Annotated in this window: 58 protein-coding genes and 1 pseudogene (2 of these 59 running past the window's edge); 32 read left to right on the forward strand and 27 right to left on the reverse strand. The window is 70.0% G+C overall.

The window, feature by feature from the left end; all coding sequences use genetic code 11:
• The 3 genes in view from C8K38_RS03200 to C8K38_RS03210 are tightly spaced (at most 46 nt apart) and all read right to left on the reverse strand, a layout consistent with a single transcriptional unit that may run on beyond the window.
• Nucleotides 1-185, reverse strand: partial view of a LysR family transcriptional regulator gene (locus tag C8K38_RS03200; protein WP_097210213.1) — the 5' portion only. Its footprint begins 772 nt before the window's first position; only the first 185 of its 957 coding nucleotides appear in the window; it begins with the start codon at nt 183-185; its stop codon lies off the left edge, out of view.
• A gap of 46 nt (nt 186-231) precedes the next feature.
• Entirely contained in the window at nt 232-582 is a 351-nt protein-coding gene (locus C8K38_RS03205) for a DUF4873 domain-containing protein (RefSeq protein ID WP_097210214.1), read from the reverse strand.
• Nucleotides 583-621: 39 nt separating this feature from the next.
• Complete coding sequence (locus tag C8K38_RS03210) at nt 622-1,389, reverse strand: TetR/AcrR family transcriptional regulator (protein WP_097210215.1); 768 nt, start codon at nt 1,387-1,389, stop codon at nt 622-624.
• Nucleotides 1,390-1,490: 101 nt separating this feature from the next.
• Between C8K38_RS03210 and C8K38_RS03215 the strand changes: the two genes are divergently transcribed.
• The 6 genes from C8K38_RS03215 (at nt 1,491) to C8K38_RS03240 (ending at nt 6,645) form a co-directional block, all read left to right on the forward strand.
• Nucleotides 1,491-2,762, forward strand: a complete 1,272-nt coding sequence (locus tag C8K38_RS03215) for a DUF445 domain-containing protein (RefSeq protein WP_097210216.1) — start codon at nt 1,491-1,493, stop codon at nt 2,760-2,762.
• An 83-nt stretch (nt 2,763-2,845) separates the two neighbouring features.
• Complete coding sequence (locus C8K38_RS03220) at nt 2,846-3,274, forward strand: helix-turn-helix domain-containing protein (protein ID WP_097210217.1); 429 nt, start codon at nt 2,846-2,848, stop codon at nt 3,272-3,274.
• On the forward strand, nt 3,271-4,065 hold the full coding sequence (locus tag C8K38_RS03225) for a heparin-binding hemagglutinin (RefSeq protein ID WP_097210218.1): 795 nt from the start codon (nt 3,271-3,273) through the stop codon (nt 4,063-4,065). The genes C8K38_RS03220 and C8K38_RS03225 overlap by 4 nt, the downstream gene beginning before the upstream one ends.
• 74 nt (nt 4,066-4,139) lie before the next feature.
• On the forward strand, nt 4,140-4,430 hold the full coding sequence (locus tag C8K38_RS03230; RefSeq protein WP_027501186.1) for a DUF2516 family protein: 291 nt from the start codon (nt 4,140-4,142) through the stop codon (nt 4,428-4,430).
• Nucleotides 4,431-4,584: 154 nt separating this feature from the next.
• Entirely contained in the window at nt 4,585-5,520 is a 936-nt protein-coding gene (locus C8K38_RS03235; RefSeq protein ID WP_097210348.1) for an AurF N-oxygenase family protein, read from the forward strand.
• 96 nt (nt 5,521-5,616) lie between these two features.
• Nucleotides 5,617-6,645: an alpha/beta fold hydrolase gene (locus tag C8K38_RS03240; protein WP_097210219.1), complete on the forward strand. Its 1,029-nt coding sequence runs from the start codon at nt 5,617-5,619 to the stop codon at nt 6,643-6,645.
• A 49-nt stretch (nt 6,646-6,694) separates the two neighbouring features.
• Here the strand turns inward: C8K38_RS03240 and purU are convergent, their stop codons facing one another.
• Genes purU through C8K38_RS03255 form a run of 3 tightly spaced genes read right to left on the reverse strand, consistent with a single transcriptional unit; the run spans nt 6,695 to nt 9,021 of the window.
• On the reverse strand, nt 6,695-7,582 hold the full coding sequence (gene purU / locus C8K38_RS03245; protein WP_097210220.1) for a formyltetrahydrofolate deformylase: 888 nt from the start codon (nt 7,580-7,582) through the stop codon (nt 6,695-6,697).
• 23 nt (nt 7,583-7,605) lie between these two features.
• Nucleotides 7,606-8,436 carry a class I SAM-dependent methyltransferase gene (locus C8K38_RS03250; RefSeq protein ID WP_097210349.1) on the reverse strand — a complete coding sequence of 277 codons (831 nt, stop codon included), beginning with the start codon at nt 8,434-8,436 and terminating at the stop codon, nt 7,606-7,608.
• Between the two features lie 51 nt (nt 8,437-8,487).
• Nucleotides 8,488-9,021, reverse strand: coding sequence for a GNAT family N-acetyltransferase (locus C8K38_RS03255; protein WP_097210350.1), 534 nt, complete (start codon nt 9,019-9,021; stop codon nt 8,488-8,490).
• 77 nt (nt 9,022-9,098) lie between these two features.
• Between C8K38_RS03255 and deoC the strand changes: the two genes are divergently transcribed.
• Complete coding sequence (gene deoC / locus C8K38_RS03260; protein ID WP_097210221.1) at nt 9,099-9,770, forward strand: deoxyribose-phosphate aldolase; 672 nt, start codon at nt 9,099-9,101, stop codon at nt 9,768-9,770.
• A gap of 33 nt (nt 9,771-9,803) precedes the next feature.
• Here the strand turns inward: deoC and C8K38_RS03265 are convergent, their stop codons facing one another.
• Nucleotides 9,804-10,571, reverse strand: a complete 768-nt coding sequence (locus tag C8K38_RS03265) for an LmeA family phospholipid-binding protein (RefSeq protein ID WP_097210222.1) — start codon at nt 10,569-10,571, stop codon at nt 9,804-9,806.
• Between the two features lie 95 nt (nt 10,572-10,666).
• Between C8K38_RS03265 and C8K38_RS03270 the strand changes: the two genes are divergently transcribed.
• Nucleotides 10,667-11,266: a type IV toxin-antitoxin system AbiEi family antitoxin domain-containing protein gene (locus C8K38_RS03270; protein WP_245221149.1), complete on the forward strand. Its 600-nt coding sequence runs from the start codon at nt 10,667-10,669 to the stop codon at nt 11,264-11,266.
• Nucleotides 11,267-11,279: 13 nt separating this feature from the next.
• Here the strand turns inward: C8K38_RS03270 and C8K38_RS03275 are convergent, their stop codons facing one another.
• Genes C8K38_RS03275 through C8K38_RS03295 form a run of 5 tightly spaced genes read right to left on the reverse strand, consistent with a single transcriptional unit; the run spans nt 11,280 to nt 15,541 of the window.
• Nucleotides 11,280-13,076: an acyl-CoA dehydrogenase gene (locus tag C8K38_RS03275; protein WP_097210223.1), complete on the reverse strand. Its 1,797-nt coding sequence runs from the start codon at nt 13,074-13,076 to the stop codon at nt 11,280-11,282.
• Between the two features lie 40 nt (nt 13,077-13,116).
• Complete coding sequence (locus C8K38_RS03280; RefSeq protein ID WP_097210224.1) at nt 13,117-13,920, reverse strand: SAM-dependent methyltransferase; 804 nt, start codon at nt 13,918-13,920, stop codon at nt 13,117-13,119.
• Nucleotides 13,921-13,935: 15 nt separating this feature from the next.
• Nucleotides 13,936-14,436 carry a DUF2505 domain-containing protein gene (locus tag C8K38_RS03285; protein ID WP_077040616.1) on the reverse strand — a complete coding sequence of 167 codons (501 nt, stop codon included), beginning with the start codon at nt 14,434-14,436 and terminating at the stop codon, nt 13,936-13,938.
• 47 nt (nt 14,437-14,483) lie between these two features.
• Nucleotides 14,484-14,987, reverse strand: coding sequence for a DUF2505 domain-containing protein (locus tag C8K38_RS03290; RefSeq protein WP_097210225.1), 504 nt, complete (start codon nt 14,985-14,987; stop codon nt 14,484-14,486).
• A 50-nt stretch (nt 14,988-15,037) separates the two neighbouring features.
• Nucleotides 15,038-15,541 carry a DUF2505 domain-containing protein gene (locus C8K38_RS03295; protein WP_097210226.1) on the reverse strand — a complete coding sequence of 168 codons (504 nt, stop codon included), beginning with the start codon at nt 15,539-15,541 and terminating at the stop codon, nt 15,038-15,040.
• Between the two features lie 24 nt (nt 15,542-15,565).
• Between C8K38_RS03295 and C8K38_RS03300 the strand changes: the two genes are divergently transcribed.
• Nucleotides 15,566-16,654: a UDP-N-acetylmuramate dehydrogenase gene (locus C8K38_RS03300; RefSeq protein WP_269588550.1), complete on the forward strand. Its 1,089-nt coding sequence runs from the start codon at nt 15,566-15,568 to the stop codon at nt 16,652-16,654.
• A gap of 129 nt (nt 16,655-16,783) precedes the next feature.
• Entirely contained in the window at nt 16,784-17,947 is a 1,164-nt protein-coding gene (locus C8K38_RS03305) for a L,D-transpeptidase (protein ID WP_373560225.1), read from the forward strand.
• Here C8K38_RS03305 and C8K38_RS03310 read toward each other — a convergent pair.
• Nucleotides 17,940-18,845 (reverse strand): LysR family transcriptional regulator, encoded by a 906-nt coding sequence (locus tag C8K38_RS03310; RefSeq protein WP_097210228.1) that lies wholly within the window; start codon nt 18,843-18,845, stop codon nt 17,940-17,942. The genes C8K38_RS03305 and C8K38_RS03310 overlap by 8 nt on opposite strands.
• 72 nt (nt 18,846-18,917) lie before the next feature.
• Here C8K38_RS03310 and dapA point away from each other — a divergent pair, with 72 nt between their 5' ends.
• The 8 genes from dapA (at nt 18,918) to C8K38_RS03345 (ending at nt 26,030) form a co-directional block, all read left to right on the forward strand.
• On the forward strand, nt 18,918-19,814 hold the full coding sequence (gene dapA, locus C8K38_RS03315; RefSeq protein ID WP_097210229.1) for a 4-hydroxy-tetrahydrodipicolinate synthase: 897 nt from the start codon (nt 18,918-18,920) through the stop codon (nt 19,812-19,814).
• An 86-nt stretch (nt 19,815-19,900) separates the two neighbouring features.
• Nucleotides 19,901-20,395: a YbaB/EbfC family nucleoid-associated protein gene (locus tag C8K38_RS03320; RefSeq protein ID WP_179800441.1), complete on the forward strand. Its 495-nt coding sequence runs from the start codon at nt 19,901-19,903 to the stop codon at nt 20,393-20,395.
• Entirely contained in the window at nt 20,392-20,706 is a 315-nt protein-coding gene (locus tag C8K38_RS03325) for a WXG100 family type VII secretion target (protein ID WP_077040619.1), read from the forward strand. The genes C8K38_RS03320 and C8K38_RS03325 overlap by 4 nt, the downstream gene beginning before the upstream one ends.
• The gene (locus C8K38_RS03330; RefSeq protein WP_097210231.1) at nt 20,706-22,622 is read left to right on the forward strand and encodes a glycohydrolase toxin TNT-related protein; all 1,917 of its coding nucleotides are present in this window, start codon (nt 20,706-20,708) and stop codon (nt 22,620-22,622) included. Before C8K38_RS03325 ends, C8K38_RS03330 begins: the two co-directional genes overlap by 1 nt.
• Nucleotides 22,609-22,875, forward strand: coding sequence for a hypothetical protein (locus tag C8K38_RS26780; RefSeq protein ID WP_143548378.1), 267 nt, complete (start codon nt 22,609-22,611; stop codon nt 22,873-22,875). The genes C8K38_RS03330 and C8K38_RS26780 overlap by 14 nt, the downstream gene beginning before the upstream one ends.
• Before the next feature lie 589 nt (nt 22,876-23,464).
• Complete coding sequence (locus C8K38_RS03335) at nt 23,465-24,973, forward strand: PPE domain-containing protein (RefSeq protein WP_097210232.1); 1,509 nt, start codon at nt 23,465-23,467, stop codon at nt 24,971-24,973.
• Nucleotides 24,970-25,725 (forward strand): ESX secretion-associated protein EspG, encoded by a 756-nt coding sequence (locus C8K38_RS03340; RefSeq protein WP_097210233.1) that lies wholly within the window; start codon nt 24,970-24,972, stop codon nt 25,723-25,725. Before C8K38_RS03335 ends, C8K38_RS03340 begins: the two co-directional genes overlap by 4 nt.
• A complete protein-coding gene (locus C8K38_RS03345) occupies nt 25,722-26,030 on the forward strand; it encodes a hypothetical protein (protein WP_097210234.1) in 309 nt (102 codons plus the stop codon). Before C8K38_RS03340 ends, C8K38_RS03345 begins: the two co-directional genes overlap by 4 nt.
• Before the next feature lie 2 nt (nt 26,031-26,032).
• Here C8K38_RS03345 and C8K38_RS03350 read toward each other — a convergent pair whose 3' ends face one another.
• The 4 genes from C8K38_RS03350 to C8K38_RS03365 all read right to left on the reverse strand — a co-directional run bounded on the left by C8K38_RS03350 (nt 26,033) and on the right by C8K38_RS03365 (nt 31,138).
• Nucleotides 26,033-27,052: a DUF2804 domain-containing protein gene (locus C8K38_RS03350; protein WP_097210235.1), complete on the reverse strand. Its 1,020-nt coding sequence runs from the start codon at nt 27,050-27,052 to the stop codon at nt 26,033-26,035.
• Between the two features lie 2 nt (nt 27,053-27,054).
• The gene (locus C8K38_RS03355; protein WP_097210236.1) at nt 27,055-27,798 is read right to left on the reverse strand and encodes an SDR family NAD(P)-dependent oxidoreductase; all 744 of its coding nucleotides are present in this window, start codon (nt 27,796-27,798) and stop codon (nt 27,055-27,057) included.
• An 83-nt stretch (nt 27,799-27,881) separates the two neighbouring features.
• Complete coding sequence (locus C8K38_RS03360) at nt 27,882-30,197, reverse strand: arylsulfatase (RefSeq protein WP_097210237.1); 2,316 nt, start codon at nt 30,195-30,197, stop codon at nt 27,882-27,884.
• Nucleotides 30,197-31,138, reverse strand: a complete 942-nt coding sequence (locus C8K38_RS03365; RefSeq protein ID WP_097210238.1) for a TauD/TfdA dioxygenase family protein — start codon at nt 31,136-31,138, stop codon at nt 30,197-30,199. The genes C8K38_RS03360 and C8K38_RS03365 overlap by 1 nt, the downstream gene beginning before the upstream one ends.
• A gap of 448 nt (nt 31,139-31,586) precedes the next feature.
• On the opposite strand from C8K38_RS03365, the gene C8K38_RS03370 reads away from it, so the two are divergent.
• The 5 genes from C8K38_RS03370 to C8K38_RS03390 are packed head-to-tail and all read left to right on the forward strand — an operon-like array spanning nt 31,587 to nt 38,007.
• Nucleotides 31,587-32,846, forward strand: coding sequence for an ROK family transcriptional regulator (locus tag C8K38_RS03370; protein ID WP_179800449.1), 1,260 nt, complete (start codon nt 31,587-31,589; stop codon nt 32,844-32,846).
• Nucleotides 32,843-34,447, forward strand: a complete 1,605-nt coding sequence (locus C8K38_RS03375) for an ABC transporter substrate-binding protein (protein ID WP_257017036.1) — start codon at nt 32,843-32,845, stop codon at nt 34,445-34,447. Before C8K38_RS03370 ends, C8K38_RS03375 begins: the two co-directional genes overlap by 4 nt.
• Nucleotides 34,448-34,474: 27 nt before the next feature.
• The gene (locus C8K38_RS03380; RefSeq protein ID WP_097210240.1) at nt 34,475-35,434 is read left to right on the forward strand and encodes an ABC transporter permease; all 960 of its coding nucleotides are present in this window, start codon (nt 34,475-34,477) and stop codon (nt 35,432-35,434) included.
• Entirely contained in the window at nt 35,431-36,312 is an 882-nt protein-coding gene (locus C8K38_RS03385) for an ABC transporter permease (RefSeq protein WP_097210241.1), read from the forward strand. Before C8K38_RS03380 ends, C8K38_RS03385 begins: the two co-directional genes overlap by 4 nt.
• Before the next feature lie 27 nt (nt 36,313-36,339).
• The gene (locus tag C8K38_RS03390; protein ID WP_097210242.1) at nt 36,340-38,007 is read left to right on the forward strand and encodes a dipeptide ABC transporter ATP-binding protein; all 1,668 of its coding nucleotides are present in this window, start codon (nt 36,340-36,342) and stop codon (nt 38,005-38,007) included.
• A 16-nt stretch (nt 38,008-38,023) separates the two neighbouring features.
• Here the strand turns inward: C8K38_RS03390 and C8K38_RS03395 are convergent, their stop codons facing one another.
• Together C8K38_RS03395 and C8K38_RS03400 are read right to left on the reverse strand one after the other, a co-directional pair.
• Nucleotides 38,024-39,058 carry a tocopherol cyclase family protein gene (locus C8K38_RS03395; protein ID WP_097210243.1) on the reverse strand — a complete coding sequence of 345 codons (1,035 nt, stop codon included), beginning with the start codon at nt 39,056-39,058 and terminating at the stop codon, nt 38,024-38,026.
• Nucleotides 39,059-39,105: 47 nt separating this feature from the next.
• The gene (locus C8K38_RS03400; RefSeq protein ID WP_097210244.1) at nt 39,106-39,507 is read right to left on the reverse strand and encodes a PaaI family thioesterase; all 402 of its coding nucleotides are present in this window, start codon (nt 39,505-39,507) and stop codon (nt 39,106-39,108) included.
• A gap of 52 nt (nt 39,508-39,559) precedes the next feature.
• On the opposite strand from C8K38_RS03400, the gene C8K38_RS03405 reads away from it, so the two are divergent.
• Complete coding sequence (locus tag C8K38_RS03405; RefSeq protein WP_097210245.1) at nt 39,560-40,201, forward strand: cysteine hydrolase family protein; 642 nt, start codon at nt 39,560-39,562, stop codon at nt 40,199-40,201.
• Between the two features lie 6 nt (nt 40,202-40,207).
• Here the strand turns inward: C8K38_RS03405 and C8K38_RS03410 are convergent, their stop codons facing one another.
• Nucleotides 40,208-41,068 carry a class II glutamine amidotransferase gene (locus C8K38_RS03410; protein ID WP_097210246.1) on the reverse strand — a complete coding sequence of 287 codons (861 nt, stop codon included), beginning with the start codon at nt 41,066-41,068 and terminating at the stop codon, nt 40,208-40,210.
• 91 nt (nt 41,069-41,159) lie between these two features.
• Here C8K38_RS03410 and C8K38_RS03415 point away from each other — a divergent pair, with 91 nt between their 5' ends.
• The 4 genes and pseudogenes from C8K38_RS03415 to C8K38_RS03430 all read left to right on the forward strand — a co-directional run bounded on the left by C8K38_RS03415 (nt 41,160) and on the right by C8K38_RS03430 (nt 45,647).
• Nucleotides 41,160-41,984, forward strand: coding sequence for an alpha/beta fold hydrolase (locus tag C8K38_RS03415; protein ID WP_097210354.1), 825 nt, complete (start codon nt 41,160-41,162; stop codon nt 41,982-41,984).
• Between the two features lie 101 nt (nt 41,985-42,085).
• Nucleotides 42,086-43,414, forward strand: coding sequence for a D-inositol-3-phosphate glycosyltransferase (gene mshA / locus C8K38_RS03420; RefSeq protein WP_097210247.1), 1,329 nt, complete (start codon nt 42,086-42,088; stop codon nt 43,412-43,414).
• The gene (locus C8K38_RS03425; protein ID WP_097210248.1) at nt 43,411-43,920 is read left to right on the forward strand and encodes a YbjN domain-containing protein; all 510 of its coding nucleotides are present in this window, start codon (nt 43,411-43,413) and stop codon (nt 43,918-43,920) included. Before mshA ends, C8K38_RS03425 begins: the two co-directional genes overlap by 4 nt.
• 133 nt (nt 43,921-44,053) lie before the next feature.
• Nucleotides 44,054-45,647: pseudogene (locus C8K38_RS03430) on the forward strand (AMP-binding protein).
• A 68-nt stretch (nt 45,648-45,715) separates the two neighbouring features.
• Here the strand turns inward: C8K38_RS03430 and C8K38_RS03435 are convergent.
• The 5 genes from C8K38_RS03435 to C8K38_RS03455 all read right to left on the reverse strand — a co-directional run bounded on the left by C8K38_RS03435 (nt 45,716) and on the right by C8K38_RS03455 (nt 49,561).
• On the reverse strand, nt 45,716-46,792 hold the full coding sequence (locus C8K38_RS03435) for a DNA polymerase IV (RefSeq protein WP_097210249.1): 1,077 nt from the start codon (nt 46,790-46,792) through the stop codon (nt 45,716-45,718).
• A gap of 75 nt (nt 46,793-46,867) precedes the next feature.
• A complete protein-coding gene (locus tag C8K38_RS03440; protein ID WP_097210250.1) occupies nt 46,868-47,767 on the reverse strand; it encodes a Vgb family protein in 900 nt (299 codons plus the stop codon).
• The gene (locus tag C8K38_RS03445; protein WP_097210251.1) at nt 47,764-48,414 is read right to left on the reverse strand and encodes a CatB-related O-acetyltransferase; all 651 of its coding nucleotides are present in this window, start codon (nt 48,412-48,414) and stop codon (nt 47,764-47,766) included. Before C8K38_RS03445 ends, C8K38_RS03440 begins: the two co-directional genes overlap by 4 nt.
• Before the next feature lie 68 nt (nt 48,415-48,482).
• Entirely contained in the window at nt 48,483-48,878 is a 396-nt protein-coding gene (locus C8K38_RS03450) for a DUF3224 domain-containing protein (protein ID WP_097210252.1), read from the reverse strand.
• Nucleotides 48,879-48,973: 95 nt separating this feature from the next.
• Nucleotides 48,974-49,561, reverse strand: coding sequence for a TetR/AcrR family transcriptional regulator (locus C8K38_RS03455; RefSeq protein ID WP_097210253.1), 588 nt, complete (start codon nt 49,559-49,561; stop codon nt 48,974-48,976).
• 138 nt (nt 49,562-49,699) lie between these two features.
• Between C8K38_RS03455 and C8K38_RS03460 the strand changes: the two genes are divergently transcribed.
• The 3 genes from C8K38_RS03460 to C8K38_RS03470 all read left to right on the forward strand — a co-directional run bounded on the left by C8K38_RS03460 (nt 49,700) and on the right by C8K38_RS03470 (nt 52,632).
• Nucleotides 49,700-50,467, forward strand: coding sequence for a phosphoglyceromutase (locus C8K38_RS03460; RefSeq protein WP_179800450.1), 768 nt, complete (start codon nt 49,700-49,702; stop codon nt 50,465-50,467).
• Nucleotides 50,468-50,626: 159 nt separating this feature from the next.
• Nucleotides 50,627-51,946, forward strand: a complete 1,320-nt coding sequence (locus C8K38_RS03465; RefSeq protein WP_097210254.1) for a sensor histidine kinase — start codon at nt 50,627-50,629, stop codon at nt 51,944-51,946.
• Complete coding sequence (locus C8K38_RS03470) at nt 51,943-52,632, forward strand: response regulator transcription factor (protein WP_097210255.1); 690 nt, start codon at nt 51,943-51,945, stop codon at nt 52,630-52,632. The genes C8K38_RS03465 and C8K38_RS03470 overlap by 4 nt, the downstream gene beginning before the upstream one ends.
• Nucleotides 52,633-52,696: 64 nt before the next feature.
• Here C8K38_RS03470 and C8K38_RS03475 read toward each other — a convergent pair whose 3' ends face one another.
• Nucleotides 52,697-53,044, reverse strand: a complete 348-nt coding sequence (locus C8K38_RS03475) for a hypothetical protein (protein WP_143548379.1) — start codon at nt 53,042-53,044, stop codon at nt 52,697-52,699.
• A 71-nt stretch (nt 53,045-53,115) separates the two neighbouring features.
• Nucleotides 53,116-53,910 (reverse strand): hypothetical protein, encoded by a 795-nt coding sequence (locus C8K38_RS03480; protein ID WP_097210257.1) that lies wholly within the window; start codon nt 53,908-53,910, stop codon nt 53,116-53,118.
• 66 nt (nt 53,911-53,976) lie between these two features.
• On the opposite strand from C8K38_RS03480, the gene C8K38_RS03485 reads away from it, so the two are divergent.
• Nucleotides 53,977-54,919 carry the 5' portion of a Ppx/GppA phosphatase family protein gene (locus tag C8K38_RS03485; RefSeq protein WP_077040644.1) on the forward strand. The gene runs 11 nt beyond the window's last position, so only the first 943 of its 954 coding nucleotides appear in the window; its start codon is at nt 53,977-53,979; its stop codon lies beyond the right edge, outside the window.

A 54,919-nucleotide genomic window follows, 5' to 3' on the forward strand; every position in this document is an offset into this window, starting at 1 on the left:
GCCGCGGTCAAGGTCACGCTGCGGGTGGTCCGCGTCAGCAGGATCACGTCCAGGTCCTGCTCCAGTTGCTTGATCTGCGCGCTCAGCGCCTGCTGCGCGATGTGCAGACGCTGGGAGGCGCGGGTGAAATTCAGCTCCTCTGCGACGGCGACGAAGTACCTCAGCTGGCGGGTCTGCAGCTCCATGGCGCAAGAGTGTAGGTCGGCCGGGCCGCGGAACAGGCGGGAACGGTCAGAGCAGGCCTTCGGTGTCCTCCATCGCGGCGAACGGCCTGCCCGACCGGCCCTCGATCATGTGGCTGCCCCAGAGGTCGATCGAGGACACCGTCGCGATGCCCGAGCCCTCGGGGGTCTCGATCTCCAGCTCCGCGCCGGGCCCGACCGTCGCGCCGTCGCGCATCGACTCCGCGAGCCGGCGGACCCGGCCCTGCCAGAGGTAGCGACCGCTGATCGGCTCGAAATGGCCGACCAGCTGGACGTCGAGCGCGAGGGTGGGGTGCGAACCGACCGTGATCAGCGCCCTTCCGGAGTAGCCGTCCGGTTCGTCGTGGTCCTCGCCGGTCTCGGCGCTGAAGTCGCTCACCCCGCAAGAATACCTGTTACCTCAGGTAACACAAGACCGTCAGAGGCCCTCGGCGGCGTCCCCGCGGAGCAGCGGATGCGGATTGGCGTTGAAACGCGCGGGAGAGCCTGCGACCTCCGCGATCCCGGTGATCCCGCCCCACGTCATCATCGTCAGGTAGTCGATCAGGTTCTCCGCGGTCATCGACTTGTTGGAGATCCACCAGTGGGTGGCGAGCTGTACGGCGCCGACGATCCCGTAGGCCCACGGCAGCGACCCGCCGGAATCCATCTCCATCAGGCGCAACCGTTCGCCGAGGACGGCGGAGAGCAGCTCGGCGATCATCCGCTCCGATTCGGCGACGACGTCGCGGTTGCCGCCCGCGCTGTTCGCCATCACGTAGAGGTAGACCTCTGGGTCTTCGGCGACGGTCTCGACGTACGCGGTGATCGCCATCCGCGCCAGCTCGTACTCGTCCATGTCGCTGCCGATCGCGGCGTACATCCGCGGCGCGAGCACCGTCTCGACATAGCGCATCATGGTGGCGCTGGTCAGGTCGTTCTTGTCGTTGAAGTACCGGTACAGGACGGTCTTGGAGACGCCGATCTCGGATGCGATCTCGTCCATGCCGATGTCGCGCCCGCGCACCCGGATAGCCGCGATGGTGCCGTCGACCAGTTCCTCGCGGCGCGCGATCTTGTGTTCGCGCCACCGCCGCTTGCGGCCGTCCGGCTTCTCGGGCTTGGCCGCCTCCTCGGATCTCTCGGGCTTGGTCGCAGTCTCGGTCTGTTCGGGGTCCTGTGCTGTTGGCACTGAGTTCTTGGGCACTGGGTTCGCCACATCCGTTCGGTTTGATCTCCTGCACAGTTTAGGCGGGGGTTCGAGCAGGAGCCGACGATTGACCCGGCGTGGCCCGGAGATTCGGCACAATGGGCCTGGTGCAGTTGCTCACCGTCGATGACGCCGCCAAGAAGCGTGACCTCCGCCGGATGAAGGCCCTCGCCACGGGGTTCCTCGTCCTGGCCACCGTGGTGTATTTGGTGGCCCGCTGGCAGGAGAGCAAGGGCGCGCCGGAATGGGTCGGCTATGTCCGGGCCGCGTCCGAGGCGGGCATGGTCGGCGCGCTGGCGGACTGGTTCGCCGTGACGGCGCTGTTCCGGCATCCGCTCGGGCTGCCGATCCCGCACACCGCGATCATCAAGAAGAAGAAGGACCAGCTCGGCTCGAACCTGAGCAGCTTCGTCGGGCAGAACTTCCTCGCGCCCGACGTCGTGTCGCAGAAGGTGGAGGCCGCGCAGGTCCCGCTGCGGGTCGGCACCTGGCTGGCCGAGCCGGCGCACGCCACGCGGGTGGCCGCGGAGACCGCGACGATCCTGCGCGGGTTCGTCTCGGTGCTCCGCGACGAGGACGTCCAGCAGATCATCGACAGCACGATCGTCCGCAGGCTCGCCGAGCCGGCCTGGGGGCCGCCGATCGGCAAGGTGCTCGCGGAGTTGATCAAGGAGAACCGACAGCTGCCGCTGCTCGACCTGCTCGCGGAGCGGGCCCATCAGTGGGCGCTGGGCAGCCAGGACACGATCGACCGGATCATCGACCGGGACAGTCCGGCCTGGTCGCCGAAGTTCGTCGACGCGCTGCTCGGCGAGAAGATCTACAAGGAGCTCGTGGAGTTCACCTGGAAGGTGCGCTCGAACCCGGAGCACGAGGTTCGGCTGGCCGCCAACCGCTTCCTCGTCGACTTCGCGAACGACCTGCAGAACGACCCGGCGACCATGGCCAAGGCCGAGAAGGTCAAGGCGGAGATCATGGGCCGGAAGGAGGTCACCGGAGCCGCCGAGGCGGCGTGGAAGGTGGCCAAGCGGATGATCCTCGAGTCCGTCGACAACCCGGACAGCACGCTGCGGGCCAAGATCCGCGACACCGTGATCCGGCTGGGGGAGCGGCTGCGCGACGATGCCGAACTGCGAGCCAAGGTCGACGGCTGGCTCGACAGCGGAACCCGCTACATCGCCGCGAACTACACGGAGGAGATCACCGGCGTCATCACCGACACGGTGGCGCGCTGGGACGCGGAGGAGGCCAGCCGCAAGATCGAGCTGCAGGTGGGGCGGGATCTGCAGTTCATCCGGATCAACGGCACCGTGGTCGGTGCGCTCGCCGGGCTGACCATCCACACCGTCTCGCAAGTGTTGTTCACCTGACCGCAGCCCGCTGCTAACAAGAGTGCTTGCAATAGTTAGCACGCTCCCGTACCGTGGGATTCACCCACCAGGTAGGGAGTGTGATGGCCGACGAAACGCCCACTGGCGACAGTGCCGGTGATGTGGCCGCGCGGGTGGTCAGCTCCGCGGCGCAGGACATCGGCAGCTTCATCAAGTCGCAGCGGGAGGCCGCGCAGGTGTCGTTGCGGCAGCTCTCGCAACTCACCAACGTCAGCAACCCCTACCTGAGTCAGATCGAGCGTGGGTTGCGCAAGCCCTCGGCAGAGGTGCTCGGGCAGATCGCGAAGGGACTCCGCGTGTCCGCGGAGGTGCTCTACATGCGGGCTGGATTTCTCGAAGATCGCCCAGCCAGTCCGGTGCGGGACGCCCTGCTCTCCGATACCTCCGTCACGGAGCGACAGAAGCAGGTCCTCCTTGAAATCTACGAATCGTTTCGGCGCGAGAACAATCCGCGCCTCGACCCCCAGCCCGAAAAGGAGAACCAGGAATGACTGAACTCAAAGGTCTCGACAGCGTGAAGACCCCGTTGTACGCCGCAGTCGGCGCGGGCGACGTGGTCGTCCAGGCCGTCGCCGACGTCGTCGCCCAGGTGCGTTCGCGTGCCACCGCCAACGGCGAGGAGGCCATCACGGTCGACGCCGCCCGCGAGCGCTTCGAGAAGCTGACCGGCGACCTCACCGAGGGTGTCGAGAGCCTCCGCGAGCGGCTTGCCGGCCTGCCGTCCGAGCTGCCCGAGGAGCTCGCCGAGCTGCGCGAGAAGTTCACCGCCGAGGAGCTGCGCAAGGTCGCCGAGGCGTACCTGAAGGTCGCATCCGACATCTACACCTCGCTCGCCGAGCGGGGAGAGGAGACCGTCGAGCGTCTGCGCAAGCAGCCCGCCGTCGAAGAGGGCATCGAGCGCGCCGAGTCGGTTCTCGGCGACGCCGCCACCCTTACCGAGGAGGCCCTCGGCACCGTTGCCCGTCAGACCCGGGCCGTCGGCGAGCAGGCCGCCAAGCTGGCCGGCCGCGCCGCGGAGCGCATCAGCGACGTCGCCGACGAGGTCAGCGACGCCGTGACCGAGGCGGGCGAGAACGTGGCCAGCCGCTTCGTCGGCGCGGGCGAGAAGGCCGAGTCCACCACCAAGACGGCCGCGGCCAAGGTCGACACGGCCGCCACCAAGGCGCCCGTCAAGAAGGCCCCGGCCAAGAAGGCTCCGGCCAAGCCGGCCGCCCCGAAGCCCGCCGCGACCGCGGCCAAGGCTCCGGCCAAGAAGGCCCCGGCCAAGAAGGCCACCAGCTGACGGTTCGCACAGCTGAATCGAGTTCGGCCCCCGCGCATCACGGTGTGCGGGGGCCGAACTCGTAGGATGGATACATGCCGACCGTCAACGGCCTCACCGGCCTGATCATGCTCGCGCTCCAGCTCGCCGCCATCGCGGCGGGCGTTTTCGCGGTCTTCCACGCGATCCGGCAGCGCACCGACGCCTTCACCGCGGTCGACAAGCTGAGCAAGCCGATCTGGCTGGGCATCCTGCTGGTCGCGCTGCTGGTGCTGCTGCTGCCCTTCGGAATGCTCTTCTGGATGATCGCGGTCGTGGCGATCTGCGTGTACCTGGTCGACGTGCGACCGCGGGTGGACGAGGTCCAGCGCGGGCCGCGCTGGTAGTCGGTCGCCCTCGCGTTGGGGGCGTCGATCGCACCCCCAAATTGTCTGCGAATATCAGTTACATATAACCCTTGACAACGGTCATTCCCGCCACGCATTCTTGAGGTAAGTCGATACCGGCGCGTGTCACCGGATCCGATGCCGAGGAGTGGCGATGTCGATCCTTCACGTACGCAAGGCCGTGAACAGGTCCGGATCCCGCCTGGCCAGGGCGGGGGAGCGGCAGGACACGGCGAGCCGACTACTGGCCTCGGCGGCCAGGAAGTCCTACGACCCCCTCATCGAGGTCGACTGGGAGGCGCCCATTCCGGCGGGCCTCTACGGCATGACGCCGGAATGGTCCAGCCTCTACGGCACCGACCTCTGGGAGTCGATGACCGAGGACCAGCGGATCACGCTCACCAAGCACGAGGCCGCGAGTGTCGCAGGCACCGGAATCTGGTTCGAGATGATCCTCATGCAGATGCTGCTGCGCGATATCTACAGCCACGACCCGTCCGAGCCGCACGTGCAGTTCGCGCTCACCGAGATCGCCGACGAGTGCAGGCACTCGACGATGTTCGCCAGGTCGGCGCAGCGTTTCGGCGTCCCGTCCTACCGGCCCAAGCGGTGGATCCGAGAGTCGGCGCGCGCCTTCAAGGCGACGGCCTCCGGTTCGCTCGCCTACGGCGGCACGCTGTTCGCCGAGGAGATCCTCGACATGATGCAGCGCGACTTCATGAAGGACGAGCGGGTGCAGCCGCTCACCAGGACGGTGAGCAGGATCCACGTCCTCGAGGAGGCGCGGCACATCAAGTTCGCCCGCGAGGAGACCGTCCGGCGCGTCGACGGCATCTCCTGGTTCACCAGGGCGCGGGTCCGGTTGATGCTCGGCGTGACCGCCTACTTCATCGTCACCAGCCTGGTCAACGACAAGGTGTACGAGGCCGCGGGGCTGGACCCCGAGCGAGCCCGCGCGGCGGCGAAGGCCAACAAGCACTACCACGACATGCTCCGCGAGGGCAGCGCGAAGACCGTCGAATTCCTGAGCGAGGTCGGGTTGATCGGCGGGCCGTCGAAGCTCCTGCTGCGCCGGGCACACATCATCTAGCGCCGCCGGGACCCGGCGCGACCACGGCATCGTGTGACGTCAGGGCAAGGGCGGCTTCCCAATCGACAATGAACAGCACATCACGGAGGTGGACAGGTGACGGCACAGTCACGGGGTTCGAAGCGACGGATCCTCGTCGGAGCGGCGGCCGGAGCGGCGATCATCGGTGTGGGCGCGGTCGTGCTCTCCCGGCGGACCAGGTCGAGCGCACCCTTTGTGGCCGAGCCGAATCCCGCGCTGAGCGATCCCGTGCACCGGCCCGAGACGATCTCCGTCACCTCGGCGGACGGGCACCCGATCCACGTGGTGGCCTACGGCGATCCCGAGGCGCAGCCCATCGTGCTCAGCCACGGCTGGACCTGCTCGACCGCCTACTGGTACCCGCAGATCAACGCGCTGGCCGACGACTTCCGCGTCATCACCTACGACCAGCGGGGGCACGGGCGTACCGAGCTCGGTCGCAACCCGCTCAGCACCGACCTGCTGGCCGACGACCTGGCCGCGGTGCTCGAGGCCACCGTGACCGGCGACAAGAAGGCCGTCCTGGTCGGCCACAGCATGGGTGGCATGAGCATCATGTCGTGGGCCGGTAGGTACCCGGAGCACGTCCGGGCGAAGGCCCGCGCGGTGATGCTGGCGAGCACCGCGACCGACAGCCTGGTCGCAGAGTCCACGCTGATCCCGCTCTCGCAGCGGCTGCCGACGATCCCGCCGCCGGTGGGCCGGGTTCTCCTGGGCTGGCGCAGCTCGGTGCGGGTGGATACGCCCGCCACCCGCCGCGTCATCCAGTACGCGGCGATGGCGCCCGGGTCCACGCGCGAGGAGGTCGAGTTCTGCACCCGGATCGTGCTCGACTGTCACGGCCGGACCCGCGGCGGCTGGGGCGCCGCGCTGAGCATGCTCGACATCCGCGCCGCGCTGGAGAACCTGCAGGTACCGACCACCGTGCTGGTCGGGACCGCCGATCGGCTCACCCCGCAGTCGCACTCGCGGCGGATCTCGGACGTGCTGGACGAGGCCGGGCACCTGCAGCGCCTGATCCGGCTGCCCGCGATCGGCCACATGAGCACCGTCGAGGCCCCCGGCCCGGTCAACGACGAGATCCGCCGCCTCGCCCGACTGTGAGTCCTTCTGGCCCGCAGGGGGACCACAAGGACTCACGGGCGCGGAGCGCCTAGCTGAAGACGACGGTCTTGCGGCCGTGCACGAGCACCCGGTCCTCCAGGTGCCAGCGCAGGCCACGGGCGAGCACCAGCTTCTCGATGTCGCGACCCTGGCGCACCATGTCGCGGACCTCGTCGGCGTGGTCGACCCGGATCACGTCCTGCTCGATGATCGGCCCGGCATCCAGCTCGGCTGTCACGTAGTGGCAGGTCGCGCCGATCAGCTTCACGCCCCGCGCGAACGCCTGGTGGTAGGGCCTGGCGCCGACGAAGGACGGCAGGAAGCTGTGGTGGATGTTGAGCGCGCGCCCGGCCCAGTGCTCGCACAGGTCGGCGGGCAGCACCTGCATGAAGCGGGCCAGCACCACCGCGTGGGGGTCGTGGGCGTCGACCAGGTCGCGAACCCGGTTGAACGCCGGGCCGCGCTCGGCCGGGTCCTTCGGGAACGGCACGTAGTGGAAGGTGAGCCCGTGCGCCTCCACGACGGGCGCCAGGTCCATGTGGTTGCCGATGACCGCGCAGATGTCCGCGGGTAGCTCGCCGCCCGCGGCGCGACCGAGCAGGTCGTGCAGGCAGTGTGCCTCCTTGCTCACCAGCAGCACGACGCGCTTGCGCTCGGACGAATCCTGCAGCGTCCACTCGGTGTCGGGGCCGAGCTCGGCGGCGACCGCGGCGAACGCGGTGCGGAGCTCGTCGATGCTCATGTCGATCGAGGAGGCGCTCACGGCCTGCCGGGTGAAGAACCAGCCACTGTCGGCGTCCGCGTGGTACGCGGCCTCGACGATGGATCCGCCGACCTCGGCGAGGAACGTGGAGATCCGGGCGACGATGCCGGTGCGGTCCGGGGTGCCGAGCGAGAGCACGAAACGGCGGTCGTCGTCGGTGGTAGGCGAGCTCATGGACCCAGTGTCGCAGGTACCGGTCAGCGGTCGACGACTGCCGTGGCGACCAGCGTGCCCAGGTCGAGGGTCTCGATGTCGCGTTCGGTGAGCAGCGTCAGGAACTCGAGCCGGATCGCCTCGACGGTGCCGGGGTCGAGGCCGACCAGGGTGCCGCGTAGGGCGCTGCCCAGCACCAGTCCCCATGCCAGCTCGGGGGTCGCGGGCAGCCAGTTGGACAGCTCGTTGATCTCGACGGCGGAGGTGCCGAAACCGGCGAGCCAGGCGCTCAGCGCGTCGGTCGTATCGAGTTTCTTGAGCGGGTCATCGCGGTTGTCGCGGGCACCGACGTCGACGCCCGGCACGTGCCGCCCGACCGCGTCGAAATACGCCCCGGCGTAGTCCTCGAGGGCGCCGCGGCGCCAGGCCGTGACGCCGACCTTGCCGCCGGGGCGGACCAGGTTCACCAGCCGGTTCACCGACTCGTCCATGCGTGGGAGGAAGAACACCCCGTAGGAGCTGGCCAGCGCGTCGTAGCCGGCCTCGGGGACCGTGCTCGGCGGCTCCCATTCCGTGGCGTCGGCGTGCACGAAGTCGATGTTCTGAAGGGCGCGATCGGACGCCAGCAGCCTGCCCTCCTCCAGCAGGTCGTCCGCGAGGTCGACGGCGTGTACCAGGCCGCCCGGACCGACGGCGGCGGCCGCGGGCAGCGCCGAGGCGCCTGCGCCGCAACACACGTCGAGGACCGCGTCGCCCGGCCCCAGCCGCAACTGGAAGGCCAGTGCCTGCCCGGCCGGGCCCCAGATCTGTGGGGTCAGCCAGGTGAACTCGGCCGCGCCTGCGTTGAACACGGCGGCCAGCTCGTCGGCGCTCATACCGACACGGTAGCCGCGACGGTTCACATTATGGAACGTGTCACCGCGCGTTCACTCCTCGTAGAACGGTTCCGCGTAACGGAATTCGCCCGCGAGGTCCGGGGTGTAGGCCGACAGTGTCCGAATCTGGAAATGCGAGACCCAGTCCGGGACGCCGGGGTCGACGGCCAGCGTCGACCCGGGCACGAACCCGAACCGCGGGTAGTAGTCGAGGTGTCCGAGCAGGGCGACCAGCGGTTCGTCGAGTGCGTCCGCCGCCCCGAGGACGGCGTGCATCAGCGCGGCGCCGATCCCGTGGCCCTTGTGTTCGGGCGGCACCCCGATCGGACCGAGCGCGAGCGCGGGCCGACCGGCGACGGTGGCCCTGGTCAGGCAGACGTGGCCGCGGATCTCGCCGTCGATCTCGGCGACCAGTGACAGCGCAGGCAGCCACGCCTCGGACGCCCGCAACCTCGCGACCAGCCCGACCTCCATAGGTTCGCCCGCGGGGCGGGTCGTCTCGCCGGGCTGGTGCTCGGCGAACGCGGCGCGGTGCACGGCCGCGATGGCCTCGACGTCATCGGGGCGCTCGCGTCGGATCAGCATCCCGGCAGTGTGCAGCGCCGCGGGGCGCGGCCGCAACCGGATTCGCTCGGATACCGCGCTGTGCCAAGCTCTTCGGTATGCCTGACGCCCCGCTGACCCGAGACCGGGTCGCCCAGATGGTCGATCACACCCTGCTCAAGCCGGAGGCAACGCCCGCCGATGTCGACGCGCTGATCGCGGAGGCCCGCGACCTCGGCGTGTACGCCATCTGCGTATCGCCGTCGATGCTGCCGGTGCGGGCCGAGGGGCTGGCCGTCGCCGCCGTGGCCGGCTTCCCGTCGGGCAAGCACCATTCCCTGATCAAGGGGGCGGAGGCGCGGCTCGCGGTGGAGCAGGGCGCGAGGGAGATCGACATGGTGATCGATGTGGGCGCGGCGGTCGCGGGCGACTACAACGCGGTGCTCGCGGACATCCTCACCGTGCGGGAGGGGATCGGCGACGCCACCGTGCTCAAGGTGATCCTCGAGACCGCTGCGCTGTCCGACGAGGCGATCGTCGAATGCTGCCGGGCCGCCGAACTGGCCGGGGCGAACTTCGTCAAGACCTCGACAGGCTTCCACCCGGCGGGCGGTGCCACCGCGGCCGCGGTGCGGTTGATGGCGGCCACCGTCGGCGGCAGGCTCGGCGTCAAGGCGAGCGGCGGGATCAGGACCGCGGACGCCGCGCGGGAGATGATCGAGGCGGGCGCGACCAGGCTTGGCCTGTCCGGAACCCGGGCCGTGCTGGACGGGTTCGCGGCGGCCGGATAGCGCGAACCGCCACCCGGCCACCGCGAGCGCGGATCACAGCAGGGAGCAGCCGCCGCCCGTGGCCTGCGCCTCGGGGGAGGCCTCCGGCATCGTGTAGGCGCCGCCGGCCATCGACATCTGCAGTCCACCGTCGGTGATGGTCAGCGAGGTCGCCGACATCCCGAGCGGGAGCGTCTGCAGGCTGTCGCCGAGCACGTCCACGATGCCGCTGACCAGGTCGGTGGGCAGCCCGAGGCCGAGGACGGAGGCCTCAACGGTCTCGATGTCGACCTTTCCGTCCACCACCTGCGGCCGGACGGTCAGCTCCGCGAGCCCGATGACCTGGAACGACAGCGTGCCCGCGGTCGGGTCGGCGGTCACGCCGGAGACCAGCTGGCCGAAGGGCTGGGCCTGGATGGTCGCGAGGATGCCGGCGGTGGACCAGTCCACGTCTGCGGTGGAACTGCCGATGGTGCCGCCGCCCTTGTCGGTCAGCTCGATGTCGTTGACCTTCGCCGTGACGTGCATGTCCTTGGCGGGGCCGAAGCTGGAGTCGTCGCTGGTGACCGTGATGTATGGGACGTTCTTGTCGATCGCCTGCAGCAGCACCGGCTTCCAGCTCAACCCGACGTCGACCTGGGAGCCGAGCTCGCTCTCGAGCTGCTGGGCCATGCACTGCTTGACGTTGTGCCGGACGTAGAGCTCGGCCGAGATCAGGACCGCGACCAGCGCGGCGATCACGATCAGCACGATCAGCAGGGTGCGGTTGCGCTTCGGTCCGGAGTTCGCGGACCGGTACGAAGTGTTCGCGGGGGAGGCCATTGCACGGATTCTTCCCCAGAAGTCTGTGGGGGATCTGAGAACGCGCTGCGAGAATTCCCTGTGATCCATGCCACAGTCGCACGTACTGTGACGTCATGGACGACGGGGTCGTGCGGCGCCACGAGGAGCGCGAGCGGGGTCTGTTCGAGTGCGCGCTCGAACAGGCCGGGTATTTCACCGCCGGACAGGCGCGCACGCTCGGCTTTTCGCCGGGGGAGATCGGCCGCGCGCTCGGCGCGGGCGCGTGGGAACGCGTCGACAGGGACCTGTTCCGGTTGTCGCCGTGGCCGCACACCGACCTGGAGGACGTGGCAAGGCGGTGCGTCCAGTTACAGGGGGCCGTCGTCTCCCATCAGAGCGCGGCCGAGCTGTACGGCCTCGGTCACCTGCACCCGCAGTTCCTGCACGTGACCGCAGGCGCGCCCGTGCACGTCCGGACCGACCGGGTCGCGGTGCACCGCGCCGACCTGGGGCCCGCCGACTGCGAGCACACCGGTGCCTTCCTGATCACCACCCCGCTGCGGACGGTGCTCGACCTGGCCGAGAGCGGGGTCTCGCAGTGGGTGCTCGACGAGGTGGTCGGCGACGCGCTGGCCATCGGCAGGCTCGACCGGCCTGCGCTCGAGGCTGGCGCGGCGGGGCAGTCGGTCCGGGTCGAACGCCGGGTCGGCCGGGCGCTGTCCGCCTGGGCCTGACCCGGCGGGTCGATCAGAACCAGGCGTCCCGCATCTCCAGCGTGGTCCGGTCGAGCGAGGCGAGCAGCGCCAGCTGCGGGCCGGTCTTGGGCAGCTCGTACCGGAAGAAGTACCGGCCGGCCTGCCGCTTGCCGTCGTAGAAGTCGCCGGTCTTGCCCTCACAGGCGAGCATCTGCTCGAGCCAGATCCACGCGACGACCACGTGCCCGACCGCCTCCAGATAGACCGAGCTGTTGGCCATGGCCGCTTCGACGTCGCCGGACGCGAACAACCCCGCGGTGATCGTGCCGACCCGGCCGAGCACCTCGCCGAGCTGCTCGGCCAGCTCTGCGAGCTCGCCGTCGGTCTCCTCGGCGTCCGCGATGGTGCGCCCGATGGACTCGCTCAGCAGCCGCAGGCTGATGCCGCCCTGCTGGGTGACCTTGCGGCCCAGCAGATCCAGGCCCTGGATGCCGTGGGTGCCCTCGTGGATGGGGTTGAGCCGGTTGTCGCGGTAGTGCTGTTCGACGTCGTACTCGCGGGTGTAGCCGTACCCGCCGTGCACCTGGATCGCCAGGTTGTTCGCCTCGAGGCACCACTGCGACGGCCAGCTCTTGGCGATCGGGGTGAGGATGTCGAGCAGCAGGCCGATCCGGTTACGGGCGGCGACGGTCTCGGCGATCCGCTGCTCGTCGACCATCCGCATGCAGAACATCTCCAGCGCCAGCGCGCCCTCCACATAGGACTTCTGGGCCAGCAGCATCCGCTTGACGTCGGCGTGCTCGATGATCGGGACCGGCTTGGCGGCAGGATCTTTCGCCGTGACCGGCCTGCCCTGCTCGCGCAGCCGGGCGTAGTCGACGGACTTGAGGTAGCTGGTGTAGCCGAGCGCCGTCGCGCCGAGGCCGACCCCGATCCGGGCCTCGTTCATCATGTGGAACATGTACGACAGGCCCTTGTCGGGCTCGCCGACCAGGTATCCGACGGCGCCCGCCGCGCCGCCGGGGGTGTGGGTGCCGTCGCCGAAGTTCAGCACGGTGTTCGTGGTGCCGCGGTAGCCCATCTTGTGGTTCAGCCCGGCCAGCGTCACGTCGTTGCGTTCGCCGAGGCTGCCGTCGGACTCGACCAGCAACTTGGGCACGACGAACAGTGAGATGCCCTTGGTGCCCTCGGGCGCGCCCGGAATCTTGGCCAGCACCAGGTGGACGATGTTCTCGGCCAGATCGTGCTCGCCGCCGGAGATCCACATCTTGTTGCCGAACAGCCGGTAGCTGCCGTCGGGTTGCGCCTCGGCGCGGGTCACGATGTCGCCGAGCGAGGACCCCGCCTGCGGCTCCGACAGACACATGGTGCCGAAGAAGCGGCCCGCGACGAGCGGCTTGGCGTAGGTCTCGATCTGCTCCGGGCTGCCGTGCGCGAGCAGCAGGTTCGCGTTCCCGATGGTCAGCATCGGGTAGGCGGCGGTGCCGACGTTCGCGGCCTGGAACCAGGCGAAGCAGGCTCCGGTGACCGTCGCGGGCAGCTGCAGCCCGCCTGCCTCGTACGCCATGCCCGCGCCCATCAGGTCCGCCTTCACGAACGCGTCGAGGGCCTGCTTGGCCTCCGGGATGATGGTGACCCGGGTGCCGTCGAAGCTCGGCTCCTGCTCGTCACCCTTCTTGTTGTGGGTGGCGAAGTGCCGGGTTGCCAGCTGCTCGCTGAGATCGAGCACCGCGTCGAAGGTGTCGCGGGAATGCTCCTGGTAGCGGGGGTCGTCCGTCAGCGCCTCGACGTCGAGCCATTCGTAGAGCAGAAAGTCGAGATCTCTCCGCGACAGCAGGGTCGAACGCATTCTCACAGGTCCCTTCGCAGGTGCTTCGGTCACGACAAGGCTAGATCGAAGGGGCGACCAGCGACCACGGGACCGTCAGTACGCAGTCGCGGAGCCGTCGGCGTGGGACCTCCACCGGCACGCCCTGCTGTCGCAGCAGCTGGGCGGCCGCCCGCCACCGCACCCGCGGACCGAACGGGGCGTGCGGGGCCGCCGTCGCCCACGCCCGGTCGGCTGCTTGCAGTAGCTCGTACACCGGCTCGCCCGGCACGTTGCGGTGGATCAGGGCCTTCGGCAGCCGTTCGGCGATGTCGCTCGGCCGCTCGATGTCGAACGGGTCCCAGGCGAGGGTCAGCGACAGCGGGCGGTCCGCGTCGAGCAGCACCCAGGCGCAGCGCCTGCCCAACTCGTCGCAGGTGCCGTCGATCAGCAAGCCGCCGGGCGCCAGCCCGGACTGCAGCTTGGCCCAGGCGCCTGCGACCGCGTCCTCCGGGTACTGGCGCAGCACGTTGAACGCGCGGATGAGCACGGGGTTCAGCCCGGCCAGCTCGAAGCCGCCGCGCGCGAAGCTCACGCCGTCGCGGGCCTCGACCACCCGCGCGGGATCGATCTCCAGGCCGACCACTCGGATGTCGCGGCGGACGGTGCGCAGCCGGGACGCCAGCTCGAAGGTGGTGTGGGGGCGGGCGCCGTAGCCGAGGTCGACGACCAGCGGGTCGCCGGCCGCGTGCAGCGTGTCGGCGACCGCGGCCCGGTGCATCAGCCAGCGGTCGCTGCGGCGCAGCCGGTTGATGCCGGTGGTGCCGCGGGTGATGACGCCGTCCGGTTTGCCGGAACCCGTTCGGGTTCCGCTCGGGCGGGACACGAGGTTCGGTTTTTTTTACTGCTCGGCGAGCCAGTCCGCGGTGACCTGGGCCTCCGTGCGGAACAGGTCGACGAGGTTGACCAGCATCAGCTGCTCGAGCTTGCCTCCGACGAAGGGGATGAACACCTTCGCCTCGGAGGAGGTCCGCAGCGTGGAGCCGGTGTCGGTGCCGAACAGCGCCATGGTGCCGCTGAGGCTGCCGGGGCCGGCCGGGATGGAGGCCGAGTAGGTGCCGGTGACCTCGTCGCCGAAGACGCTGTAGTGCTCCTTGCGGGTGATCACCATGTCCTTCTTCATCACGGTCTGCGCGATGTCGGGCAGGGTGTCCCGCGGAATGATGTGGTGGAAGACGAGGTCGATGCCGTCGTCGCCGACCTCGAAGCTCTCGACGTGATTGTCGGAGAACTTGCGGAGCTCGACCATCCGCGCCTCCCAGTAGTCCCGGTTCGTCAGCGCGGAGTACACCTTCTCGGCGGGATGGGTGTAACGGGCGGAGTAGTCGATGCGTCGAGCCATGACCCGGAGGGTACCGGCTCGGGCTCGGCGCACCGACAACACCCGCGTCAGCTGTTGGCGGTGATCCACTCCTCGACGACTTCCTGGTCCTTCGCCAGGATGCCGAGGATCTGCTCGGACACCAGGCCCTCGATGGTGCCGCCGATCAGGCGCACGCTGACCTCGACGTCGCCCTCGACGGTCAGGGTGGAGCCCTCGGCGGTGTCGACCAGGGTCGCGGTGCCCGAGGCGTTGATCGGGATGCCGGTGGCGGTGGTGCTGAAGGTGCCCTCGGCCTTGCCGTCGGTCAGCGGGCCCCACACCTCGCCACGGGTGATGGACAGTTCGCCCTTGAGGATCTTGGAGACGACGCCTGGCAGCGCGGCCTTGTCGATGTCCTGGGCGAGGGCGACGTCGATGGTGCCCTCACCGGCGGTGAGGTGCGCGAGGGTGAGGCCCTTGTCTGCGCCCTGCTCGACGCGGTTGCGCCAGAATCCTTCGTCGGTGAGCGTGCGGTGGATCTCGGCGGCGGGGCGGGTGTAGTTGGCGGTGAACTCAATTCGGCGTGACATGCCCCGCAATTTACATTGGTATCACCCAGGTCACATCTGCCCCATCCGGATCAGCCGTTGGCGGCGATCCAGCCCTCGGTGAACCCGTGCTCGGCGTCGAGGAGTTCGACGACCTGCTCGGCGATGACGGCCTCGATCTTGCCGCCGATCAGCGGCAGCTTCACCTCGACCCGACCGTCGAGCGTGATGGCCGCGCCGGTGCCCGTGGGGGCAAGGGTGAGGGTGCCGGTGACCTCGCCGGGCAGCCCGTCGACCCGCGCGCTGAAGGTGCCGGTGGCGCGCCCGCCGTCCAGGGCGCCCCAGGTCTCGGTCCGGGTGATGATCAGGTCGCCGGGGCGGATCTTGGACACGATCGGGGGCAGGTGCTCGGCCGGGATGGCCTGCGCCATCTCCACGTCGATGGTGCCCTCGCCGGTGACGACATGACCCAGCTCGGCTCCCTCGCCGCCGACCTCGGCCAGGCGGTCGCGCCAGTACCGCTCGCTGGTCAGGGCCCGGTGCACCTGGTCGACGGGCTGCGGGTAGGACGCGGAATGCGGAATGCTGCGGGCCATGTCGGCAGGCTACCGTTTGACCCCGTGCAGGCATTGAGTGACATCGCGGCGGAGTTCGGTGCCGAGTTGAGTGAGGGCGTGCCGCTGTCGCGGTTCACCACGCTGCGGCTCGGCGGGCCCGGACGGGCGATGCTCACCTGCCGCGACACGGACGCGATCGTCGGAGTGGTGCGCGCGCTCGACGCGGCGGGCACCCCCACGCTCGTCCTCGGCGGCGGGTCCAACCTGGTGATCGCCGACGAGGGCGTCGACGCCGTCGTGGTGCGGGTGGCCAACGATGCGATCCGGCTCGGCCCCGACTCGGTGTTGGCGGAGGCGGGCGCCGTATGGGACGACGTCGTCGCGCGGACCGTCGAGGCGGGCCTCGGCGGCCTCGAGTGCCTGTCCGGGATCCCCGGGTCGGCGGGCGCGACGCCGGTGCAGAATGTCGGGGCCTACGGCGTGGAGGTCGGCACCCTGCTGCGGCGGGTGCAGCTGCTGGACCGCGCGACCGGTGAGGTGCGGTGGGTGACGCCGGACGAGCTCGGCCTCGGCTACCGGACCAGCGTGCTCAAGCACTCGGACGCGGCGCTGGCGCTGGCGCTGGAGCTGGACCTGCGCCCCGACGGACTGAGCGAGCCGCTGCGGTACCGGGAGCTGGCGCACGCCATGGGTGCCGAGGAGGGCGAACGCCGTCCGGCGGCGAAGGTCAGGGAGGTCGTCCTCGGTCTGCGTGCGGGCAAGGGCATGGTTCTCGACCCCGCCGACCACGACACCTGGAGCGCAGGCTCCTTCTTCACCAACCCGGTGCTCGCCGACGATCGGCTGCCCGCGGTGCTGACGGCCATCGCGGGGCGGCTCGGCGAGGACGTGCGGGTGCCGCAGTTCCCCGGCGACGCGGGCACCAAGCTGTCGGCCGGCTGGCTGATCGAGCGGGCCGGGTTCACCAAGGGGCACCCGGGAGCGGACGCGGCGGCGCGGCTGTCCACCAAGCACACGCTGGCCCTGACGAACCGGGGGAGCGCGTCGACCGAGGACCTGTTGGCGCTGGCCAGAGAGGTGCGGGACGGGGTGCAGGAGGCGTTCGGGGTCCGGCTCGAACCGGAGCCGGTGACCGTGGGCTGCACCATCTGACCAGGCCTTCCCCTGGCCTTTCCCAGGTCCAGCGGTCGGCGCGACGTGGGCCACATCATCTGCGCAGGTACCGTGGCCTGCGTGGTAATCCAGCGTGTTCGGACGAACAAGGTCCGCGGGTTCTCGTCGATAGCCGTGTTGCTCGCGGCGGTCGCGGTGCTCGCGGGCTGCACCATCGGCGGCGGGGGCGGTAACCCGGTGGCGGCGAGCGGGCCGGTCGCGGCGGTCACCCAGGTCCCCGCGGCGGGCGCCGAGGACGTCAGCCCGACGGCGCCGGTTTCCGTGACGGCCGCCCGCGGCACGCTGCAGGGGGTCGCGCTCACCAACGAGGCGGGCAGGCCCGTGCAGGGCGTGCTGTCCCCGGACAAGACCACCTTCACCGTCTCCGAGCCGCTCGGCTACGGCGCGCGCTACACCTGGTCCGGCGGGGCGGTCGGCTCCGACGGCAAGACCGTGCCGGTGGAGGGTTCGCTCACCACGGTGACCCCGCAGTCGACGACGTCCGCCAACACGAACATCGCGGACGGTCAGCAAGTCGGCATCGCGGCGCCGATCATCCTCAAGTTCAGCGACCACGTCGAGGACAAGGCGGCGGTGGAGAAGGCGCTGACCGTGACCACCAACCCGCCGACCCCCGGGTCGTGGGCCTGGCTGCCCGACGACAACGGGTCCCGCGCGCACTGGCGCCCGCAGAACTACTGGGCGCCCGGCACGACGGTGAACCTCACGGCGAACCTGTACGGCGTCGACTACGGGGACGGGGCGTACGGCGCCGAGGACCTGAGCCTGAACTTCACCATCGGCCGCAGCCAGATCGTCAAGGCGGACGCCCCGAGCCACCGCATGCAGGTGGTGCGGGACGGCGCGACCGTGATGGACCTCCCGGTCAGCTACGGCGAGGGCAACGAGGACCGCAACGTGACCCGCAGCGGCGTCCACGTGGTCAGCGAGAAGCACGAGGACTTCCTCATGTCGAACCCGCCCTTCTACGAGAACGTCCGCGAGCGGTGGGCGGTGCGCATCTCCAACAACGGCGAGTTCATCCACGCCAACCCCGAGACCACCGGCGTGCAGGGCGCGGCCAACGTGACCAACGGCTGCATCAACCTCTCCCTGAGCGACGCCCAGGAGTACTTCGGCACCGCGCTGTACGGCGACCCGGTCGAGGTCACCGGGACCCGGATCCCGCTGTCCGCCGCGGACGGCGACATCTACGACTGGGCGGTCGACTGGGCCGCGTGGCAGGAGATGTCGGCGCTGCCTGCCGGTGGCGCGGCGGTTCCGGTCAGCTGACGTCGGCGCCTGGGAGCAGCTCGGCGACCACGGCTCGGATGGCCGGGCTCGCGTCGGCGCTGCGCCGCCACGCGGCCGAGACCTCGCGCATGGGCGGTGGTTGAAGGACGCGGGTGACGAGGTCGTCGCCGAGTGCGGGCCTGGCGAGGCGGGGAACCAGGGCGATGACCTCGCCTGCGGCGACCAGCGACAGTTGGGTCGCGAAGTCGTCGACGAGGTGGCGGACGTCTGGTTCACCAGGCTGGTCCGCGACCAGGCGTCGGAACCACTGGTGACACACGGTGCCGGGTGGACTGGTCACCCAGGCATGGGCGATGACGTCCGCGCTGGTCAGCGGTTGCCGGTCGGCGGCAAGCGGGTGGCTCCGGTGCATCACCAGGTCGCCGAGATCGGTGTGCAGATGCCGGTAGGTCAGCGATGACGGCAGCCGGGGCGAGAGCCCGTCGGCGTCGTGGATGATCGCCAGGTCCGCTGCGCCCGCCGCGACCGAGTGCAGCGCCTGGTCGGGGTCCTGCTCGGTGACCTGCAGGTGCAGGTCGGGCCACTCGGCTGCCAGGTCCGGCAGGTGCGGGGCCAGGAGTCCGCGGATGGCCGTGGAGAAGGCGGCCACCCGCAACACCCCGGTGGGGGTGCCGTCGGCGACGGAGCGGGCCGCTTCGGCGCAGCGTTCCAGGGACTGGAAGACCTCGGGGGCGGCGTCGAGTAGCGCCCGACCGGCCGGGGTCAGGACGACCCCGCGCCCGGCGGGCGCAAGCAGCGCGACACCGATCTGGCGTTCGAGGCGCTTGATCTGCTGGGAGACGGCCGAGGCGGTGTAGCCGAGCTCGTCCGCCGCGCTGGCGATGGTCCCGAGCACGGCGACCGATCGCAACGCGCTGAGAGACCCGACATCGATCATGAAGCCAGGCTACGCATTATTGGTAAAAAAGCATCGCTGGACCGATGGAAATGGGGTGGGCAGGATCGCCTCATGACCGATTCCCGTGAGACTGCCCAGGCGTTGTTCGGCTCGAACCTGGTCGCGATGGTGACCCCGATGCGGCCCGACGGCGCAGTCAGCGCGAAGGGGGTCGCGAGCCTGGTCGACCACCTCCTGGCCACCGGGTGCGACGGGATCGTCGTGGGCGGCACCGCGGGCGAGGTGCCCACATTGACCGAGGCCGAGATGGTCGACCTGGTGTCGGCGGTGGCCGACCGGGCCAGGGGCCGGGCACGGGTGATCGCGGGCGTCGGCACCTACGACACGGCCGCGAGCGTCGAGCGGGCGCGGCAGGCCGAGGCCGCAGGCGCCGACGCCCTGCTCGTCGTCTGTCCGTACTACTCCCGGCCGACCCAGGCCGGGGTCGTGGCCCACTGCCTGGCGGTCGCCGATGCCACCGACCTGCCTGTGATGCTCTACGACGTCCCGGCGCGGACCGGTATCTCGTTGGCGACGGACACGCTGATCGAGCTCGCCCGGCACCCGCGGATCCGGGCGGTGAAGGACGCCAAGGAGGACCTCTTCGACGCCATGACCGTCATGGCCGGCTCGTCGCTGGCCTACTACTGCGGTAGCGACGAACTCAACCTGCCCTACCTGTCGATCGGCGCCTGCGGCGTGGTCAGCGTCGTGGGCAACATCGTCGCCGACCGGAACGCGGAGCTGATCCGAGCCGTCCGGAGTGAAGACCTCGAATCCGCCCGGGGCATCCAGCGGTCCCTGCTCGGCCTGACCGAGGCCGTGATGCGGACCTCGCAGGGTGCCATCATGGCCAAGGCGGCGCTGGCCGAACTGGGCATCATCCCGCACGCGACGGTCCGCATGCCCCTGCTCGAAACGCCCGCGCCGGACCTCGCGAAACTCCGAACAGCGCTCGCGGCGGTCTGATTCGAGGTGGAACCGAATCGGCCCGCGCCGCGTCTAGAAGGATGACGGGCCGAAGCTGCGGCCCTTGTGATTCGGTGGGGGTACGGGTGCGGGATCCGGGTGCGCGCGAGGAATTGCGCGCCCGCAACGAGGCGTTGCGGGTTCAGATCGACGGCATGCTCGAGGACCTGCACCGCCGGTCGGACCTGTTGTCCCGGGCGCAGTCCGAGGTCGCGGCCCTGCGGGTGGAGGCGCGGACGCCGGACGGACTGGCCACGGTCACCGTCGATTCGGCCGGAGCGGTCGTGGATGTCGACCTCGCACCGGAGGCGTTCGCGAGGTCCACGCCGTCCCGGCTGGGGGAGGCCATCGCCGCCACCGCCCGCGACGCGGCGGCGACCGCACGCCGCCGCGTGCAGGACCTGATGGCGCCGGTGTCGCAGGCCGACGTCGACCTCCCCGACCTGCCCGACCTGATCCCGGGTGCGCCGAGCCTGCGGAACCTGGTGCCGGCGGCGCCGGAGGTGGCTGTGGCCGACGGGGACTCGGAGGAATCCGGGTGGGAACCCGGAGCGTCCATCCTGCGCGGGGCCGACCAGTGAGCCGCCCGGTCTGGGTCGACCCGGACGGGCTGCGGTCCGCCGCACCGCGGTTCGAGGCGGTCGCGGACGCGCTGGACCGCACCCGGACCCAGCTGTCCGGCGCGCTGCAGGCCGAGGGCGCGAGCTGGGGCTCCGACGAGACCGGTGCGGCCTTCGCCGAGGGCTACGTGCCCGGCGCCGACTCGGCGGTGGACGGCCTGCTCAAGGTCGCCGAGGCGATGCGGGCGATCGCGGGCGCGGTCACCGAGACCGCGGACGCCTTCGACGGTTCGGATCGGGGATTCGCGGGCAGCCTCGGCGGACCGGCCTGATGGGGATCCAGATCCCGGGGTGGCTCCGTGGCGTCGCCTCGATCGCGGTGGGGGCGGACTGGCCGGCGGCCGACGAGACCTCCCTGCGCCGGTTGGCCGACGCCTGGGACTCGGCCTCGTCGGCGGTGGAACTGATCGCCCAGGACGGCGACGCCGCGATGGACAAGGCGCTGGCGGCCGTGCTCGGCGACGTCAACGCGGCCATGGCGCAGTACTGGGAGAACTTCGACGGTGCCGACGGGGCGTTCCTGTCGCTGGTCGCGCTGTGCGATCAGCTGTCCGAATCGTGCGACACCACCGCAACCGACGTCGAGTACGCGAAGCTGACGATCATCGCGGCGCTGGCGCTGCTGGCGGCCGAGCTTGCGGCGCTCGCCGCGGCGGCCATCCCGACCCTTGGCGCGAGCACCGCGGCGATCCCCGCCGCCCAGATCGCCACCCAGGTCGCGGTACGGATGGTGGTGCGGCAACTGATCATGAAGCTGATCCAGCACGCCGCGGTGAGCGCGGCGCAGAATGTGTTGCTGGACGGCGCAATCCAGTCGTTACAGATCCTGCAGGGCAACCGGGACCGGCTGGACACCGGCAGCCTGGCGTCCGGTGCGATCGAGGGCTTCGTCGAGGGCGCGGTCTCCGGCGGGGTGAGCCGGTTCGGCTCGGGGTCACCGCTCGGGCAGATCGGCACGGAGACGATAGCCGGGGCGGCCGGGTCAGCGGCCAGCGCGGCGGCGTCGGGTCAGGGTGTGTCCTGGCAGGACCTCGCGTCGGGCGCGATCGGCGGCGGCGTCGGGGCGGCGGGCGACGGGGACACCGCCACGCGTCCCACCTCGTCGGTCGACACGCCCCGCTTTTCGCCATTGGAGACGCCCGCGAGCACGGTGCCCAGTTCGGCCGACGCCGCGCCGCGCCCGGGTTCGGTCGCGGATGCGGCGTCGGCGGGGCCGGCCCCGCGCACCGGCGGATTGAACATGGGGATCACGGAACCGACGGCGGGCGGCGGGGTGGGATCCACTGCGACATCGCCCACGGCGAGGCCGGGTGGGTTGAACATGGGCACCGCCGTTCAGCAGTCGACAGAGGTAAGTCCGCATTCCGCATCGCCGGCCGGTCATGGACAGCCTCCATTCGACACGTCCGATGGACTGGACTCGCTGTCGGAAGATGCAGGGTTCGACGGTAGAAGCCCCACAGATCCTGAGCCTGCATTCGAGAGCTATCCACTTCCAGTCCAAGAGATCACCGCCCCAGATGACTATCTGGAATCGACCACGGGACATCCGCCCGCGGGGGTGATCGAGGCCGGAGAAGCCACCCTCGGTAATCATCCCCTGCTGCATTTGATCGATTCGAGTGAAATCGAGGCGGTTCACTCGCGGCAGGATCTCCAAGACCTGGTCCTCGAGAACCGGGGACTACTGCAGTCGGATCCGCACGTTCAGGAATTGATCCCTGACGACTGGAATCCATACGGCTCGTTGTTAACCCGGGATCAATGGCTTGAGGCGCACTGGCCCGGAGATGAGGATCATCCGCCAGGAACAAGGATAGACGCGTGGGGTACGCCGATGGTCGAGGGATGGCCGGATCCCGGCCTCCACCCCGATGGGTTTGAGTCACCCGATGAGAGGCGTCCGGTCGTCCTCCAACCCGGCGAGACGATGGACAGATTTGGGTCGCCATACGGGCGGTTCGCTTCGCCGCCGGGCGTGCCGTTTCCGGAGCGAGGCCTTCCCTTTACCTCGCTCGACCAGGGCTATCATCAGTATCAGGTTGTTCGGCCAATTCCGGTGTTCATGGGCCGGATCGCCGAAGCGATGGCGCAACCGGGTGGTGGAATCCAGTACCACACAACTCATTCGATCGTGGATCTGATCAACGCGGGTTACTTGAGAGAGGTAGTAAGTGAAGAGTTCTGAATTGATCGAAGCGCTCGAGTTGGCCGGTATACGTGTTCCGGTGGTGGTCAATGGGATGACCCATGACTCTTTCTCGGTTTCCGAAACGCCCGCCGGTCAGTGGGAAGTGTTCTACAGCGAACGCGGATCAAAGTATGACCGGAAGGTCTTCAATTCAGAGCACGATGCATGCCTGTACTTCTTCGATTCCCACGGCGGAGTGGATGCCGCAATATCCAGGCTGCGTGCTCTTTCCAAGCCTGATGCATTGTGACGAGAGGTTCGATTGCTTCCGACGAGACGGAGATTCGCGCGGGGGACCGCATGATTTCGTCTGAGCGGCGGCTGGTTGATCACGTGTGCTGACACGAGCAGGCGGTCGCCGATTTTGGGGCAGTTCGGGGAACTGGTGGGGGTAGAACGCCATACCGCAGTAGTGGTCGGACCAGTTTGGCCGTGCTGCCGGGTTTCGGTACGGATTTTCCCAGTAGACCACGGAACCGATTCGCTCCGTGGTGCGTCTATTCCAGGTAAGCCGTGAGAACTGGGCCGGGTGGGAAGTATCGCGCACACGGGGGTGGACGCGGGCTGCGAATGTGCGGCTTGCGGCGCATTGATACCCCTCGGGCCGGATTCGGAACGGTGGCCGGCGGGGCAGCTATGGAGGGGTGAGCTGCCTCGCCGGGTTTGTCGTGATCCGGATGGAACGGATGGGTGCGGTGCTGCGTCTATCTAGGGAGGACCGGTATCGGTCGGGACCAGTGGGGGAGTGTCGGTGCGGAAGAGGTTCGGGAGCCAGGTCGCCGTTGGCGCGGCCTGTGGTGCGTTGACCACGATGTTCAGCACGGCGAGGGGGATCTGAGATGTCGATTTTGCCGAGCCTGGACGAGCTGAAGGGGTCGATGGGCGACCTGGCAACGGGTGCCCTGGACGACCTGAGCGATCTGGCGCGCGACCCCGGAAACAAGATCATCGATGTGGTGTCCGGCTACGACATCGACGAGCGCGACCGCGTCGAGGATCGGCAGGAGGCCGGCAACACCGAGCGCTCCGAGCTCTACAGCCGGCAGGACGGTCTCAAGGCTGAGTTCGGTGGTGGCTACGAACCGCCGTCTGTGGTGCCCGACAGCTTCGATTCGATGTCGCACGAGGCCATCAAGTCCGCCGTCGACGCGATGAGTGCGGATCCGATCCGGGCGAGCGCCGAGGGCTGGGCGAAGATCGGATCCTCGCTCGGTGAGGGCCTCGCCGAGTTCAAGGACTTCATCTCGAAGGAGATCGACGGCAAGTGGGAGGGCGTCGCCGCCGAGGCCGCGGTGACGGCCACGGCGGCCTATGTCGCCGATTCCGACAAGCTGGCGGTGGCGGGCCAGCTGGTGGGGACCAAGGTGGCCGAGGCGGCGACCGGGATCTCGCAGGTCAAGGCGACCATGCCCGCCGTGGAGGCCATCTCCGCGCTCGAGTCGCTCGTCAACGTCGCGCTGCCCTCGGTCGGGATGGTCAAGCAGCTGGTGCACGGCAAGGACGAGGCCCGCCAGCAGGCGATCCAGATCATGAAGACCGTATACACGCCGGTGATGCAGCAGGCCGACACCAACGTCCCGATCCTCCCGAAGCCAAAGAACGTGATAGACCGTGAGGGCGACGGCACGTTCTCGCCGCGCAGCGAAACGAACACCGGGGGACCGTCCGGCTACAACCCCTCCGGCTACACCGGACCGGGGGATGCCCCGGTCCCCCCGACGCGGCAGGGAGTCGGGAACGATCCGGCGCCCGGATCGCCAGGAGCCGACCCCTTCGACCCGAACGCGGGCGCGAACCCGCTGTCGCCGGACGGCGCCGCCTCCGGCACCGACGGCTCGAATTCGCCCTTCGCGCAGACCGATCCGTCCTCTGCATGGACCGCTCCCGCGGCCGCAGGCGGTGCCGACGGGACCGGTAGCGGGCTCGGTTCCGGCACAGGTACCGGCACAGGTACCGGCAGCGGCACCGGATCCGGAGGCCACGGCGCGTCGGGCTCCGGCTCGGGGCTCGGCGCGGGTGCCGGGTCCGGCGCGTCCTACGGCGCGGGCGCGGGCGGAGGCCTTGGCGCGACCGGCGGGCTGGGTGGCTCCTCGCGTGGCCTCGGCGGCGGGATGGGCGTGCCGGGCGCGGCCGGTGGTGCGGCGGGCGCGGGTGGAGCCGGCGGTGGCACGGCGGGCGCCGCGGGCCGTCCTGGCGCGATGGGCGGCGGCATGGCGCCGGGTGGCGCCCGCGCCAACGGCGATGACGACACCGAGCACAAGACGCCCAGCTACCTCGTCAACGTCGACAACGGCAACGAACTGGTGGGCAGGCTCCCGAAGGTCGCGCCGCCGGTCATCGGCGGATGAGCGACGGTCGGTGGCGCCTGACCGCCCTCGAGTTCACGGTTCTGTGGGAGCGATTCGGCCGGGACCGCCTGCCCTACCCGTTCCAGTTCCGCGGCACCGCGGCCACGGAAGACGAGTTCCGGGCGGACCGGCGGGCGGCCGCGCAGAGCGTCGTCCCGATGCTCGACGAGCGCCTGTACGAGGCGTTGGTCGCGCTGGCCGAGCCGGTGGTCCGGATCGAGCTGTGCGGGTTTCGCGGCGCCGGGCTCGAGTCGATGATCAGGATGCACGCCGGTATCGGGCAGTCCGTCGCGGCCGTGGCCGTTCAGCTGCCGGGGCCTGACCTGCACGCGGGCGCCGACGTCCTGCTGGCATCCGCTCCCGTCGCGCAGGTGGGAACATTTGTGGCCCAATCGATCCCGGCCGTAGCCGCGGGTCGGCGTCGGGGCGTGTCGGTGCCCCGGTCGGTGGCGCCTGCGAGCGGCTCCCTCATGCAGTCGGCCAGCCGGGCACGCGGGAACGAGGAACGGGACGAGTTCTTCCGGCGCCCGCGCACGGGGCTGGGCGAGATCACGGTCTTCGCGGGCCCCGCCTACGACAACCGGCCGACCGGCGACGGACAGGGCTTCCACTGGATGGACTTCGCCGACGACGGGCGCTACCTCGTGCGGGGTTCCGACATCGTGAGCGCACTGCCCGCCCGCGGTGAGGACATCGCCGCCGAGGTGCAGCGGCTCGTCGGCGTCGCGCGCTCAGGGGCCGTCGGCCGATGAGACAGGTACGGCGCGAACAGGACCGGACCGAGACGGCCGTCGCGTCGCCGAGCTTCCGGGACCAGTTCATCTGCCTCGAACTGCGCTTCTCGCTGGGAATCGAGGAGACCACCGGGCGCCACTACCTGGCCATTCCCGCGGCCAACGGGGTCGCGGAGGCGGAGGAGTTCTACGAGATCGACGGGCCGACGCACGAGCGCTTCGCCGCCGACCCGGGCTCGGCGGCCGAGTTCGTCCGCCGCTGCCGGAACCGGGAGCTGGACGCCCTGCTGATCCTCGACCCGGGGCCGGGCCGCGGCGCCTGAGCTCACCAGCGGTTGCGGACCTCCTCCGCGAACCCGAGCAGGTTCGCGATCTCGATCGTGCTGCCGTCGTCGAGGACGACGTGACCACTGAATCGCCCGAACACCTGGTGCTGGATGGAGCGCAGGACCAAGAGATCGGTGCTGGCCGCCCGGTCGAGGATCGGCTCGAACGTCATCTCGAACCGGCGGTCGTTGCTGGTGAAGGTCCACGGTGCGCCGTCGAACGTGCCCGCCGGGAGGTGGAAGGTCACCTGGTCCAGCTTGTGCGCGCGACCGTCGACGAACACCATGTTCTCGGTGGCCGCGGAGGTGTCGCCGAAACCGTGACCGATGTTGAACCCGAACGGCTTTCCGCCGACGAGCCCGGACGTCGAGCCCCAGTACCAGGTGTTGTCGTAGGTCCAGACGCCGCGGCCCCAGTCGAACACGCCGAACGCCGACCCGGGGTCGAACGCGAACGAGTGCCCGCCGACCACGACCTCACCGCTCGCGGGAAGGCAAGTGATCTTCTGGTTGTAGTAGAAGGCCTTGGGGGCCTTGCGGAACGGCGTGGCGACAACCATCCGATCCATGGTGGGCTGGGACAGCAGGAGCTCACCGCTCAGCCCGCGCCCGCCGTCGAACCCCGGGTGATCGATCGCGAGCAACCGGCCACCCTCGGTGTGCCGGAACGAGATCCGCAGACCCTTGTGTGAGGCCAGCACGTCGCCGGCATCGGCGCTTGCGGGCAACGCCATCGAGCCCATCGGGAAGGGCAGCATCACGTTCTCGGTCACCTCGGCGCGCGCCCCGAGATCGAGCCACGAGACCCCGAGCAGGCCCATGTAGCCGTTGTCCGCGACCGTCAGCGCGAGACCGACGTCCTGCGTGAGCACGCAGTAGTAGTCCCACTCCTTGATCCGGAATCGGGGTGCGGCGACGGCTGCCCGGTCGTACCGGCGGACCTCGGACGTGGACCAGCCCGCCTCGGCGAGCCGGCCACGCTCGTCGAGCAGCGGGCCCGCGGTCAGCCGGTGCTGCACGCCTAGGTCCGCGAGAAGCGTCCGGGGCCGGCCTGATCGCGCGGTTTGATGATGATCTGGTCGAGGTTCACGTGCGAGGGGCGGGACGCGACGAACCCGATCACCTCGGCCACGTCCGCGGCGACCAGGGGCGTGATGCCCTCGTAGACCTTCTTGGCGCGGTCCTCGTCGCCGTGGAAGCGCACCAGGGAGAACTCGGTCTCCACTGCGCCGGGGGCGATCTCGGTGAGCCGCACGGGCTGGCCGAGCAGCTCGCCGCGCAGCGTCCGGTGCAGCACCGCCTGGGCGTGCTTGGCCGAGGTGTAGCCGGATCCGTTGTCGTAGGCCTCGAACGCGGCGACCGAGGTGATGGTGACGATGAGCCCGTCGCCGGAGGCGATCAGCTTCGGCAGCAGGGCCTTGGTGATCTTCAGGGTGCCGAGGACGTTGGTCTCCCACATCCACCGCCAGTCGTCCAGGTCCGCCTCGAGGACCGGGGCCAGGCCCTTGGCGCCGCCCGCGTTGTTGACCAGGACGTCGACCCTCGGCAGCACCGCGGCGAAGGCGTCCACCGAGTCCTCGTCGGTGACATCGAGTTCGAGCGCGGTGCCGCCGATGTCCTCGGCCAGCTTCTCCAGGCGGTCGATCCGCCGCGCGCCGACAACCACGTGAAACCCCTGCGCGGCGAGCGTGCGCGCGGTGGCCTCACCGATTCCGGAGCTCGCTCCCGTGACGACGGCGACTTGTGCATCAGGCGAGATGGTCATGGGCTCAGCCTAGGCGCCTGCGGCGCCCGTGCGCGGTTGGCGGGTCCCTGGACTCGTCAACCGCGCACGGGCAGCGGAGCTGCCTAATCGGCGGCGTACTCGGCCTCGCGTTCGATCCGCTCGATGGCCCCGCCCGGCACCTGGACGGGGCCAGGTGTGTAGGTGACCGCACGCAGTGCGCCGGTGTACTGGAAGGGGCCGCGCCGCTGCCGCAGATCCCAGGACACCGGGCCGCGGGCGTCCACCCCGACCGAGATGCCGGTCCAGGGGGCCATGCCGACCAGCTGCACCTGCCCGAGCAGCTCCCCGGCGGCGACGCCGTCGACCAGGACGGTGAAGTCCCAGCGGAGCCGCGGGGCGACCGTCGCGGAGACCTCGAGCCTGCTGGCGCCCACGGGCACCGGACCGGCGTCGACGGAGGTGTACCGGCCGTAGCTGTTCAGCCCGAACACCAGGTGCCCGTCTTCGATGTACAGCAGGTAGCCGCCCTGTGGGTCGCCGTGCGCCACCAGGACGCCCTCGTCGCCCCGCGCGAATCCGGATCCACCCAACTCGGCGGCGATCTCGAAGTCGCGGAAGGCGATCAGCTTCGAGGACCGATAGCGCTCCAGGGGCGGGGTGCCCGCCAGGATCCGGACCGGCCGCGACAACGCCTGCTCGGCCGGCCTGCGGACGGCGAGGGCGCCGCCGCTCAGCAAGGGGAACACCGTGTTCGCCCAGGCCGCCTCGTCCCATGCCGCGGCCAACTCGTCGACCTTCTCCGGCAGCCGGTCCGCCAGGTCGTGGAGTTCGGTCGGGTCGGTCCGAACGTCGAACAGCTGCCAGCGGGGGGCGTCCACGTCCGGGCCGGGGTGCAGGGCGAGCAGTTTCCAGCCGTCGCGGTAGTAGCCGCGGTTGCCGGTCATCTCGGTGTACTGCTCGGTGTGCGAGGACGGGACGGTCCCGTCTCGCAGCACCGCGGAGGCATCCACCCCGTCGAACTCCTTGGCCGGTAGTCCGCCCCGCACGGTCGGGGGGTCGATGCCGACGAGCCCGAGCAGGGTCGGCGCAAGGTCGGTGACGTAGGTGAACTGCTCGCGGATTCCGGTGTCGCCGTCCTGCTTTCGCAGTCCGTTTGGCCACGACAGTACGAACGGCACCCGGACGCCGCCGGCGAAGGACTGTCCCTTGTAGAAGCGGAACGGGGTGTTCGACGCCTGGCCCCAGCCCCGCGGATAGTGCACGCCGAGCTTCGCGGTCCCGATCAGTTCCTCGTCGTGCGGCACGTCGCCCACCCAGTCCGGGTCGGTGACGTGGGCGAACTGGGAGAAGTAAGACCGGGTGCCCTCGGGCCCGCCCTCCGCGGTGCCGCCGTTGTCGGAGGTGAACACCACGATGGTGTTGTCGAGTTCACCGAGTTGCTCGATGGTGTCGAGGACCCGCCCGACACTCTGATCGACGCTGTCGACCATGCCCGCGTACACCTCCATATAGCGGGCGAAGCGGCGCTGCTGCTCAGGCGTCAGCGAGTCCCATTCGGGCACATCGAATCCGGCCTCGGAGTTGCGCGGCGCCTGCTCGGTCCCCGGAGGGAACAGTCCCTGCGCTAGCTGCGCCGCGAAGCGGCTCTCCCGGAGCGCATCCCAGCCCTCGGCGTAGCGGCCGCGGTACTTCGCGACGTCCGCGGGCTTGGCCTGGAGTGGTCCGTGCATGGCCACATGTGCGAAGTAGAGGAAGAACGGCTTGTCGGCATCGTGGGCGCGCAGGTCCTTGAGGTAGCCGATCGCCTTGTCCGTCAGATCGTCAGTGAGGTAATAGTTCTCGGGGTAATCGTCCACGTCGACGGCGGAGTTGTCCGAGACCAGCTGGTTGGGATAGTAGAAGGAATTGAGGCCCTCCAGAGACCCGTAGTAGCGATCGAACCCGCGCTGCGTCGGCCAGGAATCGCGATTCGCGCCGGGGCGCAGGTTGGCGTCGCGCACCAGGTGCCACTTGCCGACGGCGTAGGTGGCGTAGCCGCTTGCCCGCAGGATCTCGGGCAAGGTGAGCACGTCGTCGGCCAGTTCGAGTCGCAGGCCCGGGTAACCGGGATCGGCATTGGCGACGAAGCCGTAGCCGGCTCGGTGCGGATTGAGCCCGGTGAGCAGCGCCGCGCGCGACGGCGAGCACAGCGGGGTGGTGTGGTAGTTCGTCAGCCGCACGCCCGAGGCGGCGAGGCGATCGAGGTTGGGCGTGTCGATCTCGGAGCCGAAGGGCCCGATGTCGCTGTAGCCCATGTCATCGATCAACACGACGACGACATTCGGTGAACCCGGGGCGGCCGACGGGACGGGCGCCCAGGACGGGGTGGAGTCGTCGGTGGTCCGGCCGATCCGGCCGGCAAACCCCTCGTAGCCCCTGGCGTGCGGCGGGACGGTCATCAGCTCGCGACCCGCACCGGCTGGTCGATGGTCGAGTAGTGCGAGGCGTCGCCGGTGACGATGCGGCTGCGCTCGCCGTGGGTGTTGACCGGGACATCGCCTGCGAGGGTGATCCGGGTGAGGCGACGGCGCTGCCCGTCGTAATCGCCGACGGCGTAGTGCTGGGTGGCGCGGTTGTCCCAGATCGCGACGTCGCCGTCCTCCCAGTTCCATCGGGTGGTGTTCTCGAGCTTCGTGACGCGCGCCTGCAGCAACTGGAACAGCGCCTGCGACTCGGCGGGCCCGAAGCCGACGAAGCCCTTGACGAAGTGGCCGAGGAGCAGCGAGCGCTCACCGGTCTCCGGGTGCACGCGCACGACCGGGTGCTGGGTCTCGTAGTAGGTGGACTGGAACTCCCGGATGTACTCCTCACCCTTGCCGTCGACGGTCGCGGCGGTGCTCGCGGCGTAGTCGAAGAGATTGGTGTGTGTCGCCCACAGGTTCTCCACCAGGGCCTTGAGCGGTTCGGGCAGGGTGTCGTAGGCCGCGACGGTGGACGCCCAGGTGGTCGAGCCGCCATAGGAGGGCAACACCTCGGCCCGCAGGATCGAGGCCTTCGGGATGCGGTCGACGAAGGTGACGTCGGTGTGCCAGCTGCTGGCGCTGCCGTACTCGGAGTCGATCGGCAGCACCCGCTCACCGCGGGAGGTGACGGTGGGGTGCGCGGTGGTCGGCTCACCGAGCAGCTGGGCGAACGCGTACTGGGAGTCCTCGTCGAGGTGCTGCTGGCCGCGGAAGAAGATCACCTTGTGCTCGAGCAGGGCCTGCCGGATAAGTGAGACGGTCGCCGGATCGAGGTCGCCGCCGAGGGTGACGCCGTCGACGCGGGCGCCGATGTGGGCGCCGAGCTTTGCGACGGAGGCTCCCGTCGCGGTCGTTTGGGTTTCGAAATCGATTGACATGATTGGCCTTTCGTAGTCTGACGGGACTCGCTGTGGTACCTGTGCCAGGCAACCAGCGATGCCTGCGGTGGCCAAGGGTTTCCGTCATGCTGATCGCAACCGTGTTCCGGATCGTCGCCCCGACGGGTATTTCCCCTCGGCTGGTGGAGAATTCGGCGAGGTGTTAGCTTGACGCCATGAACTCCGGCAGGCCTCACCCCATGCGGGTCACCTATGTGACCGCCGCACTGGGCTCACGCCTGCCCCTGGCGCGGGAACTCTGTTGTTCCCCTCGCGGTATCTCTCGCTAGTCCGCGCTGCCACTTCCTCGTACCTCGACGCCTGATCCCGGACGCCCCTGTGGGGCGTCACGGCGGTCGGTCTCGCGCCGTTTGACCTGGTCAGCGCTCGCCCACGCCGTGTAGGTCTGTCCCCCGCCGGGGACGAAGCGCAAGGAATTCGCGTGTCCATCACCAGTTTGTCGTCCGCGGCCGTCCTCACCCGGCCGATCACCCGTACCCCCACCCGCGCCCAGATCGTGCCGCCGGAACTGCGCGTCGCGGACGCCCCCGCCGCGGCCGTGTTCCGGGTGGCCTGCGCCCGCGGGCCGATCGCCCGCGACATCGCGGCGAAGATCACCGGCCTGTCCACCGCCACGGTGAACCGCCAGGTCTCGGCGCTGCTCGCCGAGGGCCTGCTGCGTGAGCGCGCGGATCTCACCGCGTCGGGAGCGGTGGGTCGACCCCGGGTGCCGTTCGAGGTCAACCACGAGCCCTATCTCACCATCGGTATCCATATCGGTGCGGTGGTGACCGGGATCGTCGCCAGTGACCTCCGGGGAAAGATCCTCGGCTCCGTCGAGGTTCCGACACCGGCAGGCCCACAAGACCGGGCGCTCTCCCAAATCTCTCGCAGTGCAAAGCTGTTCGCCTCCAGATGGCATCGACGCCGGCCCCTGTGGGTCGGGGTGGCGCTCGGCGGCCGGGTGGACGCGACCACGGGCCGGGTCGACCACCCACGGCTCGGCTGGCTGGGCGCCCCCGTCGGCGCGATCATCGGCGAAGGGTTGGGGCTGCCGGTGTCGGTCGCCGCGCACGTCGAGGCGATGGCGGCGTCGGAGCTGCTGCTCGCCCCTCAGCGCCCCGGTGACAGCGGAACGGACGGGACCAGCCTCTACTTCTACGCCCGCGAGACGGCCGGAGTCGCCGTCACCATCGACGGCCGGGTGCACACGCCCTCGTCCGGCCCCGGCTCGATCGTGCACCTGTCCACCGGTTCCTCGGCGCTGTGCGCCTGCGGTGCCCGCGGCTGCCTCGAGGCCACGGTCAGCGACCGCGCCACCATCGCCGCAGCCAAGGAGGCCGGCATCCTCACCGAGACCGATGAACGGCCCGCCATCGCTGCCGTCTACCGGGCGGCGGCCGCGGGTTCCATTCCGGCGCACGAACTCCTGGTCGAGCGCGCCCGGGTGCTCGGCCGCACCGTCGCGATGCTGCGTGACCTGTTCAACCCGGACCGGGTGATCCTCGGCGGTCAGGCATTCACCGAGTACCCCGCCGGAATCCCGCACGTCGCCGAGGCGTTCGCGCGCACGTCGAGCCTGGCCCGCAAGGACATCCGGATCACCGGCTTCGGCAACCGCGTCCAGGAGTTCGCGGCAGGCGTGGTCTCGCTCAGCACCCTCTACTCAGATCCACTCACCTCCATTCGAAGGGTTGTCTCCCAGTGAGCTCCTCAGTCAACCGGTCGATCGTCGATCGTCGTACCTTCTTCCGCGGCGCGGGTCTGACCGCCGCCGCCATCTTCGGGACCGGGCTGCTGGGGGCCTGCTCCTCCGCGGTCGACGAGCAGCGGGCGGGGGCGGCCACGGGCGCGTCCGGCACACCGGTGCGCGGTGGCACCCTCAAGACGGGCATCACCGCGGACGTGATCCCGGCGACGTTCCTGACCAACACCAGCGGCGCCACCACCGTGATCGGGCTGGCGTACGACACCCTCGTCCGTTATCCGCACGACAACGTGGAGCCGCAACCTCGGCTGGCGAAGTCGTGGCAGCTCGCCGCCGACGGGCTGTCGCTGACCCTGGAGCTGCGCGACGACGTCACCTTCCACAGCGGTCGCCCGTTCACCTCGAAGGACGCGGAGTTCTCCCTCCGCACCTACGCGGACCCCAAGTGGACCGCTCAGCTGCGCAGCACCGCGGCCGCGATCACGGCGTTCGACACCAGCGACCCGCACCGCCTGGTGCTGACGCTGGCGCATCCGCTCGGGAACGTCTTCGACCTGCTCGACACCGTGCCGATCCTCGACAGCGAGTCCATCGACAAGCTCGCCACCGGTGACGCCTTCATCGGCACCGGGCCGTTCAAGTTGGTCTCGCGCACGCCCAACAGCGCGCTGGTGTTCGAGCGCAACGAGCACTACTGGATCCCGGACCGGCCCTTCCTGGACCGGGTGGAGGTCTCGGTGATCCCCGACTCGCAGGCGCTGCTCAGCTCGCTCAAGTCCGGCCAGGTCGCGGTTGCGGGTGGGCTGAACTATCGCGACACCGAAACCCTCGGCGAGACAGCGCGATTCCAGGCGGTGTCGCTGGAGGGGGCCGAGCTGCAGGTGTACGTGGGTGCGAACGTCACCCACCCGGCGCTCGCCGATGTCCGGGTGCGGCAGGCGATCGCGTACGCGATCGATCGGGACCGGGTGATCTCGGAGGTGTTCCGCGGCTCCGGCTACCCGGTGAACCTGCCGTGGCCCAAGAGCTCGCCCGCCTACGACGAGTCGAGGAACACGACCTTCACCCGGGACGCGACCAAGGCGCGGGCCATCCTGGCCGGGTCGGGGATCGCGGTCCCGACCCTGCCCCTGACCTACCAGGCCGGGAATCCCTTCTACGAGGCGACCGCGCAGATCGTGCAGGCGAACCTCGCCGAGATCGGCATCCCGGTCGAGCTCGATCCGCAGGAGGGCGCGACCTTCATCAAGGCGCTGATCGGCGGCACCATTCCGGCCCTGTGGGTGACGTTCCATTCGTGGGCCCAGTACGTTCCGTCCACGCTCACCGTCAGTGCATACCCGTTCAACGCGCTCAAGAACTCCTCGCACTACGAGAGCCCGGCCTATGTCGACGCCGCGGGAGCGGCGTGGCGGGTCGCGGACGGCACCGGCGCGGAGGCGAAGGACAGGTACCGGGCGGTGAGCGACCAACTGCTCGACGGGCTGTTCCTGGTGGAGATCGGCGTGGTGCTCAACCAACTCGCCACGGCGCAGAGGGTGCAGGGCATCGACTGGACCAAACGCTCCGAGATCGTCTACACGGACACCTATCTGGCCTGACGGCCCCGACCGAGAGGAGCCCGCATCATGGTGCGATACCTCGCGCGCCGGCTGCCGTCGGCCGTGGCTGTGCTGCTGCTGGCCTCACTGCTGATCTTCTTCGTGCTTCGGCTGGTCCCCGGCGATCCGGCGAGCAGCCTGGCCGGTCCGGATGCCTCCGCGGAATCCATTGCCGCGATCAGACATTCGCTCGGATTGGACCGGTCGATCCCGGCCCAGTACGTGTCCTGGATCGGCTCGGTGTTGACCTTCGACCTGGGCAGGTCGTATGTGATCGGCGGTCAGATCTCCGATCTGGTCCTCTCCGGTCTGGTCAACACCGTCGTGCTCGCCGTGACCGCGCTGGTGCTCGCGGTGCTGGTCAGCCTGATCCTCAGCGTCACGGCCGTTGTCTGGCCGAAGCGGTGGCTGACCGGCGCTGTCGCCGGGTTCAACACCCTCGCCGTGGCGCTGCCGCCCTTCGTCAGCGGCGTGCTGCTGGTCCTGGTGTTCGCGGTGCTCTTTCCGGTGCTCCCCTCGGGTGGGGTTCCCCCGCAGGGGTTCTGGGTCAGGCCCGACATCTCGGCGCAGTACCTGCTGCTGCCCGCCGTGTGCCTGGCCCTGCCGGTGGCCGCCGCCCTGACCCGATTCCTCACCGAGTCGCTGCGCACCGAGCTGAGTCAGCCGTACGTGCTGACCGCACGGGCGCTCGGCGTCTCGCGGTGGAATCTCGTCACCCGCAGCGCACTGCGCAATGCACTCCCCACCATGGTGACCGCGCTGGGTCTGCAGACCGGGCAGCTGCTCGGTGGTGCGGTGCTGGTCGAGGCGATCTTCGCCTGGCCCGGGATCGGGCAGCTCATCGAACAGGGCATCAGCCGCCGCGACTACCCGGTGGTCCAGGTGCTGCTGCTGCTCTCGGTCTCGGTGTTCGTGCTCGTTCAGCTGGTCACCGACGTCGTGCATGCCTACCTGGATCCGCGGATCCGGATCGGGGGAACCTCATGAGCGTCACCCCCATCGAGGACCCGGCGGTCGCCGACCGGTCCCTTCCCGAGCCGGCGCCCGCGCGCAGGCACCCGGCGTGGGCCGCGCTGACCCATGGGCAGGGCCTGCTCGGCCTGGTGCTGGTGGTCGCGGTGGCGGCGGCGGGACTGCTGGCCCAGTGGATCGCACCCTTCGGGCCGAACGAGCAGATCGGCGGGGCGAACCTCCTCGGCCCCGGCGCCGAGCACTGGTTCGGCACCGATCAGGTGAATCGGGATGTCTACTCCCGGGTGCTGCACGGCATCCGGATCAACCTCGAGATCATCGTGATCGCGGTGCCGATCGGGGCGCTGGTCGGCGCGCTGCTGGGGCTGGCATCGAGCCTGCACCCGGTGACGGACGTGATCGCCCAGCGCGCCTTCGACGTGGTGCTCGCGTTTCCCGCGCTGATTCTGGCGATCGCGCTCGCCGCGATCGTGGGACCCGGCGCGGTGACGGTGATCGCAGTGATCGTGGTCGTCGAGATCCCGATCTTCGGGCGGATGATCCGCACCCAGGTGCTGCGGATCCGGGAGTTGCCGTACGTCGAGTCGGCGGAGGTCATCGGGGCCGGTCGGTGGTGGGTGCTGCGCACCCACGTGCTGCCGAACGCGCTGGAGCCGCTGGCCGTGCAGTTGGCGCTGTCCATGTCGGTGGCGGTGTTCGTGGAGTCCGCGATGAGCTTCGTCGGTATCGGCGTCCGGCCACCCGAACCCTCGCTCGGGTCGATCATCGCCGACTCTGTGCCCAATCTCGATGCCAACCCGGCCTTTGCCATCGGCCCGCTGGTGGTGGTGGCGGCGCTGGTGCTCGGATTCCTGCTCATCGCCCAGGCGCTCGGATCCGCGCGTCGGGCCTGACACGCCATGACATCTCAGGAGTAGACGATGACCCAGACAGACCCGATCCTCGAAATCGAGGACCTGAGCATCCGTTTCGGCGCGACCGGTGACCCGGTGGTGGACGGGCTGAACCTGACCGTCGGCCGCGGTGAGATCCTCGCGCTGGTCGGTGAATCCGGTTCCGGAAAGTCGATGACCGCGAAGGCGGTGCTCGGGCTGCTGCCCGACAACGCCGAGGCGAGCGGGTCGATCCGGCTCGGCGGCGCCCAGGTGGTCGGGGCAGGGGAGGGCACGCTCGCCCGGCTGCGCGGGACCAGGGCGGCCATGGTGTTCCAGGAACCGCAGACCGCGCTGAACCCGGTGCAGAAGGTGGGCTGGCAGATCGCGCAGGCCCTGCGGGCGCACGGAAAGGTCGGCCGGGCGGAGGCCAGGGCGCGGGCCGTCGAACTGCTTCGCCTGGTGGAGATCCCGGATCCGGAACGGCGGGTTGACTGGTATCCGCACCAGCTGTCCGGCGGTCAGAAGCAGCGGGTCGTGATCGCCCTGGCGCTGTCCGGGGACCCGGACCTCCTGATCGCGGACGAGCCGACGACCGCGCTGGACGTGACGGTGCAGGCGGAGATCCTCACCCTGCTGCGCGGCTTGCGGACAGAGCGGGGTGCGGCGATCCTGCTCATCACCCACAACATGGGGGTGGTCGCCGACATCGCGGACCGGGTGGCGGTGATGCGCCGTGGCGAGCTGGTCGAGGAGAGCGGTGTGCACGAGCTGTTCTCGGCGCCGCGGGAGAAGTACACGACGCAGCTGCTCGCGGCGGTGCCGCGGCTCGGGGACAACGCGGGCCCGGTCGGCCCGGTGCCCGCCGAGCCGGTCCTGGTGGTGCGCGACCTGGATGTGGTGTACCCGGCGAGGCTGGGCAACAAGGAGTTCCACGCGCTGCGCGGTGTGGGGTTCGAGGTCGGCGCGGGTGAGGTGCTTGGCCTGGTCGGCGAGTCGGGCTCTGGCAAGACGACCCTGGGGCGCGCGGCGCTGGGCGTGGTGCGGGCGACCTCGGGGTCGGTCGTGTTCGACGGGACGGATCTCGGCACGGTGTCCCGCAGGGACCTCCGTGGCCTGCGAAAGGGGGTGGCGCTGGTGCACCAGGACCCGGCGGCATCGCTGGACCCACGCCGGAGCATCGGGGACTCGGTCGCGGAGCCGCTGGTCGTGCATCGAGCGGCCTCCGGCGCCTTGCTACGCGCCCGGGTGGGCGATCTGCTCGAGGCGGTGCGACTGCCGCGCTCGTTTGCGGAGCGGCGGCCTGCCGAGCTGTCCGGCGGGCAGCGGCAGCGGGTGGCGTTAGCGAGGGCCCTGGTGCTGGCGCCGCGGCTGCTGGTCGCTGACGAGCCGACCAGTGCCCTCGACGTGTCCGTGCAGTCGGAGATTCTCGACCTCTTCGCGGACCTGCGCGAGGAGTTCCGGTTCGCCTGCCTGTTCATCAGTCACGACCTCGCCGTCGTGAACCGGGTGGCGGACAGGGTTGCCGTGCTCCGTGGTGGTGAAATGGTCGAGATCGGCTCCACCGCAAGCGTGTTCGGCGATCCCCAGCAGGACTACACCCGCGGGCTGCTCGGCGCGGTGCCGGTTCCGGACCCGGTGGAGCAGCGTCGCCGCCGGGAAGACCGGGTGGCGTCCGGCCCGCGGCCGGTGCAGGCGTTGTCGGCGGCCAGCTGAGTCGCGCGATCGCGGGTCACCGGGCGCACGGTGGCGCGTCGGTGGCCTCCGGCGCGGCGCCGCGCCGGTCCGCCTCGGCCCTGGCGCGCGCCAGCCCGCCGTGCTCCAGCGCCGCCACGGCCGACTCGCCGGACCAGACCGTCCGGTGCCCCCGCCGGACCGTCACCGACATCCGCGCACCCAGGTGTTCCAGCGCGCCGGGGACGTTGCGCCGCTCGGCCGGCAGCGGCACCGGTAGGACGTGGGCGTCGCCGATCGCCCCGTGACCCTCGATGTCCACGCTCCAGCGTGGGCTCCGGCCGCGGAGCGTCCAGTGCTCGTCGGTCACCTGGGCCCGGACGGGGGAGACCACCGGATCGCCGAGGCGCAGCACCCGTCCGTCCGGCAGTCGCACGACGATCAGGGTGATCTCGGTGCGCAGCGCTCCGGCGTGGACCACGGCGCCGCCGAACGCCACGCACGCTGCCGGGTCGGCGAAGCCCTGAGCCTGGCCCCACCACCAGGAATCGGGGAATCCACCTCGGCCCCAGCTCTTCTCGGCGTACACCTGGCCCCCGGTGAGGTCCCAGTTCTCGCCGCCGAGCACCGCGGTTCCCTCGGCGCGCCCGCCGAGCAGCCAGGGGTGCCAATACTGGTTGAGCGCCGGGATCGTCTGGAGGACACCCGAACCGCCGAATGCGCGTCGCGGCCAGGGCATCGGATGTGTGATCCGCACGTCGAGCCTGGCGTCGGGACCGAGGTCCACCCGCAGCCGGTCGGGTTCGCCGCGGAACGACTCCCCGGCGACTACCCCGAGCCGATGGGGGTCGGCGGCCGCGACCGGATGCGCGGCGGTCCGCAGGAAACCGCTCGGATGCGCGGCCAGGCCCAGGGTGGCCCAGCTGCCGTCGGCTGCCCGGTTGATCCCGCACAGTGCGATCACGACCCGGCCCGACTCCGGCTGGGTGAACCGCCAGAAGTAACCCTCCATGGCGACGCCGTGGGCGGCCAGGGGATCACCGAAAGGCAGGTCGGCCCCGGTGGCGCGGTAGGCGTCGAGCAAGCGCGACATCGCCCAACGGTAGCCGGGACCGACCCGATCAATGGGCGGGTTGCGGCTCAGAAGCCGGAGTCGCCCACGACGGCGTGCGACTGGGTGACCTGTGAGACGAGCCTGCCGTCGTCGTCGGTGAGGTCGATCGAGACCAGGATCGTCTTGCGGCCGACGTGCAACGGGCGGGCCGCGGCGGTCACGATGCCGCGGCGTACCTGGCGCGCGTAGACCGCGTTCGAGGCCGTCGTGACCCGCGCGGCGCCCGACGGGATGTTGAGGAACGCGGACACGGCGCCGACGCTGTCCGCGAGGGTGGTCAGTGCCCCGCCGTGCATGATGTGGTCCGCGGTGGTGAGGTCCTCGCTCCACGCCAGTCGGCCGACGACCTCGCCAGGGGTCGCCGAGACCAGCTCGATTCCCGACTTCACCGCGAACGGCATGGTTGCCAGCAGCTCGTCAAGCTCCATGGCTCGATGCTAGACCCGCCGTCCACCGTCGAGGTGGCGATACGGTGATGCCGTGAGCACCCTCGAGGAGCGTCTCGACCCCTGGATAGCCCCGCATCCGGCTACCTCCGCCCTGCTCGTGGTCGACACGCAACGCGACTTCGTCGACGGCGGATCGAGCCCGATCCCCGGCACCACGCAGGTGTTGCCCGCGATTGCGCGCCTGCTCGAGGCGTACCGGGCCGCGGGGCGCCCGATCGTGCACATCGTCCGGCTCTACGCGGGCGACGACGTCGACCTCGTGCGGCGGTCCGCGATCGCCGCGGGCGCGCAGACGGCGAGACCGGGCACCGTCGGGTCGCAGATCGTCCCCGAGTTCGGCACCCCGGACCTCGACCCGGACCTGCTCCTGGGCGGCGGGCTGCAGCAGGTCACGCCGACCGAGGTCGTGCTGTTCAAGCCGCGCTGGAGCGCGTTCCACCGGACGGAGCTCGAGTCGCACCTGCGCGAGTGCGGCATCGACACCGTGGTGGTGGCGGGCTGCAACTACCCGAACTGCCCGCGGGCCACCATCGTCGACGCGAGCGAACGCGACCTCCGGGTGCTCATCGCGGCCGACGCGATCTCGGGCGTCGACGACCGCCACCTCGAGGAGGCCGGGCGGATCGGCGCGGTGCACGCCACGGCGGCGGAGATCGTCGCGGCGCTGGGCTGAGGTCGATCAGCGGCTCGCCTGCGACGCGGCGGCGGTGGCGCCGAGGTCGGCCAGCGTGAGCGGATGCGCGGGCGGGCCGTCGAGGATCACGGAGCTGTCGACGTTGAGCTCCGCATCGACGTGCAGCAGTTCGCCGGACGCGAGCGGCCGCCACGCGGGGTTATCGTCCATCCGCTCGCTGGCCACCACCACCGCGGGTGCCGAGGCCAGTTCACCCGACCGGACCCGGACGGTGCCGGCCAGGCTGGCGTGCTCGAGGTGGCGGCCGGTGTCCGGCGCGCGGCTGAGCACCAGCAGCTGGTGGGTGTCGGGGTAGCGCAGCGCCCACAGCTCCGTCGGGGTGGTCAGCACGATGTTGACGGCGAAGATCGGCAGGTGCTCGGCGACCCAGTGGGCGGCCTCGGTGATGCCTGCGGTGACGTCGCCGCCGTGGCCGTCGATGTGCTTGGTGATCAGCGCGAAGAAGCGCTCGGAGTCGGTCTCACCGGCTACCGCCGATCGGTACGGTCCGAGCTCCTCGTCCAACCGGGGCAGGTCCTCGATCACGCCGTTGTGCGCGAAGATGCGCCCACTCATGCTGAACGGGTGGGTGTTGACCATCGCGAGCCCGCCGGTGGAGGCGTGCCGGATGTGGGCGACGAAGGTCTCGGATCTGCGTTCCCTCGCCTCCGTCGCGAAGCTCACGTCCGCGTAGGCGGGCAGCGGCTGCTTCTCGACGAGGGGTTCGCCGTCGGCGGTGAAGGTGCCGAGGCCGGTGCCGTCGGGATCGCGTCGGCTCTGCACGGCCAGACTGTCCGCGGCATCGAGCAGCCAGAACGTGGCCGTGACCCGTGACGGTGCGCTGGTCATCCCGAACAAGCGGCACATGAACTGAGTATGCGCTTCGCACCTGTGAGCGAATTTCACCCCGACCGGGGTGAAATTCACTCACAGGCGCCGGGGGCGCAGAATGGCCGGCATGGCTATCCGGGAAACCGTCAGCGTCGACGGCACGTCCATCGTCTACCGCGTCGAGGGCGACGCCGCCGCGCGTCCGCTGGTGCTGTTGCACGGCTGGGCGCAGTCGCTGCGGTGCTGGGGCGACGGCGTGCTCGACGCGCTGTCCGCCAAGTACCGCGTGATCGCCGTCGACCTGCGCGGTCACGGCTACTCCGGCGCGCCGGCCGAGGGATACGACGACCCGAAGATCTGGGCGTCTGACGTCGAGGCGGTGCTTGCCGCCGAGCGCATCGAGTCCGGCGCGGTGCTGCTGGGCTGGTCCTACGGCGGCCTGGTGATCTGCGACTACCTCGCCGAGTTCGGTGCGGCCGCGGTGGACGCGATCGTGCTGGTCGGCGCCATCACCAGCATCGGGCCCGGGCAGAAGGGCGGCCGCGTCGGATCGTCGATGCGCGCGGCCATCCCGGCCGCGATGTCCGAGGATCCGCGCGAGTCGATCCGCGCGCTCGGAAGCTTCGGCACCGCCCTGACCGGCCCGGCCGAGGGCAAGGGCGTCGCCTCGCAGGCGCTGTTCGGGGCCAGCCTGTCGACGCCGCCTCGGGTGCGCGCGGCGCTGTTCAACCGCGCGGTCGGGCACGACGAATTGCTCGCGGGCCTCACCGTCCCCGCGCTGATCCTGCACGGCACCGCGGACACCGTTGTCGACGTCTCCGCCGCCAGGCATGCGGCCGGGCTGATCCCGGCGGCCACCGCGTCGTACTGGGAAGGCTGCGACCACGGCCCGTTCGTCGAGGACCCGCAACGCTTCGTCGCCGAGGTCAGCGAGTTCGTCGACGGGCTGTGACGCGGCAAGGGGGCGCGACCGAGGGCGCTGACGGCCGGGTCGCCGCCGACGTCCTCAGGTCGGCTTCGCCCCGCGTGATCGCCACAGGGCAAGATGGAGCCGTGACCCCAGCGCAGAACCACCGGTTGCGGAGGGTGGCCGTTCTCTCGGTCCACACCTCTCCATTGGCGCAGCCGGGGACCGGTGACGCGGGCGGCATGAATGTGTACGTGCTCCAGACCGCGCTGCAGCTCGCCCGCCGCGGGGTGGAGGTGGAGATCTTCACCAGGGCCACCTCCTCGTCGGACGCGCCGGTCGTCGAGGCCGCGCCGGGGGTGCTGGTCCGCAACGTCGTCGCGGGCCCGTTCGAGGGTCTCGACAAGCACGACTTGCCCACCCAGCTGTGCGCGTTCGCGGCCGGGGTGCTGCGCGAGGAGGCGCACCACGAGCCGGGGCACTACGACCTGGTGCACTCGCACTACTGGCTCTCCGGCCAGGTCGGCTGGCTGGCCCGCGACCGCTGGGGCGTCCCGCTGGTGCACACCGCGCACACCCTCGCCGCGGTCAAGAACGCCGCCCTGGCGGAGGGGGACGTCCCGGAGCCGGCCGCGCGCCAGATCGGCGAGCAGCAGGTGGTGGCCGAGGCCGATCGCCTGATCACCAACACCGCCGACGAATCCAAGCAGCTGATCGACATCTACGGCGCGGACGCAGGCAGGATCGACGTGGTGGCCCCCGGCGCGGACCTGTCCAGGTACCGGCCGGGTGATCGCGCGGCGGCGCGGGCCGAGCTGGGGCTGAATCCGAACGAGCTGATCGTGACCTTCGTCGGCAGGATCCAGCCGCTCAAGGCGCCGGACGTGCTGCTGCGCGCCGCGGCCGCCCTGATCGAGCGCGAGCCGGCGCTGCCGCTGCGGATCGTGGTCGTCGGCGGGCCATCGGGCACCGGGCTGGACCGGCCCGATTCGCTGATCGACCTGGCCGCCTCGCTTGGCATCACCGCCAGGGTCACCTTCCTGCCGCCGCAGCCGCCCGATCGGCTCGCACAGGTGTACCGCGCGGCGGATCTGGTTGCGGTGCCGAGTTATTCGGAGTCCTTCGGACTGGTCGCGATCGAGGCGCAGGCCTGCGGGACACCGGTCGTCGCGGCCGATGTCGGGGGACTGGGGGTCGCCGTGCGGTCCGGAGAGACCGGGCTGTTGGTGCCCGGTCACCGCACCGACGACTGGGCCGATGCGCTGCACTCGCTGCTCGCCGATCCCGGCCGGCTGGCCGAGATGGCGCGCCGCGCGCCGCTGCACGCGGAGGACTTTTCCTGGGAGCACACCGCCGACGGCCTGCTCGAGAGCTACAAGCGGGCGAACGCCAGCTACCGCAGGCAGCCCGAACACGCGCCGCGCCGCGGCAGGGGATTGTGGAAGCTGCGCCGAATGGGGGGAGTGCGAGCGTGACCGACATCGCGAAGCTGATCGACGCCGAACTGGCCGAGCGGGAGCTCGAGTACACCCGCAAGGGCGAGGGCCAGTTCGTCGTGGAGTTGCCCGGCGAGCGCAAGCTCAAGACCACCTGCCTGCTGACCGTCGGCGCGCACGGCGTCCGGGTGGAGGCCTTCGTCTGCCGCAAGCCCGACGAGAACTTCGAGGGTGTCTACCGGTTCCTGCTCCGTCGCAACCGCCGGCTGTACGGGGTGAGCTACACGATCGACAAGATCGGCGACATCTACCTGCTCGGACAGATCTCCACCCACGCCGTCACCGGGTCGGAACTGGACCGGGTGCTCGGTCAGGTGCTCGAGGCCGCGGACGGCGACTTCAACACCCTGCTCGAGCTCGGTTTCGCCACATCGATTCGGCGGGAGTGGGACTGGCGGGTCTCGCGCGGTGAGTCGCTCGTGAACCTGCAGCCGTTTGTGCACCTGATGTCCGCTGACCAGGTCAGGGCTGCCAAAGCTGACTGAGGCGGGGCGCCGCGGTTCGGGGTAGGGTTTCGGCGATCCTGTGACGGCTGTCACAGGTGATTTAACTGTTTCCATCTGTGACAGTTACCTGGTTCGTTCACCCTGTCGCCGCACCACTCGAGGAGAGGCCCCCGTGAGCTTCAAGAGCCCCTATCCCGACGTCGAGATCCCGAACCTGAGCGTCTACGACTTCCTTTTCGGTCAGGTCTCGGACGCCGACCTGGACCGGCCCGCGCTCATCGACGGCGGCTCGGGCGCGGAGACCACCTACCGCGCGCTCATCGGTCAGGTCGACGCCGTCGCGGGCGCGCTGGCGGCGCGCGGTCTGGCAGTCGGCGACGTCGCCGCGCTGCACTCGCCGAACGTCCCGGCGTTCGCGTCCGTGTTGCACGGCATCCTGCGTGCGGGCGGCACGGCCACCACGATCAACGCCCTCTACAACGCCGAGGACATCGCCAAGCAGCTCACCGACTCCAAGGCGACCTTCCTCTTCACCGTGTCGCCGCTGCTGCCTCAGGCGCGGGCGGCCGCCGAGCAGGTCGGCATCCCCGCCGACCGGGTGATCGTGCTCGACGGCGCCGAGGGGCACCCGTCGCTGCGGGACCTGCTCACCCAGGGCGCCCCGGCCCCCGAGGTCAGCTTCGACCCGGCCACCCACCTCGCGGTGTTGCCGTACTCGTCGGGCACCACCGGCCGCCCCAAGGGCGTGATGCTGACCCACCGGAACCTGGTGGCGAACGTCTGCCAGATCCACCCGCGGATGGGCATCAGCGCCGACGACCGGATCCTGGCAGTGCTGCCCTTCTTCCACATCTACGGGCTCACCGTGCTGCTCAACGCGGCGCTGTTCGAGCGTGCCACGCTGGTCACGATGCCGAAGTTCGACCTCGTCGAGTTCCTGCGCAACGCCTCCGAGCGCAAGTGCACCTACATCTTCGTGGCGCCGCCGGTGGCGGTCGCGCTGGCCAAGCACCCGCTCGTCGACCAGTACGACCTCTCCTCCGTGCACACCATCTTCTCCGGTGCGGCGCCGCTCGACGAGGAGCTGGGCAAGGCGGTGGCGAACCGGCTGAACTGCCGCGTCCGCCAGGGCTACGGCATGAGCGAGCTGAGCCCCGTCAGCCACGCGATCGCGCTCGAGGACGACCACGTCCCGCTCAGCTCGGTAGGCAAGCCGATCGCCAACACCGAGAACAAGCTCGTCGACCCGGCCACCGGAGAGGAGGTCGAGCTCCCGACGACGGGCGTCAGCGCGCCGGGCGAGCTGTGGGTCAAAGGGCCCGAACGTGATGGTCGGCTACCTCGGCAACGACGCCGCGACCGCCGAGACCCTCGACGCGGACGGCTACCTGCACACCGGTGACATCGCCACCGTCGATGCGGAGGGCGTCGTGTACATCGTCGACCGGCTCAAGGAGCTGATCAAGTACAAGGGCTACCAGGTGCCGCCCGCCGAGCTGGAGGCGCTGCTGCTCACCCACCCGCAGATCGCCGACGCGGCGGTGATCGGCGTGCTCGACGACGAAGGCGAGGAGGTCCCGAAGGCATTCGTCGTCCGTCAGCCCGATGCCGAGCTCGCCGGCGACGAGGTCATCGCGTTCGTCGCCGAGCGGGTCTCGCCCCACAAGAAGGTCCGGATCGTGGAGTTCATCGACGCGGTGCCGAAGTCGGCGGCGGGCAAGATCCTCCGCAAGGACCTTCGTGCGAGCGAGGCCTCGCGGGGTTAGTCGCCGCGCCGTCGGGTCGCGAGCTAGTCGTTTTCGGGTGATCGTGGTCGGGATCAACGGTAAAACGACTAGCTCGCGGCCGGTGGCCCGGATCGCGGTGTCATCTCGAGCCGGACGCCGAGGAGCCGGACCTCGCGGCCCGGATCGAGTCGCCCGGTCAGCGCCGCGGCGGCGTCCGCGATGACCGCCGGGTCCAGCGTCGGCTCGGCCAGCGGCGCACCGGTGGTGTGGGTGTCGAACGGTGCGTACCGAACCTTCAGCGTGATCCGGACCGCCGCTCGCCCCTCCGCCCGCAGGTCCTCGGTGACCCGCTCGGCGAGCAGGCGCACCTCGGCCGCCACCTGCTCGGGGTCGGTGAGGTTGTGCTGAAATGTCGTCTCCCGGCCGTGGCCGCGGGCCACCCATGGCTCGGCGGTGACCGTCTCGCCGCCGAGGCCACGGCCGAGCCGGTGCAGCCACGGTCCTGTGGTCGGACCCAAGGCCGCGGCGAGCTCGCCGTCGGTGGCGTCGGCCAGCTCGCGGACGGTGTGGATGCCGAGGGCGGCAAGCTTTTTCGCGGTCTTGCTCCCGATTCCCCACAGCGCGTCGGTGGCGCGGTCGCCCATCACGTCGAACCAATTGTCCGCGGTGAGCAGGTACACGCCCCGCGGCTTGCCGAAGCCGGTCGCGATCTTGGCGCGCAGCTTGTTGTCGCCGATGCCGACCGAGCAGTGCAGGTCGGTCGCCGCGAGCACGGCGGACTGGGCGGCGCGGGCGAAGCCGACCGCATCCTCGGTGGCGACGCCGAGGAACGCCTCGTCCCAGCCCAGCACCTCGACCACCGCGTCCAGCCCGCGCAGGGTGTCCATCACCCGCTGCGATGCGGCGGAGTAGGCCTCGCCGTCGACGGGGAGGAAAACCGCGTCGGTGATCTCGCGCGTGGCGAGCTTGCGCGCGGCGACCCGCAGCGGCATCCCCGATCCGATCCCGTACTCGCGGGCCTCATACGAGGCCGTGGAGACCACGCCGCGTTCGGTGGGGTCGCCGCGCCCGCCGACGATCACCGGCCTGCCACGTAGTTCCGGCCGTCGCAGGACCTCGACGGCTGCGACGAACTGGTCGAGGTCGACGTGCAGCACCCACCGGTCGCGCGGCGCGGTACTCATTCACCCAGTGTGCGGGCCGAGGATGTCCGCTGCCAGCGCGCCACGCCCCGATCCGATCGCACGCCGGCTCGTTGTCTAGGCGTTGGTGTGGGTCGACCTGGTGATGCGAGCGAGGGCGCCGGTTTCGAGTGCTGTCCACAGTGCACCGTCCGGGCCGAGGGTGATCCCGTGTGGCTCGGATCCCGGGGTGGGCAGCTCGTGTACCGAGATCGCACCGTCCGGGCTGATTGTGCCGATGCGGTTGGCGCCCCACTCGGTGAACCAGTACCCGCCGTTGTCGTCGCTGGCGATGGCGTGCGGTCGGGCGGCGCGGTCGGGCAGCGGGAACTCGTCGATCGTTCCGTCCGGGGTGATCCGGCCGATCTGGCCGGCGTTGATCTCGACGAACCAGAGGGTTCCGTCGCGGCCCGTGGTGATCCCCACGGGTCCTGCGGCTTCGGTGGGGAGCGGGTGGATGGTGACGTCGCCGTCCGTGCCGATGCGGCCGATCGCGTTGGCCTGGTTCATGGTGAACCACATTCCGCTGTCGGTGCCGGCGGTGATCGCGGAGGGAAACGCGCCGGCGGTCGGGAGGGGGAACTCGGTGACCTGGCCGTCGGTGGTGATCCGTCCGATTCGGTCGGTTGCGGTTTCGGTGAACCAGAGCGCTCCGTCGGGTCCCGCGGCGATGCCGAACGGCCCGCAGTTCGGTGTGGGCGGTGCGAACTCGTCGAGAACGCCGTCGGTGGTGATCCGTCCGATGCGGTGGGACCGGTATTCGGTGAACCAGAGTGCACCGTCGGGTCCGGTGACGATGATCGTCGGCCCGCTGTCCGGGTCGAGCTGGTGGTTGGTGGGCGGCTCGCCGGGCACGAGGCGGCCGATCTGACCGCTGTGGACCAGCGTGAACCAGAGCGCGCGGTCCGGGCCGACCGTGATCGCGTACGGGCCGCCACCGGGTACGGCGTGCTCGTCGATGCTGACGTGGGTCGTCATGCCTTCTCCTGGTGGTCGAGGGCGATGCGCTCGATGTCGGCCGGTGTTCCGGCCATGACGGTGCGGGCGTGTTCGGTGACGAGTTCGGCAGGCCAGTCCCACCATGCGGCGTGCAGCAGCCGGTCGATGTCCGCGTCGGCATAGCGTCGCCGGATCGGTCTGGCCGGATTGCCACCGACGATCGTGTACGGCGGAACGTCGACGGTGACCACCGCGCCGGCCGCGATGATGGCGCCGTCGCCGATTCGCACACCGGGCATCACGGTCGCCTGGAAGCCGAACCACACATCGTTGCCGACGACTGTGTCGCCGCGGCTGGGCATGGCGGTGACGATGTCGAGAGTCTGCTCGGCCCAGCGGCCGCCGAACATGGTGAACGGAAACGTGGACACACCCATCGTCGGATGCTCGGCGCCTGCCATCAGGAACCTCGTCCCCGCGGCGATCGCGCAGTACTTGCCGATGATCAGGCGCTCCGGTCCGTATGCGTAGAGCACGTTGCGACGCTCGAAGTCCGTCGCGCCGTCCGGGTCGTCGTAGTAGGTGTACTCGCCCACGACGATCTGCGGCGAGCTGACCAGCGGTTTGAGGAACACCACGCGGTCGTGGGCAGGCAGCGGGTGAACGGTGGTCGGATCAGGTGACAACGTTGGGTCCTTCGGTGTCGGCAGGTCGGGATGGTGCGCAGCTGAACAGGCTGCAGATGTCGAGCGAACTACAGCGTGTAGACCAGGGAGAGGACCTCCTGCTGAGCCTCTTTCGCGTGGCCCGAGATCCCCGCGAGCTCTCCGGTGCCGGAACCCGGGACAATGGACCCGAAGCTGCTCTGCTCGGTGCCGTTGGCCAGACCGCCGTGTTGGATGACAAAGGTGCCGGCACGGCCGTCGAGTGTGCCCTCGACCCGTTCGGAGGCCACATAGCCTGCACCGGCAGCTCCCTGGGCCGTGAGAACCGACACCACGCCCGAGCCCTCGATCGCACCGTGGTAGCGCTTGCGAATTCGGACCCTGGTCAGTTTGGGTCCCTCGTCCGGCTCTTCGTAGACGGTCTCGTCCCAATCGGTGATCTCGAAAGAGGCGTCGATCGTGCGGCCGATCTGCTGGTCAGTCATAGGTTTCTCCTGAGTTGAGTTGAGTTGAGTTGCTGCGGCGATCGGACTCGACGTGCGTGTCGGGGTTGGAATGGTCGCGGCCGCGAGGGCAGCCGTCAGATGACGCCTGCCCGTGCGGCCGCCAGCGCAGCGTCAGCAGCGCGGTGCGCGTCTTGTTCCGTCACCGGCTCGTGGGCGATGAAGAGTCGGTAGTAGACCGGGGCCACCGCGAATCTGATCAGGTCCTCGGCGGCGACGGTGGCCGGGAGTTCGCCGCGGGCGACTGCGCGGCGGACCACCTCGGCGGATTGGGTGTGGCGGGCGGCGTAGAAGCGGCGGAGGGCCTGCGCGGCGGCCGAATTCTGGGTGGCCGCGGCGATGAAGGCGGACGCGATGGGGCCGGCTTCGGGGTCGGCGAAACCGCTGCGGACGAGGTCGGTGATTCCACGGAGATCGCCTTCGATGGAGCCGGAGTCGGGGATGGGCCACGGTTCGGACTCGGCGAGTTCGAGGGCATCGGCGATCAGGCCTTCGGGGGTGCCCCAACGGCGATAGACGGTGGTCTTGTGGACGCCGGAGCGTTGGGCGACGTTGTCGATCGTCAAACCCTGGTAGCCGTGGAGGGCGAGCTCGGCGAGGGTGGCCGTGCGGACGGTGTCGCGGACCCGCGCGCTGCGGCCGCCGGGGCGCTTCTGGGGCTCCAAAGACAACTCCTGCTGCGTTGGTTCGGTGATTGCCGGGTCCTTAAAGCTACATTAGTTGCGATAGGAGTCAACCCTGACTGCCCAATCGACCCTGCGGGGGCGGCGCCGCGGGCGGTGGCCGTCGGCCGTCATGCCAGGATTGTGGGCATGAGTACCGGAACCCTTGTGCTGCTCCGCCACGGCGAGAGCGAATGGAACGCCATGAACCTGTTCACCGGCTGGGTGGACGTGCCGCTCACCGACAAGGGCATCGGTGAGGGCAAGCGGGCGGGTCAGCTCCTCAAGGAGCACGACGTGCTGCCCGACGTGCTGTACACGTCCCTGCTCCGCCGGGCGATCAGCACCGCGAACATCGCCCTCGACGCCGCCGACCGGCACTGGATCCCGGTCGTGCGCGACTGGCGTCTGAACGAGCGGCACTACGGCGCGCTGCAGGGCAAGAACAAGGCCCAGACCAAGGCCGAGTACGGCGACGACCAGTTCATGCTGTGGCGTCGCAGCTACGACACCCCGCCGCCGCCGATCGAGGCGGGCACCGAGTACAGCCAGGACGCCGACCCGCGCTATGCGGGCCTCGACGAGGTCCCGTTGACGGAGTGCCTGCTCGACGTGGTCAAGCGCCTCATCCCGTACTGGGAGGAGACGATCTCCGCGGACCTCAAGGCGGGCAAGACCGTCCTGGTCACCGCGCACGGCAACTCGCTGCGCGCGCTGGTCAAGCACCTGGACGGCATCTCCGACGAGGACATCGCCGGGCTGAACATCCCCACCGGCATCCCGCTGCGCTACGACCTCGAGGTCGCGGCGGACGGCAGCCTCACCCCGCTCAACCGGGGTGGCACCTACCTCGACCCCGAGGCCGCCGCCGCAGGCGCTGCCGCGGTCGCCAGCCAGGGCGCGAAGTAGCAGTTCCGATGTCGGCCCGGGACCCCGCCGCCACCACGGCGGGATCTCGGGCCAACACCGGGTGAACAGCCGGAGAACGGGGCGCCGCGGGGCCATGACGTGCGGTGAAATGCCTCCACCCTGCGTCCGTCTGGCTTTACCCGACCGTACGATTGCGCTGTGAGTGTTGTTCAGGCCGTACTCCTGGCCGTGGTCGCCGCGTTCGGCGGATACCTGGTCGGCGGGGTACTGGTCCCGTTCCTGAAGAATCGATTCTCCAGGCGCGAAGCCGAACAGGCCGGCCTGACCATGTCTCAGGTCCTCGACCTCATCGTGCTCGCCTCGCACAGCGGCATCGCGGTGGTGGACCGGTTCCACGACGTGGTGCTCTTCAACCCGCGCGCCGAGGAGCTGGGCCTGGTGCGCAACCGCACCGTCGAGGAACGGGCATGGCAGGCGGCGAATCAGGTGCTGACGACCGGGGTGCCGGTCGAGATGGATCTCAGCATCAAGAACCCGGCGCGCGGCAGGAACAAGATCGCGGTGCGTGGGGTGGCCCGTCTGCTCAGCGAGCAGGACCGCCGGTTCGTCGTGCTGTTCGCGGACGACGACTCCGAGCAGGTCCGCATGGAGGCCACTCGCCGCGACTTCGTCGCCAACGTCAGCCACGAACTCAAGACCCCGGTCGGTGCGATGGGCCTGCTGGCCGAGGCGCTCCTCGAGTCCGCCGACGACCCGGAATCCGTGCGGCACTTCGGCGAGCGGGTGCTCAGCGAATCGAAGCGGCTGGGGAACATGGTCAGCGAACTCATCGCGCTCTCCCGCCTGCAGGGCGCGGAGAAGCTGCCCGACCTCGAGGTGGTCGACGTGGACGAGGTGGTCGAGGAGGCCATGCGCCGTTCGCGGCTCACCGCCGAGGCGGCCGGGATCACGGTCACCGCCGACCGGCCGAGCGGACTCGAGGTGCGGGGTGACCGGACCCTGCTCATCACCGCGCTGTCGAACCTGGTCGAGAACGCGATCGCGTACTCGCCGCAGGGATCGCCGGTGTCGGTGAGCCGGTCCAGGCGAGGGGACAAGGTCGCGATCGCCGTCACCGACCGTGGGATCGGCATCGCGAGCGAGGACCAGGAGCGGGTGTTCGAACGCTTCTTCCGCGTCGACAAGGCGCGGTCCCGGTCCACCGGCGGCACCGGGCTCGGTCTCGCGATCGCCAAGCACGTGGCCGCGAACCACAACGGCTCCATCACGCTGTGGAGCAAGGTCGGCACCGGGTCCACCTTCACGCTGCACATTCCGTGGCACGAGGAACTCTCCGACGAAGCCGATGACGCCCCGGTGAGGAGCGCGATCTCGGGCCCAGTGGCCCAGCTCAGGTCAGCGCCCATCGCGGACGCACCCCCGGCTGCGGACGAGACGTCCGCAGCGAACAAGACCGCATCGATCGATCACGAAGTGACGCAGCACGAGGCTGCGCCGAGTCTGGAGGCAAACCGGTGACGAATGTGTTGATCGTGGAGGACGAGGAGTCGTTGGCCGACCCGCTCGCGTTCCTGCTCCGCAAGGAGGGGTTCGAGGCGACGGTGGTGGGGGACGGACCGTCCGCCCTCGCCGAGTTCGACCGGTCCGGCGCGGACATCGTCCTGCTGGACCTGATGCTCCCCGGGATGAGCGGCACCGACGTGTGCAAGCAACTCCGGGCGCGCTCCGGCGTTCCTGTCATCATGGTCACCGCCCGCGACAGCGAGATCGACAAGGTCGTCGGACTGGAACTGGGCGCTGACGACTACGTCACCAAGCCCTACTCGGCAAGGGAACTGATCGCCCGGATCCGGGCGGTGCTGCGGCGCGGCGCCGACAACGACTCCGACAACGACGCCGACGACGGCGTGCTCGAGGCGGGCCCGGTGCGGATGGACGTCGAGCGCCACATCGTCCAGGTCAACGGCGACACGGTCATGCTCCCGCTCAAGGAGTTCGACCTCCTCGAGTACCTGCTGCGGAATTCCGGCCGGGTGCTCACCCGCGGCCAGCTCATCGACCGGGTGTGGGGCGCGGACTATGTCGGCGACACCAAGACCCTCGACGTGCACGTCAAGCGCCTGCGGTCGAAGATCGAGGCCGATCCGGCCAAGCCGGAGCATCTGGTCACCGTGCGCGGGCTGGGATACAAGCTGGAGGGCTGACACCGGGCCGTGCGCCGCGGATCGCGGCGCACGGCACAGTTCCTGGCGCCAGAGGACTCGGGGGCTAGAACGGGTTGTAGACGTAGACCGGGCGGATCGGGTTGGCGACCAGCTGGAGGTCGTGCGCGACGTTGTTCGTGTCGTACTGCTTGCACTCGTGGATCTGGACGTAGTGACCGTCGCCGCGGCACTCGATCTTGCGGGTGGCGCCGTACGGACTGAGGATGATCGGCTTATAGGTGTTCGGGCCGATCAGCGCACCGGCGTCGAGGGGCGCGACGAAATAGTCGGTCCGGTCGCGGACCGCGTTGAAGCCGTACGGGTCGTCGGGCTCGGCGGCCGACGCGCCAGGGGCCAGTGTCAGTGCGGCGCCGACGACCAGCGCGGCCGTTGCGAGTGTGCGAGTGAACATGAGCATCCCCCTACGACGGGGAGGGCCGATGCACCCTCCTGATCCGTTATCGGGACAACGCAGACCGGCCGTTACGGTCGGGGCTGGTCGGCCTTCTCCTGCGCGGCGGTGGTCGCCGGGTGCACGGCGATCAGGCCAAGCCCCGCGCGGCGACGGCAATGCTTGGCCAGCTCCTCGTAGGCGGGCTTGCCGAGCAGCTCCGTCAGCTCGGGGGCGTAGCTCTGCCACACCGGCTTCGAACCGACGTGTGCGTCGGGCGATCCGGAGCAGTACCAGTGCAGGTCCTCGCCGCCCTCGCCCCAGCCGCGTCGGTCGTACTCGGTGATCACGGTCTTGAGGATCTGCGAGCCGTCCGGCCGCTCCACCCAGTCTTGGGTGCGACGGACGGGCAGCTGCCAGCAGACGTCAGGCTTGACCTCGAGCGGCTCGATGCCCTTGCGCAGCGCCATCGAATGCAGCGCGCAGCCGATCCCGCCCTCGAATCCCGGCCGGTTGAGGAAGATGCAGGCGCCCTGGTACCGCCTGGTGCGCAGCGCGGGCTCGTCGTCGAGGTCGTCCTCCTCGACGTAGCCCTTCTTGCCAAGGCCCTTCTCCATGAACTGCCAGTCGCGCTTTGTGAGCAGCTTCACTGACCGGTCGAGCTTGGCCTTGTCGTCGGAGTCGGAGAGGAAGGCGCCGTGCGAGCAACAGCCGTCGTCCGGACGTCCCGGCACGGTGCCCTGGCACGCGGGGGTGCCGAACACGCAGGTCCAGCGCGAAAGCAGCCAGGTCAGGTCCGCCACCACGAGATGTTCGGCGTTGGCGGGGTCCACGAATTCGATCCACTCGCGAGGGAAGTCGGGGTCGACTTCCGGCGTCGGCTCCATCTTCGAATCGGGCGTGGTGTTGCCTGCTGTCACAAGTCTCGACGGTAGACCCAGTACCGTGGTCACGTGCGGTTAGGGGTACTCGACGTCGGAAGCAACACGGTTCATCTACTCGTGGTGGATGCCCACAGGGGCGCTCACCCGACGCCGATGAGCTCCACCAAGTCGACGCTGCGGCTCGCCGAGAACACCGACGACCGCGGCGACATCACCGCGGGCGGGGCCGACAAGCTGGTCGCGGCGGTGCGGGATTTCGCGAGCATCGCCTCGACCTCCGGATGCGGCGAGCTGATGGCCTTCGCGACCTCGGCGGTCCGCGACGCGACCAACTCCGAGGCGGTGCTGGCCCGCGTCCGGGACGAGACGGGGGTGGCGCTCGAGGTGCTGTCCGGCGTCGACGAGGCCCGGCTGACCTTTCTCGCGGTGCGGCGCTGGTACGGCTGGAGCGCAGGCCGGATCATGAACTTCGACATCGGCGGCGGCTCGCTGGAGCTGGCCTCCGGCGGCGACGAGGACCCGGACGTCGCGTTCTCCCTCCAGCTCGGTGCCGGACGGTTGACCCGGGACTGGTTGCAGGCCGACCCGCCCGGCAAGCGCAGGGTGGCGGTGTTGCGCGATTGGCTCGACGCCGAGCTGGTCGAGCCGGCCAAGGCCCTGCGTGCCGCGGGCGCACCGGATCGGGTGGTCGGGACCTCCAAGACGTTCCGGTCCCTGGCACGACTCACCGGGGCCGCGCCCTCCGCCGCCGGACCCCGGGTACAGAGGACACTGACTGCCAGCGGTCTGCGCCAACTGATCGCCTTCATTTCTAGGATGACGACGTCGGACCGCGCAGAATTGGAGGGTGTGAGCTCGGACCGATCCCAGCAGATCGTGGCGGGCGCACTTATTGCGGAGGCAAGCATGCGGGCACTGTCGGTGGACTCGCTGGAGATCTGCCCCTGGGCTCTGCGTGAGGGGCTGATCCTGCGGAAGCTGGATACCGAGATGGGCGGAGAACTGGTGGTGA

The sequence above is a fragment of the Rhodococcus sp. OK611 genome (genome assembly GCF_003050885.1).
In the GTDB taxonomy this organism is placed as follows: domain Bacteria; phylum Actinomycetota; class Actinomycetes; order Mycobacteriales; family Mycobacteriaceae; genus Rhodococcus_G; species Rhodococcus_G oryzae.

Bases quoted from the DNA above. Each gene is read 5' to 3' on its own strand.
- C8K38_RS03410 (WP_097210246.1), bottom strand. From the start codon at position 41,068: ATGTGCCGCTTGTTCGGGATGACCAGCGCACCGTCACGGGTCACGGCC.
- deoC (WP_097210221.1), top strand. From the start codon at position 9,099: ATGCCTGACGCCCCGCTGACCCGAGACCGGGTCGCCCAGATGGTCGAT.
- C8K38_RS03330 (WP_097210231.1), top strand. From the start codon at position 20,706: ATGGGGATCCAGATCCCGGGGTGGCTCCGTGGCGTCGCCTCGATCGCG.
- C8K38_RS03360 (WP_097210237.1), bottom strand. From the start codon at position 30,197: ATGACCGTCCCGCCGCACGCCAGGGGCTACGAGGGGTTTGCCGGCCGG.
- C8K38_RS03385 (WP_097210241.1), top strand. From the start codon at position 35,431: ATGAGCGTCACCCCCATCGAGGACCCGGCGGTCGCCGACCGGTCCCTT.
- C8K38_RS03335 (WP_097210232.1), top strand. From the start codon at position 23,465: ATGTCGATTTTGCCGAGCCTGGACGAGCTGAAGGGGTCGATGGGCGAC.
- C8K38_RS03270 (WP_245221149.1), top strand. From the start codon at position 10,667: ATGGACGACGGGGTCGTGCGGCGCCACGAGGAGCGCGAGCGGGGTCTG.
- C8K38_RS03400 (WP_097210244.1), bottom strand. From the start codon at position 39,507: ATGGAGCTTGACGAGCTGCTGGCAACCATGCCGTTCGCGGTGAAGTCG.
- C8K38_RS03480 (WP_097210257.1), bottom strand. From the start codon at position 53,910: ATGGAGCCGACGCCGGAAGTCGACCCCGACTTCCCTCGCGAGTGGATC.
- C8K38_RS03450 (WP_097210252.1), bottom strand. From the start codon at position 48,878: ATGACTGACCAGCAGATCGGCCGCACGATCGACGCCTCTTTCGAGATC.
- C8K38_RS03220 (WP_097210217.1), top strand. From the start codon at position 2,846: ATGGCCGACGAAACGCCCACTGGCGACAGTGCCGGTGATGTGGCCGCG.
- C8K38_RS03310 (WP_097210228.1), bottom strand. From the start codon at position 18,845: ATGATCGATGTCGGGTCTCTCAGCGCGTTGCGATCGGTCGCCGTGCTC.
- C8K38_RS03255 (WP_097210350.1), bottom strand. From the start codon at position 9,021: ATGCTGATCCGACGCGAGCGCCCCGATGACGTCGAGGCCATCGCGGCC.
- C8K38_RS03395 (WP_097210243.1), bottom strand. From the start codon at position 39,058: ATGTCGCGCTTGCTCGACGCCTACCGCGCCACCGGGGCCGACCTGCCT.
- C8K38_RS03230 (WP_027501186.1), top strand. From the start codon at position 4,140: ATGCCGACCGTCAACGGCCTCACCGGCCTGATCATGCTCGCGCTCCAG.
- C8K38_RS03380 (WP_097210240.1), top strand. From the start codon at position 34,475: ATGGTGCGATACCTCGCGCGCCGGCTGCCGTCGGCCGTGGCTGTGCTG.
- dapA (WP_097210229.1), top strand. From the start codon at position 18,918: ATGACCGATTCCCGTGAGACTGCCCAGGCGTTGTTCGGCTCGAACCTG.
- C8K38_RS03265 (WP_097210222.1), bottom strand. From the start codon at position 10,571: ATGGCCTCCCCCGCGAACACTTCGTACCGGTCCGCGAACTCCGGACCG.
- C8K38_RS03390 (WP_097210242.1), top strand. From the start codon at position 36,340: ATGACCCAGACAGACCCGATCCTCGAAATCGAGGACCTGAGCATCCGT.
- C8K38_RS03415 (WP_097210354.1), top strand. From the start codon at position 41,160: ATGGCTATCCGGGAAACCGTCAGCGTCGACGGCACGTCCATCGTCTAC.
- C8K38_RS03235 (WP_097210348.1), top strand. From the start codon at position 4,585: ATGTCGATCCTTCACGTACGCAAGGCCGTGAACAGGTCCGGATCCCGC.
- C8K38_RS03275 (WP_097210223.1), bottom strand. From the start codon at position 13,076: ATGCGTTCGACCCTGCTGTCGCGGAGAGATCTCGACTTTCTGCTCTAC.
- C8K38_RS03295 (WP_097210226.1), bottom strand. From the start codon at position 15,541: ATGGCCCGCAGCATTCCGCATTCCGCGTCCTACCCGCAGCCCGTCGAC.
- C8K38_RS03340 (WP_097210233.1), top strand. From the start codon at position 24,970: ATGAGCGACGGTCGGTGGCGCCTGACCGCCCTCGAGTTCACGGTTCTG.
- C8K38_RS03365 (WP_097210238.1), bottom strand. From the start codon at position 31,138: ATGTCAATCGATTTCGAAACCCAAACGACCGCGACGGGAGCCTCCGTC.
- C8K38_RS03215 (WP_097210216.1), top strand. From the start codon at position 1,491: ATGGGCCTGGTGCAGTTGCTCACCGTCGATGACGCCGCCAAGAAGCGT.
- C8K38_RS03440 (WP_097210250.1), bottom strand. From the start codon at position 47,767: ATGACGACCCACGTCAGCATCGACGAGCACGCCGTACCCGGTGGCGGC.
- C8K38_RS03355 (WP_097210236.1), bottom strand. From the start codon at position 27,798: ATGACCATCTCGCCTGATGCACAAGTCGCCGTCGTCACGGGAGCGAGC.
- purU (WP_097210220.1), bottom strand. From the start codon at position 7,582: ATGAGCTCGCCTACCACCGACGACGACCGCCGTTTCGTGCTCTCGCTC.
- C8K38_RS03290 (WP_097210225.1), bottom strand. From the start codon at position 14,987: ATGTCACGCCGAATTGAGTTCACCGCCAACTACACCCGCCCCGCCGCC.
- C8K38_RS03345 (WP_097210234.1), top strand. From the start codon at position 25,722: ATGAGACAGGTACGGCGCGAACAGGACCGGACCGAGACGGCCGTCGCG.
- C8K38_RS03225 (WP_097210218.1), top strand. From the start codon at position 3,271: ATGACTGAACTCAAAGGTCTCGACAGCGTGAAGACCCCGTTGTACGCC.
- C8K38_RS03475 (WP_143548379.1), bottom strand. From the start codon at position 53,044: ATGTTCACTCGCACACTCGCAACGGCCGCGCTGGTCGTCGGCGCCGCA.
- C8K38_RS03285 (WP_077040616.1), bottom strand. From the start codon at position 14,436: ATGGCTCGACGCATCGACTACTCCGCCCGTTACACCCATCCCGCCGAG.
- C8K38_RS03250 (WP_097210349.1), bottom strand. From the start codon at position 8,436: ATGAGCGCCGACGAGCTGGCCGCCGTGTTCAACGCAGGCGCGGCCGAG.
- C8K38_RS03435 (WP_097210249.1), bottom strand. From the start codon at position 46,792: ATGAGTACCGCGCCGCGCGACCGGTGGGTGCTGCACGTCGACCTCGAC.